This is a genomic window from Pararhodospirillum oryzae, assembly GCF_007992075.1.
Taxonomy (GTDB): domain Bacteria; phylum Pseudomonadota; class Alphaproteobacteria; order Rhodospirillales; family Rhodospirillaceae; genus Pararhodospirillum; species Pararhodospirillum oryzae.
This window is the reverse complement of the sequence record NZ_BJZO01000027.1, coordinates 1-50,353: the sequence shown is the minus strand read 5'-3', so window position 1 is coordinate 50,353 and position 50,353 is coordinate 1. Positions and strand designations below refer to the sequence as shown.

47 protein-coding genes are annotated in these 50,353 nt (G+C 66.1%); 27 read left to right on the top strand and 20 right to left on the bottom strand.

All coding sequences use genetic code 11. From position 1 onward, the window contains the following. Positions 1-83: 83 nt before the first annotated feature. The 4 genes from ROR02_RS06465 to ROR02_RS06450 all read right to left on the bottom strand — a co-directional run bounded on the left by ROR02_RS06465 (position 84) and on the right by ROR02_RS06450 (position 3,787). Positions 84-1,406, bottom strand: a complete 1,323-nt coding sequence (locus ROR02_RS06465) for an ABC1 kinase family protein (protein WP_147163199.1) — start codon at positions 1,404-1,406, stop codon at positions 84-86. Between the two features lie 123 nt (positions 1,407-1,529). Further along, positions 1,530-2,171, bottom strand: a complete 642-nt coding sequence (locus ROR02_RS06460) for a YitT family protein (protein WP_147163198.1) — start codon at positions 2,169-2,171, stop codon at positions 1,530-1,532. 202 nt (positions 2,172-2,373) lie between these two features. After that, positions 2,374-3,027: a dethiobiotin synthase gene (gene bioD / locus ROR02_RS06455; protein WP_147163197.1), complete on the bottom strand. Its 654-nt coding sequence runs from the start codon at positions 3,025-3,027 to the stop codon at positions 2,374-2,376. Between the two features lie 190 nt (positions 3,028-3,217). After that, positions 3,218-3,787: a biotin transporter BioY gene (locus tag ROR02_RS06450; RefSeq protein ID WP_147163196.1), complete on the bottom strand. Its 570-nt coding sequence runs from the start codon at positions 3,785-3,787 to the stop codon at positions 3,218-3,220. 314 nt (positions 3,788-4,101) lie between these two features. Between ROR02_RS06450 and dusA the strand changes: the two genes are divergently transcribed. The 7 genes from dusA (at position 4,102) to ROR02_RS06415 (ending at position 11,902) form a co-directional block, all read left to right on the top strand. Then, positions 4,102-5,169, top strand: a complete 1,068-nt coding sequence (dusA, locus tag ROR02_RS06445; RefSeq protein ID WP_218032773.1) for a tRNA dihydrouridine(20/20a) synthase DusA — start codon at positions 4,102-4,104, stop codon at positions 5,167-5,169. Then, entirely contained in the window at positions 5,166-6,509 is a 1,344-nt protein-coding gene (locus ROR02_RS06440) for a class I SAM-dependent RNA methyltransferase (protein WP_147163195.1), read from the top strand. The genes dusA and ROR02_RS06440 overlap by 4 nt, the downstream gene beginning before the upstream one ends. Before the next feature lie 127 nt (positions 6,510-6,636). Continuing rightward, entirely contained in the window at positions 6,637-7,731 is a 1,095-nt protein-coding gene (locus ROR02_RS06435; protein ID WP_170244996.1) for a glycosyltransferase family 2 protein, read from the top strand. Between the two features lie 77 nt (positions 7,732-7,808). Further along, the gene (gene proS, locus ROR02_RS06430) at positions 7,809-9,125 is read left to right on the top strand and encodes a proline--tRNA ligase (RefSeq protein ID WP_147163193.1); all 1,317 of its coding nucleotides are present in this window, start codon (positions 7,809-7,811) and stop codon (positions 9,123-9,125) included. Between the two features lie 218 nt (positions 9,126-9,343). Further along, complete coding sequence (locus tag ROR02_RS06425) at positions 9,344-9,973, top strand: DJ-1/PfpI family protein (RefSeq protein WP_147163192.1); 630 nt, start codon at positions 9,344-9,346, stop codon at positions 9,971-9,973. Then, positions 9,970-11,223, top strand: a complete 1,254-nt coding sequence (locus tag ROR02_RS06420) for a lipoprotein-releasing ABC transporter permease subunit (protein WP_147163191.1) — start codon at positions 9,970-9,972, stop codon at positions 11,221-11,223. Before ROR02_RS06425 ends, ROR02_RS06420 begins: the two co-directional genes overlap by 4 nt. Continuing rightward, the gene (locus tag ROR02_RS06415) at positions 11,216-11,902 is read left to right on the top strand and encodes an ABC transporter ATP-binding protein (protein ID WP_147163190.1); all 687 of its coding nucleotides are present in this window, start codon (positions 11,216-11,218) and stop codon (positions 11,900-11,902) included. Before ROR02_RS06420 ends, ROR02_RS06415 begins: the two co-directional genes overlap by 8 nt. Positions 11,903-11,959: 57 nt before the next feature. Here ROR02_RS06415 and ROR02_RS06410 read toward each other — a convergent pair whose 3' ends face one another. The 3 genes from ROR02_RS06410 to ROR02_RS06400 all read right to left on the bottom strand — a co-directional run bounded on the left by ROR02_RS06410 (position 11,960) and on the right by ROR02_RS06400 (position 16,252). Then, the gene (locus ROR02_RS06410; protein WP_170244995.1) at positions 11,960-14,698 is read right to left on the bottom strand and encodes a phosphoenolpyruvate carboxylase; all 2,739 of its coding nucleotides are present in this window, start codon (positions 14,696-14,698) and stop codon (positions 11,960-11,962) included. A gap of 289 nt (positions 14,699-14,987) precedes the next feature. Further along, positions 14,988-15,299 carry a P-II family nitrogen regulator gene (locus tag ROR02_RS06405; protein WP_246135431.1) on the bottom strand — a complete coding sequence of 104 codons (312 nt, stop codon included), beginning with the start codon at positions 15,297-15,299 and terminating at the stop codon, positions 14,988-14,990. Then, positions 15,299-16,252, bottom strand: coding sequence for a sodium-dependent bicarbonate transport family permease (locus ROR02_RS06400; protein ID WP_147163187.1), 954 nt, complete (start codon positions 16,250-16,252; stop codon positions 15,299-15,301). Before ROR02_RS06400 ends, ROR02_RS06405 begins: the two co-directional genes overlap by 1 nt. A gap of 664 nt (positions 16,253-16,916) precedes the next feature. Between ROR02_RS06400 and ROR02_RS06395 the strand changes: the two genes are divergently transcribed. Next, on the top strand, positions 16,917-17,621 hold the full coding sequence (locus tag ROR02_RS06395) for a helix-turn-helix transcriptional regulator (RefSeq protein ID WP_147163186.1): 705 nt from the start codon (positions 16,917-16,919) through the stop codon (positions 17,619-17,621). On the opposite strand, the gene ruvX is transcribed toward ROR02_RS06395, so the two are convergent. After that, positions 17,564-18,055, bottom strand: a complete 492-nt coding sequence (gene ruvX / locus ROR02_RS06390; protein ID WP_147163185.1) for a Holliday junction resolvase RuvX — start codon at positions 18,053-18,055, stop codon at positions 17,564-17,566. The genes ROR02_RS06395 and ruvX overlap by 58 nt on opposite strands. A 152-nt stretch (positions 18,056-18,207) precedes the next feature. Here ruvX and gatC point away from each other — a divergent pair, with 152 nt between their 5' ends. Genes gatC through gatB form a run of 3 tightly spaced genes read left to right on the top strand, consistent with a single transcriptional unit; the run spans position 18,208 to position 21,481 of the window. Next, positions 18,208-18,495, top strand: coding sequence for an Asp-tRNA(Asn)/Glu-tRNA(Gln) amidotransferase subunit GatC (gene gatC, locus ROR02_RS06385; RefSeq protein WP_147163184.1), 288 nt, complete (start codon positions 18,208-18,210; stop codon positions 18,493-18,495). Between the two features lie 12 nt (positions 18,496-18,507). Beyond that, entirely contained in the window at positions 18,508-20,016 is a 1,509-nt protein-coding gene (gene gatA / locus ROR02_RS06380; RefSeq protein WP_147163183.1) for an Asp-tRNA(Asn)/Glu-tRNA(Gln) amidotransferase subunit GatA, read from the top strand. A gap of 4 nt (positions 20,017-20,020) precedes the next feature. Further along, positions 20,021-21,481 (top strand): Asp-tRNA(Asn)/Glu-tRNA(Gln) amidotransferase subunit GatB, encoded by a 1,461-nt coding sequence (gene gatB, locus ROR02_RS06375; RefSeq protein ID WP_147163182.1) that lies wholly within the window; start codon positions 20,021-20,023, stop codon positions 21,479-21,481. Positions 21,482-21,659: 178 nt separating this feature from the next. On the opposite strand, the gene ROR02_RS06370 is transcribed toward gatB, so the two are convergent. From ROR02_RS06370 to ROR02_RS06355, 4 genes are all read right to left on the bottom strand, one after another. Then, positions 21,660-21,875, bottom strand: coding sequence for a hypothetical protein (locus tag ROR02_RS06370; RefSeq protein ID WP_147163181.1), 216 nt, complete (start codon positions 21,873-21,875; stop codon positions 21,660-21,662). Positions 21,876-22,149: 274 nt separating this feature from the next. Then, entirely contained in the window at positions 22,150-22,353 is a 204-nt protein-coding gene (locus tag ROR02_RS06365) for a hypothetical protein (RefSeq protein ID WP_147163180.1), read from the bottom strand. 159 nt (positions 22,354-22,512) lie between these two features. Continuing rightward, positions 22,513-23,169, bottom strand: a complete 657-nt coding sequence (locus ROR02_RS06360) for a uracil-DNA glycosylase (protein WP_147163179.1) — start codon at positions 23,167-23,169, stop codon at positions 22,513-22,515. Beyond that, positions 23,159-23,782 carry a LabA-like NYN domain-containing protein gene (locus tag ROR02_RS06355; RefSeq protein ID WP_147163178.1) on the bottom strand — a complete coding sequence of 208 codons (624 nt, stop codon included), beginning with the start codon at positions 23,780-23,782 and terminating at the stop codon, positions 23,159-23,161. Before ROR02_RS06355 ends, ROR02_RS06360 begins: the two co-directional genes overlap by 11 nt. Positions 23,783-23,941: 159 nt before the next feature. Here ROR02_RS06355 and folK point away from each other — a divergent pair, with 159 nt between their 5' ends. The 11 genes from folK to recO all read left to right on the top strand — a co-directional run bounded on the left by folK (position 23,942) and on the right by recO (position 32,451). Then, positions 23,942-24,469: a 2-amino-4-hydroxy-6-hydroxymethyldihydropteridine diphosphokinase gene (folK, locus tag ROR02_RS06350; RefSeq protein WP_147163177.1), complete on the top strand. Its 528-nt coding sequence runs from the start codon at positions 23,942-23,944 to the stop codon at positions 24,467-24,469. Positions 24,470-24,471: 2 nt separating this feature from the next. Next, complete coding sequence (locus ROR02_RS16575) at positions 24,472-24,630, top strand: hypothetical protein (RefSeq protein ID WP_170244994.1); 159 nt, start codon at positions 24,472-24,474, stop codon at positions 24,628-24,630. Between the two features lie 119 nt (positions 24,631-24,749). Then, positions 24,750-25,172: a DNA-directed RNA polymerase subunit omega gene (gene rpoZ / locus ROR02_RS06345; protein ID WP_147163176.1), complete on the top strand. Its 423-nt coding sequence runs from the start codon at positions 24,750-24,752 to the stop codon at positions 25,170-25,172. Positions 25,173-25,204: 32 nt separating this feature from the next. Then, a complete protein-coding gene (locus ROR02_RS06340; protein ID WP_147163175.1) occupies positions 25,205-27,343 on the top strand; it encodes a RelA/SpoT family protein in 2,139 nt (712 codons plus the stop codon). Positions 27,344-27,377: 34 nt separating this feature from the next. Further along, positions 27,378-27,947 carry a DUF2062 domain-containing protein gene (locus ROR02_RS06335; RefSeq protein ID WP_170244993.1) on the top strand — a complete coding sequence of 190 codons (570 nt, stop codon included), beginning with the start codon at positions 27,378-27,380 and terminating at the stop codon, positions 27,945-27,947. A 202-nt stretch (positions 27,948-28,149) separates the two neighbouring features. After that, on the top strand, positions 28,150-28,899 hold the full coding sequence (locus ROR02_RS06330) for a pyridoxine 5'-phosphate synthase (protein ID WP_147163173.1): 750 nt from the start codon (positions 28,150-28,152) through the stop codon (positions 28,897-28,899). Positions 28,900-29,060: 161 nt separating this feature from the next. Beyond that, positions 29,061-29,801 carry a signal peptidase I gene (lepB, locus tag ROR02_RS06325; protein WP_147163172.1) on the top strand — a complete coding sequence of 247 codons (741 nt, stop codon included), beginning with the start codon at positions 29,061-29,063 and terminating at the stop codon, positions 29,799-29,801. After that, positions 29,802-30,509: a ribonuclease III gene (gene rnc, locus ROR02_RS06320; RefSeq protein WP_147163171.1), complete on the top strand. Its 708-nt coding sequence runs from the start codon at positions 29,802-29,804 to the stop codon at positions 30,507-30,509. Continuing rightward, positions 30,484-31,404, top strand: coding sequence for a GTPase Era (gene era, locus ROR02_RS06315; protein ID WP_246135430.1), 921 nt, complete (start codon positions 30,484-30,486; stop codon positions 31,402-31,404). Before rnc ends, era begins: the two co-directional genes overlap by 26 nt. 100 nt (positions 31,405-31,504) lie before the next feature. After that, positions 31,505-31,681, top strand: a complete 177-nt coding sequence (locus ROR02_RS16570) for a hypothetical protein (RefSeq protein WP_170244992.1) — start codon at positions 31,505-31,507, stop codon at positions 31,679-31,681. After that, the gene (gene recO / locus ROR02_RS06310; RefSeq protein ID WP_147163169.1) at positions 31,678-32,451 is read left to right on the top strand and encodes a DNA repair protein RecO; all 774 of its coding nucleotides are present in this window, start codon (positions 31,678-31,680) and stop codon (positions 32,449-32,451) included. Before ROR02_RS16570 ends, recO begins: the two co-directional genes overlap by 4 nt. Before the next feature lie 39 nt (positions 32,452-32,490). On the opposite strand, the gene ROR02_RS06305 is transcribed toward recO, so the two are convergent. Next, entirely contained in the window at positions 32,491-33,354 is an 864-nt protein-coding gene (locus ROR02_RS06305; protein WP_147163168.1) for a LysR family transcriptional regulator, read from the bottom strand. Positions 33,355-33,453: 99 nt separating this feature from the next. Between ROR02_RS06305 and ROR02_RS06300 the strand changes: the two genes are divergently transcribed. Then, positions 33,454-34,389 (top strand): DMT family transporter, encoded by a 936-nt coding sequence (locus ROR02_RS06300; RefSeq protein WP_147163167.1) that lies wholly within the window; start codon positions 33,454-33,456, stop codon positions 34,387-34,389. A gap of 152 nt (positions 34,390-34,541) precedes the next feature. Here the strand turns inward: ROR02_RS06300 and smpB are convergent, their stop codons facing one another. Both smpB and dapA read right to left on the bottom strand, forming a co-directional pair. Next, positions 34,542-35,030, bottom strand: a complete 489-nt coding sequence (gene smpB / locus ROR02_RS06295; protein WP_147163166.1) for an SsrA-binding protein SmpB — start codon at positions 35,028-35,030, stop codon at positions 34,542-34,544. Positions 35,031-35,123: 93 nt separating this feature from the next. After that, positions 35,124-36,005: a 4-hydroxy-tetrahydrodipicolinate synthase gene (gene dapA, locus ROR02_RS06290; protein ID WP_147163165.1), complete on the bottom strand. Its 882-nt coding sequence runs from the start codon at positions 36,003-36,005 to the stop codon at positions 35,124-35,126. Positions 36,006-36,248: 243 nt separating this feature from the next. On the opposite strand from dapA, the gene ROR02_RS06285 reads away from it, so the two are divergent. The 3 genes from ROR02_RS06285 to ROR02_RS06275 are packed head-to-tail and all read left to right on the top strand — an operon-like array spanning position 36,249 to position 41,874. After that, positions 36,249-39,491 (top strand): PAS domain S-box protein, encoded by a 3,243-nt coding sequence (locus ROR02_RS06285; RefSeq protein WP_147163164.1) that lies wholly within the window; start codon positions 36,249-36,251, stop codon positions 39,489-39,491. 2 nt (positions 39,492-39,493) lie between these two features. Then, on the top strand, positions 39,494-40,714 hold the full coding sequence (locus ROR02_RS06280; protein ID WP_147163163.1) for a response regulator: 1,221 nt from the start codon (positions 39,494-39,496) through the stop codon (positions 40,712-40,714). Next, entirely contained in the window at positions 40,714-41,874 is a 1,161-nt protein-coding gene (locus ROR02_RS06275) for an HD domain-containing phosphohydrolase (RefSeq protein ID WP_147163162.1), read from the top strand. The genes ROR02_RS06280 and ROR02_RS06275 overlap by 1 nt, the downstream gene beginning before the upstream one ends. A gap of 42 nt (positions 41,875-41,916) precedes the next feature. On the opposite strand, the gene ROR02_RS06270 is transcribed toward ROR02_RS06275, so the two are convergent. After that, positions 41,917-42,312, bottom strand: a complete 396-nt coding sequence (locus tag ROR02_RS06270) for a hypothetical protein (protein ID WP_147163161.1) — start codon at positions 42,310-42,312, stop codon at positions 41,917-41,919. A gap of 321 nt (positions 42,313-42,633) precedes the next feature. On the opposite strand from ROR02_RS06270, the gene ROR02_RS06265 reads away from it, so the two are divergent. After that, entirely contained in the window at positions 42,634-43,182 is a 549-nt protein-coding gene (locus ROR02_RS06265) for an NAD(P)H nitroreductase (protein ID WP_147163160.1), read from the top strand. 9 nt (positions 43,183-43,191) lie between these two features. On the opposite strand, the gene ROR02_RS06260 is transcribed toward ROR02_RS06265, so the two are convergent. The 4 genes from ROR02_RS06260 to ROR02_RS06245 all read right to left on the bottom strand — a co-directional run bounded on the left by ROR02_RS06260 (position 43,192) and on the right by ROR02_RS06245 (position 50,133). Beyond that, a complete protein-coding gene (locus tag ROR02_RS06260) occupies positions 43,192-45,189 on the bottom strand; it encodes a HAMP domain-containing methyl-accepting chemotaxis protein (RefSeq protein ID WP_147163159.1) in 1,998 nt (665 codons plus the stop codon). Positions 45,190-45,697: 508 nt separating this feature from the next. Further along, a complete protein-coding gene (locus ROR02_RS06255; RefSeq protein WP_147163158.1) occupies positions 45,698-48,166 on the bottom strand; it encodes a hypothetical protein in 2,469 nt (822 codons plus the stop codon). Between the two features lie 90 nt (positions 48,167-48,256). Then, entirely contained in the window at positions 48,257-49,441 is a 1,185-nt protein-coding gene (locus tag ROR02_RS06250; protein ID WP_147163157.1) for a hypothetical protein, read from the bottom strand. A 59-nt stretch (positions 49,442-49,500) separates the two neighbouring features. Next, positions 49,501-50,133 (bottom strand): hypothetical protein, encoded by a 633-nt coding sequence (locus ROR02_RS06245; protein WP_147163156.1) that lies wholly within the window; start codon positions 50,131-50,133, stop codon positions 49,501-49,503. Between the last annotated feature and the right edge of the window lie 220 nt (positions 50,134-50,353).

Here is a 50,353-nt window from a genome sequence, read left to right as displayed (position 1 = left end):
TGCCGCGTGAGCCAAGCGCACGGAGTGCGCGCCAGGCGCTTGAGGGCCTCGAAAAAGGGCAGGCCCGAGGCCCGCCCCTTTGTCTACAAATAAGGCGCTATAATGGCATGGAGATCAACCCGGGCCTTCAGGCGGGTGGCCAGCATGTAGAAGCCCCCGAATTTGCGCTGCATGAACAGCGTATCCATGGGCGGAATGTGCCAGAAGTCGCGATCGGCCCCCAGCGCCATGCCCGCCTCGCGCATGCGCATGGCGAGGTCGTTGTGGGCGAAGTCGAACAGGCCGGGGCGCTTGAGCGGCTCCATCGACATCTCGAACATATCGACCATGAGGCGCTGGTGGCGGGGGGACGTGTCATCAGCGAAAAAGCCGATATCCCGAATGGCCTGGCGCACCGCCTCGCGCCCGCCGTCCAGCCCCGCCCTGATCAGGCGACGGAACTGGTCGGCCATTTCAGGCCCGAACTCGCGCGAGGCCCCGAAATCCAGCAGCACCACCTTGCCCGTTTGCGGCTGGTAGCGGTAATTCGCGAAGTTGGGATCGGTCTGCATGACCTGGAACTCGAACAGCTCGCGGAACACCAGCCCGATGAGCAAGGTCATCACCCGGTCGCGGGTGGCCTGCGGGGCATGGGTCAGGGTTTCGATATCCACGCCGTCCACGAAATCCATGGCCAGGATATTGGAGGTGGTCAGATCGGGGTAGAGGGCCGGCACCACGAAATCGGGGGCATCGGCCAGCAAGGTGGCGAACCGGCTGAGATAGCGGCCCTCGCGCTCGTAATCGGCTTCCTCGTGCAGCTGGCGCTTGGCCTCGTCAAGCATGGGCTTGATGTCCAGCTGACGCGGCAGCGCTCCCGAGTAACGCATCAGGGCGGCCACGTTGTTGACATCGCTGTCGATGCTGCGACGCACCCCCGGGTATTGCACCTTGATCGCCAGTTCGCGCCCGTCCACGGTTCGGGCCCGATGCACCTGCCCGATGGAGGCGGCCGCGATCGGCTGCAACAAGAAGGTTTCAAAATGGTCGCGCCACGCCTCGCCCCAATTGTCGCGCAGCACCCGGCGCAACTGGCCCCGGGGCATGTAATAGGCATCGGCGCGCAGGCGGGCCATGATCTCGGCCAGCTCGGGGGGCAGGATGTCGCCCGCGTCCATCGAAATCAGCTGGCCCACCTTCATCGCCGCGCCGCGCAAGTGGGCCAGCTGGTCGGCGACCTTGCGGGCGTTGGCCGGCGTGAGCAGCAGGTCGCGCGCCTTGGGGCGCTGACCCTGGGCGACCTGGCGGGCGCCTTGCAACGCAATATTGCTCGCGATGTTGACGGCAAGCCCGCCAAACCGGGCCATGCGCGTCAAGGACCCACTGGGCACCGCGAGCGCGCGGGGATCGGATTTGTGTGTCGTCATTGGGCGGCGTCCTTTGGAAGGGGGGCGACGGTCAGGATATCCTACCTGCGCACTCGGATCTGTGACATAGGCACAGAAAGGACGGCACGGGAAAGACCGCGCTCCCCCCCTCGTTCACCGGGCTCATCGTTGGGCGATGTACCGGTCCGAACGGTGGTTGATCGCCACGAAAAGGTTGAGGACCGCCGCGCCGGCCACGGAATACAAAACGATATCGGGCGGCGCGACCAGGAAGGCCAGACCCATGATGGTCAGGTCAAAGGCCAACTGCACCAGCCCCGCCCGCCAGCCAAACCGCTCTTGCAGGAAAACCGCGAGAATGCCGATCCCGCCCAGGCTGGCCCGGTGGCGATACAAGGCCAGAAGCCCGTAGCCCAGCAGCAGGCCGCCCAGCACGGTCGCCCATGCCGGATGAATCCACTCAAGCGTCACAAGTCGGGGCTGAAGGTCGGTCAAAACCGAGGTCAGGGCGATGGCGAAAAAGGTCTTCACGCAAAAAGCAAGGCCCAAACGCCTGTAGGCCAGATAATAAAAGGGGAGATTCAAAAGGAAAAACAGGATCCCGAATTTCCAGTCGGTCACGTAGCGCAGCAAGAAGGCCAGACCGGCGATGCCTCCGGTGAGCAGCCCCACGCTGCCCAACAGGTATAGGCCAAGGGCCGAAATAACGCATCCCGACACCAGGCCCTGCAGGTCTTCCACCGGTGAATGCCGCGCGGGGTCCCGGCTCCACATTTCAAGCAACGGTCTGATGGTATGCGCCATGGGCCGTCCTCCTCGTGCCTGCCTCGTGTCAGGGTGGGGGGGCCTTCACCGCGCCGCAACAAGAAAAAGCACTGGGAACAAAGAGCTATGGCGCCCCCTTCCCCCGAAAGATCCTTGCTTGCGTTCCGTGCGCCGTGAAACAGCGTGTCGCGCGCCAAGCCCCTCCCTTTCTCAAGCTCCCCCGGGCCGGACGACTCACGACCTATGGCGTCGCGGATGGCTCCGCCCCGTTGAAAAGACGACTGGCGCCGAAGTGGGCGTTCATGCTCGCGCGCAGTGTCGTGGGAGCGACGCTTTCCATCCAGGGCAGGCGCCCAAGAACCCTGACGTTGCCCAATTCGGAGATAATCCTGTCGGTCCCGGCTTCCTCGGGGCCGATCAGGGCCACGCCAAGCACGGGGATCGAGCGATGCCGGAGGGCTTCGAGCGACAGCAAGGTGTGGTTGATGGTGCCCAGCCGCGTGGTCGCGCACAGCACCACGGGCAGACGCCAGCGGGCAAAGACATCAAGGAACGTCGCGCGACGGGTCAGCGGCACCATCAGGCCGCCGGCCCCCTCGATCACCAGCGGCCCTTCGATGGAGGGCACGTCAAGGGCTTCGGGAACGATCTCAAGACCGTCGAGTTCCGCCGCCCGATGAGGAGAGGCGGGTGTTTTCAGGCGGTAGGCTTCGGGGATGATCCGATCCGCCGGAATCCCGCCCAGCCGCATGACCGTTTCGCTGTCTGTTTCCTCATCAAGGCCGGCTTGAACCGGCTTCCAGTAACAGGCGTTCAGGGAAGCCGCGAGGCCGGCCGCGAAAACGGTCTTGCCGATTCCGGTATCCGTCCCGGTTACAACGAATGCAGGGCTCATGGTGCTGTCCGTGTTGGTACCTTCGAACAAGGGCGCTCCACGATCGGAATCACCCCCGTGGGAAACGGGCCTGAGGCACCGCGCGGTGAAATGGATCGCGCACGGTGCCTCAGGATGTTGCTTTCAGGCCCGAGGGACCCGAAACGAGGGGTCCGCTGTCCGGTCTGGAATCAGCCCGCTCTCCGTTCGCTCATTGCGGCGTGATTTTCCGGCGAAGGCGCGAGGGAAGCAGCGCGACGCCAACCGTCACCATGGCGATGTTGATCAGATCCCCCAGGATGAACGGCGTGAAGCCCAGCGGAATGATCTTGTCCACCGGGACGTAGAACCCGAGCCAGGGCAGGCCGATCGCATAGGTCACGCCAAGGCCGGCCAGCATGGCCAGGGTCATGCCCACCAGGCCACGGTTGCGCGCCAGCACGCCCGTCAGCCAGCTGGCCGCCCAATAGCCCAGAAGATAGCCGCCCGTGGGGCCGACCATGTAGGCCAGCCCGATGCCGCGCTCGGGCGTTCCCGAGAACACGGGCAGACCCGCCGCGCCAGCCGCCAGATAGGCGAAGAAGGTTGCCGTGGCCAGGCGCGGCCCCAGCGCGACGGCAAGCCCCATGACCGCGAGCGTGTGCAGCGTCATGGGAACGGGCCAGAAGGGAACGTGCAGTTTGGCGCAAAGGGTGATGAGCGCGACGCCAAGAATGACGATCCCGGTGGTTTTCGCGGCCGAACGGACGTTCGGGGGGGCGAGGGTGAGTGTCTCTGTCATATCGGCTCCTGAATATTGTAGATAATTATGGACCCACACCCGTGGATCTATCGATAGATTCCACAGACAAGCCGATGTCACAAGCCCGATAATAGATAATATTATATATAATAGATAGAAACACCCCTTCTCATCCCTCATGGGACCTCCCCGGCACCGATCGCGCCCACCGGCTCCCTGGGCGCGCACCGACGGCAGCGACGATTTTTCGCCTCCGTCCCCAGGGTTGCTGTACTCTTGCGCGATCATCAGGCCCAAGATCCCTCCCCGCCTGGCCGGACGGGCAGCCTCCCCACCACCGAAAGACATGTGCCTTGACCATCAAGAATAACCGCCTGTGCGTCGCCCCCATGCTCGACTGGACGGACCGGCACGACCGTTGGTTCTTGCGTCGCCTGACCCGTCATGCCCTGCTGTATACCGAGATGGTGACCACGGCGGCCCTGCTCCATGCCGACCCGGCCCGGTTCCTGGATCACCACCCCGAGGAACAGCCCCTGGCCTTGCAACTGGGGGGCAGCACTCCCGAGGATCTGGCGCGCTCGGTGCGGCTGGCCCAGCCCTGGGGGTTCGCCGAAATCAACCTCAACGTGGGCTGCCCCTCGGACCGGGTGAGCAAGGGGCGGTTCGGAGCTTGCCTGATGGCCGAGCCCACCTTGGTCGCCGAGTGCCTGGCGGCAATGATCGAGGCCCAGCCCGGCACGCCGATGACGGTCAAGCACCGCATCGGCATTGATGATCTGGATTCCTACGAGGCCTTGCGCGGATTTGTCGAAACCGTGGCCCGGGCGGGCGTGGGCACGTTCATCGTCCATGCGCGCAAGGCCTGGCTCAACGGCCTGAGCCCGCGCGAAAACCGCACCGTCCCCCCGCTGCGTCACGACGTGGTTCATCGTCTGAAAGCTGATTTTCCAAATCTGGACATTGTGTTGAACGGCGGCATTACCTCGGTGGATGAAGCGCTCGCCCACATGTCCCCGGCGTTCGAGCCGCCCGAGGGTCAATCTCCGGTTGATGGGGTGATGATCGGACGGGCGGCCTACGAAACCCCGTTCATCCTGGCGCTGGCCGACCGGCGCGTGTTTGGAACCGATACCCCCCTGCCCGATCGCCACGCCGTGGTGCGGGCCCTGGTACCCTATGCCGAACGGATGGTGGCCCGGGGCGAGCCCGTGCACCGGCTGACGCGCCATGTGCTGGGCCTGTTCCACGGCTGTCCGGGCGCGCGCGCCTTCCGGCGCACGCTGGGCGAGGCCGCCGCCCGTCCCGGCGCCCCGGCCCGCGTCCTGCTCGATGCCCTGGCCCTGGTGCCCGAGCCCGTGCCCGAGGCCAGCACCGCACCCTTTTTTGTTTCCCCGCCGGTCGAGGAGATCCTGGCATGACCCGCCCGCCGCGTTCGCGGTCTTCCGCCGGCCGCCCTCCGGCCCCGTTCGAGGGCACCGTTGAGTCCCTGGGCGATCGCGGCGACGGCCTGATCCGGGTGCCCGACAGTGGCGCCCTGTTCTATGTCCCCGACGCCCTGCCCGGAGAGCGGGTGCGCGTGCGCCCCCTCGCCCGCAAGGCCGATGGCTGGACCACGGCCCTGGACGCGGTGCTGGAGCCCAGCCCGGAGCGGATCACGCCCCCTTGCCCCCATGCGGACGTGTGCGGCGGCTGCGCCATCTTGCACTGGGCGCCGGACGCCGTTGCCGCCTGGAAGCGCGACCTGGTGGTGCGCGCCCTCGCCCGGCGCGGGCTGGCCGACGCATGCGTGCGCGCGACCGTGTCCCTGCCGCCGGGCACCCGCCGGCGCCTGAACGTCGGCCTGCGCGGCCGGCAAAAAGCCGCCGTGGTCGGATTTTGCCGCCGGGCCAGTCACGAGTTGGTCGATACCCCGCACTGCCTGCTGCCCACGCCGGCCCTGGCCAGGGCGATGGCCGACCTGCGCCGCCTGGGGCCTTCGTTCCTGGCGCCCGGGGAAACCGCCGATGCCCTGCTCACCGACACCGACGCCGGGCTTGACCTGGTTCTGACCCCGCCGAAGGGCCCTGATCTCGCGCTCCGCGAAGCCCTGGCGGCCCTGGCCGAGAACGCCGACCTGGCCCAGCTCAGCATGGGCCCCACCCCGGCCCAGGCGGAACTCCTGGCCGGACGCCGCGCCCTGTCGGTCGATCTGGGCGGCGTCGAGATCCGCCCCCCGGCCGGCCCGTTCCTCCAGCCGAGCCGCGAAGGCGAGCGCGCGTTGCAGGCCCTGGTCCTGGAAGCCCTGGCCGACCTGCCCGCCCGGGCTGGCGTCGCCGATCTGTTTTGCGGCGTGGGCACCTTCTCCCTGCCCCTGGCCCGCGCCGGGTATCGCGTGCGGGCCCATGACAACGCCCCGGCCAGCCTGCGCGCCCTGGCCCGCACCGGGCGGGTGGAAGCCAGCGAACGCGATCTGTTCCGCGCGCCCCTCACCGGCTCCGACCTGGCCGAACTCGGGGCGGTCGTTCTCGATCCGCCCCGCGCCGGGGCCCAGGCGCAAGTCCAGGTTCTGGCCGAGGCGGGGCCGCCCCGGCTGGCGCTGGTCTCGTGCGCGCCCGGCACCTTCGCCCGCGATGCCCGCATCCTGGTTGACGGGGGCTACCGGCTGGAGTGGGTCGCCCCGGTCGATCAGTTCACCGGATCGGCTCATGTCGAAGTGGTGGCCCGCTTCGTGCGGGACGCCCCGGCCGGCTCCCCCCGTCGCGCCTTCCTTCTTCCCTGAGGCCTTCTTTCCCCGGGCGGCGCCTCTCCGGGTCGGGAGAGGCTTGACCGCCCGGCTTCCGGATGGTTCCTCCCCCTTTGTCCACGTCCCAAGCCTTGCGCGTCCACGACCGTCGGAGAGACTTCCCATGGCCACCTTGTCCTTGCAGGAAGCCTTTGCCCAGGCCCTGACTCACCAGGCGGAAAACCGCCCCAGCGACGCCATCGCCCTCTACCGCGACATCACCGGGTGCGTTCCCACCGAATGGGCGCCCTGGAACAACATGTTCTACCTGTTGGCGATCGAAGGCAAAAAAGAGGATGCCCTGTCGGTGCTGGCCGAAGCCGCCCGCTGGCATCCCGAGGCCGTCCGCGACTGGGAGGATATCCTGGAAGACCTGTGGCCTTCACGCGAGCCCCTGCCCGTGGCCGGATCGGTGGTCGTGCCCGCCTACAAGGCGGCCTCCTTCCTGCCGGCAACGCTGGACAGCATCCTCGCGGCCATCCGGGCCCTGGAAGCCAGCCTGGCCCGCACCGCCTGGATCGTCGTGGTCGATGACGCCTCGACGGACCAGACGGCGGCCGTGGTCCATGCCTGGGCCCGCGAGCGCGGCTTCCAGAATTTCCGGCTGCTGGTTCACACCGGCAACCGGGGCCCGGGGGCGGCGCGCAACGCCGGTGTGCGGGCGGCCGAGGGCGCCCTGATCTGGTTCCTGGATGCCGACGACGCCTATGCCCCTTCCCACTTGGTGAACACCGCAACCGCCCTGGACCGTCGCCCCGATGCCGGATTTGCCCGGTCGGGCGTGATCTTCGACGGAATCGACGATCGCATTCTTCCGCACTGGCGCACCCAGTGCGAGACCTCGATCCCCATCAATCTGTGTGTCCGTCGCGTGTGCCAGGACTACATCGGCGGATTTCCGGAAGAAACGGCCTTCCGGACCGGCGGCGGCGAAGACTGCGCCCAGGCCAGACTGCTGCAACGGTTTTTTCGTGGTGTCCAACTGGACGCGCGCACGGTTTTGTATCGGCGGCGCCCCGGCAACGCCTTCGACCAGCAGGTGCGGAAATTCACCGGAGAAGAGGTCGAAACCCTGGAAACCCTGCCGCGTGGGCTGGTCATCGCCCAGCGGGCCGGCCTGGTTCTGGCCGAGCGGCGCTTCAAGGAAATCGCGCGACGCGCCCCGGATGCCTCGGTGCGGCCCTTCATGGGATCCCCCCCGGCCTCTCTCTCGACCTGACCCGGGTTCCGGGATAAGGTGGGCCCTTGCCTTATTACGGCCCCCTGGCCCCGCCTTGCGCTGGAGAGAAGGACGTCATGCGCCTGTCCCGTTATTTTTTGCCGACCCTCAAGGAAACGCCGTCGGAAGCCGAAATCGTTTCCCACCGTCTGATGCTGCGCGCCGGCATGATTCGGCAACATACCTCGGGCATCTACAGCTGGCTGCCGCTGGGCTTGCGGGTGTTGCGCGCCATTGAACAGATCGTGCGCGAGGAGCAGGACCGGGCCGGCGCCCAGGAAATCCTGATGCCCACCGTCCAGTCGGCCGAGCTGTGGCGCGAAAGCGGCCGCTACGACGACTACGGCAAGGAGATGCTGCGCATCGTCGATCGCCACGAGCGCGACATGCTCTACGGACCCACCCACGAAGAGGTCGTCACCGACATCTTCCGCAAGAACATCCAAAGCTACCGCGATCTGCCCAAGAACCTTTATCAGATCCATTGGAAGTTCCGCGACGAGGTGCGCCCGCGCTTTGGCGTGATGCGCGGACGCGAGTTCCTGATGAAGGATGGCTATTCCTTCGACCTGGATCCCCTGGCGGCCCGGCGCGCCTACTACCGCATGTTCGTGGCTTACTTGCGCACCTTCCACCGCCTGGGCCTGAAGGCCATTCCCATGGCCGCCGACACCGGCCCGATTGGCGGTTCGCTCAGCCACGAGTTCATCATCCTGGCCGAAACCGGCGAAAGCGCCGTGTTCTGCCACAAGGACCTGCTCGACAAGACGCCGCCCCAGAACGTGGACTACGACGGCGACCTGGAGCCGATCTTCAAGGAATGGACCAGCCTGTACGCGGCCACCGATGAAAAGCACGGCCCCGACCATGGCGTGCCCGAAGGCGATCTGGTCAGCGCGCGCGGCATCGAGGTGGGCCACATCTTCAACTTCGGCACCAAGTACTCGGTGCCGATGGGCGCCACCGTCACCACCCAGGACGGATCCAGCGTGCCGGTGCACATGGGGTCCTACGGCATTGGCGTCTCGCGCCTGGTGGGCGGCATCATCGAGGCCAGCCACGACGACGCGGGCATCATCTGGCCCGACAGCGTGGCCCCGTTCCAGGTGGCCCTGGTCAACCTCAAGGCCGGCGATGCCCAGACCGACGCTGCTTGCGCCGACCTGGAAACGCGCCTGGCCGCCGCCGGGCTTTCGGTGCTGATCGACGACACCGACGAACGCCCGGGCGCCAAGTTCGCGACCCAGGACCTGATCGGCCTGCCCTGGCAGCTGATCGTGGGCCCCAAGGGCCTGGCCCGGGGCGTGGTGGAACTGAAGCGCCGCGCCACCGGCGAGCGCCACGAGGTCACGGTGGAAAGCGCGCTCGCCCACCTGACCGGCACCGGCGCTTAAACGCAAGCACCGGGTTCATTCCCGCCGCCCGCCATGCTGGCCGCGCCAGCACCCGGGCGGCGGAACGGTTTGCCTTGCCGGGGCGGGTCATGAGGCCCGCTCCTTTGAAGAAGGCCCGTGGCCGCACAGCCTGCCCCAGCCAGCCCGGGGCCGTGCCCGCGCGGGCCGTCCCCCTGCCCCGGGGCTCGCCCCGGGACCGATCAAATGGAATCCTCCTCATGGAAGTGGTCATTCTGGTTTACGATGGCCTGACGCCGCTAGACGCCATTGGCCCGTTCGACATCCTGGGCAAGCTCCCCAAGGCCCGCGTGCGCGTGGTTGGCCTGGATTCGGGGCTGGTTCATTCGCGGGGCGGCGCCTTGGGCCTGCGCGCGTCGGCCAGCCTGGAGGAAATCGCGAGCGCCGACGTTCTGGTGGTTCCGGGCGGCGCCGGGGCCGACAACCTGGCCCACGACCCCGCCCTGGCCCGGGGCCTGCGCCGTCTTTCCGCCTCGGCGCGCGCGGTGCTGGGGGTTTCCACCGGCGCCTTGCTGCTGGGAGGCGCCGGGCTTCTCAAGGGACGCGAGGCCACCACCCACTGGCGGGCCCTCGATCTGCTGGCCGGCTTTGGCGCCACCGTGGTGCCCCGGCGCATCGTGACCAGCGGCCCCTTCATCACGACGAACGGCGCCGCCGCCGGCATGGACGCGGCGCTGGCCCTGGCCCAGACCCTGGCCGGCCCCGAGGTGGCCGAGGCGATTCAATTGCTGGTGGGCTACGACCCCGAGCCGCCGCTGGAAGCCGGGGATCTGTTCAAGGCCCCCGAGGCCCGCGCCCACCTAGCCCGCACCGGATTGGAGCGTCCATGATCTTTAACTCCTTCGAGCGGATGATGGCCGGGCGCTACCTGCGCGCCCGGCGCAAGGAAGGGTTTGTCTCGGTCATCGCCGGCTTTTCCCTGGCCGGCATTGCCCTGGGCGTGGCCACCTTGATCATCGTCATGGCGGTGATGAACGGGTTTCGCGAAGACCTGATGTCGCGCATCTTCGGGCTTAACGGGCACCTCAGCGTGTTCGGAGCCGGCGAGATGCTGGGCAACTACGACACCCTGGCCGACCAGATCCGCGCCCTGCCCGAGGTCAGGACCGTGACCCCGACCATCGAGGGCCAGGTGATGCTCTCGGCCAACGGGGCCTCGCTGGGGGGGCTGGTGCGCGGCGCCACCGCCCTCGACCTCAAGGCCCGGCCCATGCTGGCCAAGGCCATCGTGGCCGGGTCGCTCGACGACCTGACCGGCCAGGACGCGATCATGATCGGCAGCCGGCTGGCCGGGCGCCTGGGCCTGGGCTTGGGCGACAAGCTCACCTTGATCTCGCCCAAGGGCAAGGTCACCGGATTTGGCACCGTGCCCGCGATCCGCGCCTACACGGTGCGGGCCATCTTCTCGGTGGGCATGAGTGAATACGATTCCAGCTTCGTCTTCCTGCCCCTGGAGGCGGCCCGGGTTTATTTCCAGGTCCCCGACGGCGCCGTGCATCACCTGGAAATCGAGGTGGACAACCCCGACCGGGTAGGCGACGTGAGCCTGGCCATCGGGCGCCTCGACCACGGCCAGGGCCTGCGCCTGCGCGACTGGCGCCAAAGCAACGCGACGTTCTTCAACGCCCTTCAGGTTGAACGCAACGTCATGTTCCTGATCTTGACCCTGATCATCCTGGTGGCCGCCTTCAACATCATCAGCGGCCTGATCATGCTGGTGAAGGACAAGGGCCGCGACATCGCCATCTTGCGCACCATGGGGGCCAGCCGGGGCTCGATCATGCGCATTTTCTTCCTGGCCGGGGCCAGCGTGGGCACCTTGGGCACGCTGATCGGGCTTTTGATCGGGGTGTTGTTCTGCGACAACATCGAGGCCATTCGTCAGGGGCTGCAAAGCCTGCTCGGGGTCGAGCTGTTCAATGCCGAGATTTATTTCCTGGCCACCATGCCCGCGCGCATGGATCCGCACGAGGTGATGAACGTGGTGGGGATGGCGCTGGGCCTGTCGTTCGCCGCGACGCTGTATCCGGCCTGGCGGGCGGCCCGGACCGATCCCGTGGAGGCGCTGCGCCATGAATAACCCCGTCGTTCTGGGCCTGGAAGGGGTCCGGCGGGCCTTCCGCCAGGGACGCGAAACCCTGAGCGTGCTCGATGGCGCCGATCTCCATGTGAAGGCCGGCGAGATCGTGGCCCTGGTCGGCCCCTCGGGCGCGGGCAAATCCACCTTGCTGCAAATCTGCGGCCTGCTGGAACGCCCCGACGGCGGGCGGGTTCTTCTGGAGGGGACCGATTGCTCGGCCCTGTCCGACCCCCAGCGCACCCGCCTGCGCCGGGACGCGCTGGGCTTTGTCTACCAGTACCACCATCTGCTGCCCGAGTTCTCGGCGCTGGAAAACATCACGATTCCGCAGCGGATCGCGGGCGTTCCCGTCAAGGCGGCCCAGGAAAGGGCGCGAACCCTGCTCGCGGGCATGGGGCTGGCCGAACGGGCCGGCCACCGCCCCGGCCAGCTGTCGGGAGGCGAACAGCAAAGGGTGGCGATTGCCCGCGCCCTGGCCAACCGGCCGCGCTTGCTGCTGGCCGACGAGCCGACCGGCAACCTCGACCCGGCCACGGCCGAACGGGTGTTCGCCGTGCTGCTGGAGCGGGTGCGCGAGGAAGGCCTGGCGGCCCTGATCGCCACCCACAACCCGGATCTGGCGGCGCGCATGGATCGCCGCCTGACCCTGGAAGGCGGCCGGGTGGTCGCGCTTTCCTGAGACTTTCCCCCGAAAGGCAGCCCGTTGCGCCTTTCGGGGGCGTCCGCCGTGAAAACGCTACCCGGTGGCGCCCAGGCCGCCGGCGATGGCGTTGACGGTGAGCAGCAACCGGGCTTCCAGGGCGCCGGCCCTGGCTTCCTCGCCCGCCCCCCGGGCCTCGCGCCAGCGCCCCAGAAGATCGACCTGACGATGATGCAGCGCCTCCAGGGCGGGCTGGCGCAAGGCCAGGGCGCGCTGCACACGCGGCCGGGTGCGCGCCAGCGGCCCGCCGTAGATCGCCTCCAGCGCCTCCCGGGTGCGGTGGTGTTCTTCCTCGATCCGCCGCAAGAACGGCTCGCGCACGGAAGCGTCGGCGACCAGCCCGGCGTAGGCGCGCATCAAGGGCGGGTCGGCCATGGCCACGCTGGTGGCCACCGAACTGATGACGTGGTGCAGCGGGGCCCAGTCGAACACCGCCGCCACCAGGCGGGCGTGATCGCCGGGGGCCTCGCGTTCAAGCTCGGCCAGGGCGGAGCCCACCCCATGCCAGCCCGACAGGAAGAAGCGCGCCTGACTCCAGGCGAAAACCCAGGGAATGGCGCGCAGGTCGGCCAGGGTACGCGCCCCCGAGCGCCGCACCGGACGCGAGCCGATCCGCGCCATCTCGATGGCGTCAAGGGGGGTGGCGCCCTCGAAAAAGGCCACGAACCCGGGGGCGTGCACCAGGGCCTCGTAGGCCGCGCGGCTGAGGGTGGCGACCCGGTCCATCACCGGCGCCAGGACGTGGAGCGGCGCCCCCTCGGCCAGGGCGGGCGCGGCGCTGGCGGCGGCGGTGCCGGCCATCAGGAGTTCCAGGTTGTGCACGGCGGTAATGCGGTTGGCGTACTTCTGCGCCACCACCTCGCCCTGCTCGGTCAAGCGCAGATCCCCGCCCACGGCCGATGCGGGCAAGGCGCGCAGGAAGCGGTGGGTGGGGCCCGCCCCCCGGCTGATCGATCCGCCCCGCCCATGGAAAAAGCGCACCCGCACGCCATGGGTTTCGCCCACCCGGGCCAGGGCTTCCTGGGCCCGGTGCAAGCCCCAGCGGCTGGCCCACAGGCCCCCATCCTTGTTGGAATCGCTGTAGCCGATCATCACCTGTTGCACCGGCTGGGCCAGCCCGGCCCTTTGCGCCTGGAAGCGCAGCGAACGCCGCACCAGGGGATGGCGCAGCACGGCATCAAGGATCGCCGGCCCGTTCTCCAGATCGTCGATGGTTTCCAGCAAGGGGACCACCGGCAGCGGGCACACCCCCTCCCCGTCTTCCTCGTGCAACAGGCCCGCCTCGCGCGCGAGCAGGTAAACCCCCAGCACGTCGCCGGCCGAACGGGTCATGCTGACGATCAGGGCCCCCAGGGCGCCGGGGCCATGGGCGCGGATCTCGCGGGCCACGACCTGCAGACACGACACCACGCCCTGGGCCGCCGGCCCCAGGCTCTCGCGCGCCGCTTCGTGCAGGAAGGGACGCGAGGAGGCCAGTTCCGCTTCAAGAAGCGCGAGGCGCCCCGAGGCATCGGCGGCCAGGAAGCCGGCCCCATCCAGATGCGCCCGGGTCATCAGGTCGGCCAGGGCTTCCTCGTGGACCCGGCTGTTTTGCCGGATGTCAAGGCAGGCCAGATGGAACCCGAAGACACGCACGCCGTCGCGCACCGGGCCGATCACCTCGTGGGCCAGCCGCCCCGCCCCCAGCAGGTGCAAGGCCTCCTCCAGCACCGCGAGATCGGCGTCCAGATCGGCGGGGCCGGCATAGGGGGCCGGCGACGGCGTATCGGGCAGGCGGGCCAGCATCAACGACAGGGCCTGACGCACCGTTTCCCCCGGATTGCGCGCCAGGGCCGCCTGTCCCGCCGCGCCCAGCAAGGCCGCGCCCCGGGCGACGTGCCCGGCCAGGGCGGGCGGCGGCGGGTAGAAGCGATCAGACAGGCTAAGGCGCACGGCCGCCGCCTTCAGGCGCTCGCGGTGCAGGTCCAAGGCGGCGGCGCGCAGCTCGGCCAGGGTTTCGGCGGTGACCTGCGCCGTGACCAGCGGGTGGCCGTCGCGATCGCCCCCGACCCACGACCCGAAGGACAGGCGTGGCCCGCCCCCGGCCTCGGCAAGCACCAGGGGATCAAGCCCCTCGACCCGCCACGCCTGGGCCAGCCGGGCGCGCACCGCCGGCAGGGCATCGGGAAAAACGTGGCGCAGAAAGTGAAGAACATGGCGGCGCTCGGAGGCGAGATCGGGCTTTTCCAGGAAAATCTCGCCGGTCCGCCACAGGCATTCCAGAACGGTCTTGATCCGGGCGCGGATATCCGCCTGTTCGTCCGGGGTGAACATCGAGTTCTCCCGCTCGACAAGCAGCAGGTACAAGGCCCGGTGATGTTCCAGCACCGTCTGGCGCTTGGCTTCCGTCGGGTGGGCGGTGAGCACCGGTTCAACCCGGACCGAGCCCAACAGATGCGCCAGCGCATCGGGGGAAAGGCCGCCGTCGCGCAGGCGGCGCAACTGCTGCTCCCAGGCCCCGGATTCCCCGGCGCCCCGCCCTTCGCGGCGGGCGTGGCGCCGCGCCTGGGCCATGGCGTTTTCCTCGGCCAGCCGCAGCAGCTGGAAGGCGATGCCCTGGGCCTGGATCAGGCGTTCGGGGTCCACCTCCGGGCCGACCAGCCCCGGAGCATGCAGGGCCCGGGCCACCGCCCCATCCCCGCTTTCGTCCAGCACCTCGGCCAGACAGGCCAGCAGGAACCGGAAATCCTGCTCGGTCTTGTCCAGGGCTTCGCCCCCCACTCTCCCGGGTTCCATGATCGCCTCCTGTTTTTCCGTCCGCCCCGGGGGCCCTTGCGAAGCCCCCGGCCCGTACATGGGGGCCAAAAACCGCCTGGGGCACCCCCTCGACGCGAAAACAAGCCCGCCCCGAGGGGTTGGACGAAAAAAAAGATCAGAAACAAAGAGGTGGGTAGCGTTTCCTCATCAAGACCGAGCACGTGTTCCTGGAAGGCATTCCGATCAAAAGGGATCGGTGAATGCGCTCTATCTTACTGAACTATCGCACTTTCAAACCGAAACGGCCCCCATTTTGGCCAAAAAGGTTTTAGTAGCGATCGGCGCGCAGGACCTCGACGTCCGACACATAAATGACCATCCCGTAGTTCGAGGCGTATTTTTGGTGAACCGTTGCCGCGATCTTGGGGGCAAGGGTTTCATCGCACACGATTTCGATGCGAAGATTCGACGCCAGCCCCCACGATCCCGACTGAATCCCCCGGCTGCCCTTGCCCCGCGCCTCGGTCACCGTGTAGCCGCTGGGGCCCAGGGCATCGATATCCGCCAGGATGGCGCCTTCCAAGGTCGCCTCGGTGATGATGGTGACAAGGCGGCGGCGATGAAAGGAATGGGTGGTCATCACAAGGCCTCCATGAAGGCGTGAACCTGAAGGGCGAGCTGATAGTACAAGGGCACCCCCAGCAGAATGTTAAAGGGGAATGTGACCCCCAGCGAGGCGCCCAGCGACAAGGCCGGATTGGCCTCGGGCACGATCATGCGAAACGCCGCCGGCACGGCAATGTACGAGGCGCTGGCGGCCATGGTGGAAAGCAAGGCCACGCCGCCCACCGACAGCCCCAGGGCACTGCCCAAGGTGGCGCCGATGGTCGCGCCGACCAGGGGCATGACCAGACCGAAACCCAGCAAGAACACGCCATGGCGGCGCAGGTCTCCCAGATGGCCGGCGGCAATCAGCCCCATATCAAGCAAGAACAGCGCCAGAACCCCCTTGAAGAGGTCGAAGAACAGGGGCTTGATCGGCGCCACCCCTTCCGGTCCCGCCCCCAGGCCGATCAGCAGGCCGCCGATCAGCAGCACCAGGCCCCGGCCCAGAAAAACTTCCTGGGCCATGCGCCCCCACCGCGTTCCTTTTTCCAGGCCGCGCGCCAGCAAGATGCCCACGACGATGGCCGGGATTTCCAAAACGGCCACGAAGACCGGCATGTGGTCCTCGAACGTCACGTCATGGTGGGCCAGGAAGGCGGCCGCCACCGCGTAGGTGCCGACACTGACCGAGCCATAGTGCGCCGCCACCGACGCGGCATCGGCCCGGGGCAGATGGCCCAGCCTGTAGAGCACGGGAAAGGCCAGCAAAGGCATCAAGCCCCCCATCAGGCCCACCGCGATCACCTGGGGCACCACCTCCCCCAGGGGCTGTTGCGAGAGCGCCACGCCCCCCTTCAGGCCAATGGCGAGGAGCAGCACCATGCTGAGGAAATCGTGAATCGGGGCCGGCAAACGCAGGTCCGACCGGGACAGGCCGGCAACAACCCCCAGGATGAAAAACAAGATCACAGGATCAAGGCTTGGCATGACAAAAAGGCCCCAAGGTGAAAGACACAAGGGGGAGATCCTGCCCCCGGGGCCCTGTTTCGTAAAACTCCAATCGGCCATGGCCCACATGCCAAAACGACGGCCGAAGCAATCGATGCCCCGGGGAACAGGCCCCGGCCGCTCCCCCCGCGAAGACGGAAAGGCCATCCAGCAAGGCCTCCCTTTCCCCGGCAGGGCCCTTGGACCGATGTCCTTTCCCGGGACGAACCCCTGACGGGAAAAACGCGCCCCCTCGTTCGATCCATGCTTTTTTCGTGCACGTCCTCATGAACACGAGGGGAAATTCAGTCTTATGGGTTGACCTGAAGAGATGAAAACCCAATCTCCCCTTTTGGATGTTTTGGCGCCTTGTCCTCCTGGGACCGGGATCCAGACCACTCTGGTCTTATGGGCAGGTGCCAGGGAGGCACGGCAGGGAAACGCGGTTGGATTCGTCCGCCGGCTCCCTCCGATCTTTCCCGATCTCCCGCTCCAGGACCGTTTCCGCCACGTTCGGGAGACTGAATATTTCATCATATTCTGGTGGAAAATACTCAAAAAGGAGGATGCGCGTCCTTTGCATACAAGGCAACGTAGCTGTCGCCGCCGCCACAGGCAGGCATTCCCTTCATTGATAAGCCAAAATCAGTAAGGATTCGATGGCATGGGCCAGATCGACCAGTTCGAGCATGCGTTCGAGGCACTTGTAGGCGCGTTCGGGGCCGCGTTTTACCTGATCGACCCGCGTCGAACGGTGTTGGTCCGCAACGACGCGGCCCGCGCGTTGGACCAGGCCGGCGGCGCCTTGGCCGTGGATGCGCAAGGCGTGCTGATCGCGCGCACGGCGCGCGGCGATCAACTCCTGGCGGAGTCGGTGGATCGCATCGTCTATCTTGGCGCCGAACACCCCACGCGCAACCACGCCCTTTCGCTGACCATCGGCCGCGACGACGCGGACCGGGGCACGGTGGTGCATATCCTGGGCCTCGCGGGGCTTGCCGAACGCGCCATCATCAAGGTTCCAAGAGTCATGGTCGCGTCCGAGGGAAATTCTCTCCCCGAGGTCCTGCGCCTGATCTATGGCCTGACGCGGGCGGAAAGCCGCCTGGCGGCGGCCATGCTGGGCGGGCAGACCAGCGGGGCCGACCTGGCCGTCGGGCTGGGGCGCAGCGAGTGGACGGTGCGCACCCAGATCCGCTCCTTGCTGGCCAAGCTGGGGGTCGCCACCAAGACCGAGGCCATCGCGCGCATGAGCGCCGAGGTCTTGCCCATGGACCTGGATGCCTTCATCGAGCCCCGCCGATCGGACCGTCAGCGCCAGGGATCTTCCTCGCCGCCGCCCCGGGCCAAGGCATCAAGGGCCCCTTGAAGAATGTAGGCGGCGGCGGCACGGTCGATGACCTTGGCCCGCTTGGCGCGCGAAAGATCGGCTTCCGCCACGAGGAAGCGTTCCACGGCGGCGGTGGATAATCTTTCGTCCCACAGCAGCAAGGGCAGGTCCATGAGCGACAGAAAATTGCGCGCGAATGCCCGCGTGGCCTGACAGCGCGCCCCTTGGGTGCCATCCATCTCGACCGGCAGCCCCAGGACAAGCCCGCCGGCCTCGCGTTCCCTGATCAGGGCCTGCAGGCTTTCGGCATCGGCGGCGAAGCGGCGTCGGGGGATGGTGATCACCGGTGTGGCGATGGAGCGCAGGGAATCGCTGGCGGCCACGCCAATGGTCCGGGTCCCCAGATCAAGCCCCAGGAGGGCCCGGCCCACGGGCAAGGCGTCGCGAAAGGCGTCAAGGGGCAGCACGGGCATGGGGGACTCCGGGAAGAAAGAACGAAAACAGCCCCAAAACCGGCGCCCGGCGCGCGGACAATCCTGCTTGCGGCGATAACCGATTGCGAATGGCCGGGGCCGTCGGCTAAACAAAGGCCCGACCCTCGCCCTCAGACGGAGTTTTTTATCCCATGGCGTTGGACAAAACCACCGTTGCCAACATTGCCTTCCTGGCCCGCCTGGACGTGCCCCAGGATCAGCAAGAGGCCCTGGCCGGAGAGCTGTCCGGCATTCTCACCTGGATCGAGCAGTTGGGCGAAGTGGACACCCAGGACGTGGCTCCCATGACCTGCGTGGCCGATCTGGCCCTCGCGTGGCGCGAGGACGTCATCACCGATGGCGGTTATCCCGCGCGGGTCCTGGCCAACGCACCCGAGCAGCTCGACGGCTGCTACGTGGTGCCCAAGGTGGTGGAGTGAGAGAAGACAGACATGGAATCGACATCCTCCCTGCCCGCCGACCTGACCGACCTGACCCTTGTCCAGGCCCGTTCCGGCCTTGAACAGGGCACGTTCTCGCCCACCGAGCTGGTTCAGGCGCACCTTGACCGCCTGGAGAAGGCCGACGCGCTCAACGCCTTCATCACCAAGACGCCCGATCTGGCCCTCGCCCAGGCCGAGCGCGCCGAAAAGCGCCTGCGCGACCGGACCCATGGCCCGCTCGAAGGCATTCCGCTGGGCATCAAGGACCTGTTTTGCACCGAAGGGGTGGAAACCACCGCCGCCTCGCGCATCCTGAAGGGATTCATTCCCCCCTACGAAAGCACCGTGACCGACAAGCTGTTCCAGGCGGGCGCGGTGATGCTGGGCAAGACCAACCTGGATGAGTTCGCCATGGGCTCGTCCAACAAGACCAGCGCGGCCGGTCCTTGCCTCAACCCGTGGCGGCGCGCCGGCGACGACGAAGCCCTGGTGCCCGGCGGTTCGTCCGGTGGATCGGCGTCGGCGGTGTCCGCGCGTCTGGTCCTGGGCGCCACCGGCACCGACACCGGCGGCTCGATCCGCCAGCCGGCGGCGTTTTGCGGCATTGTCGGCCTGAAGCCCACCTACGGCCGCTGCTCGCGCTGGGGCATCGTCGCGTTCGCGAGCTCGCTCGACCAGGCGGGCCCCATGACCCGCACCGTGCACGACGCGGCGGTGATGCTGCGCGCCATGGCCGGCCACGACCCCCGCGACAGCACCAGCGCCCCCGTCGAGGTTCCCAACTACGAAGCGGCCCTGACCGGCGATATCCGGGGCCTGCGCGTGGGCCTGCCCCGGGAGTACCGCCCCGACGGGCTGGACCCCGAAATGGCGGCCTTGTGGGACAAGGGGGCCCAGATGCTGCGCGACGCCGGCGCCGAGGTGGTTGAAGTCAGCCTGCCGCACACCCGGTATGCCCTGGCCACCTATTACATCGTGGCCCCGGCCGAGGCGTCGTCGAACCTCGCGCGCTATGATGGCGTGCGCTACGGCCTGCGCGTCGAGGGCGCTTCCCTCGACGAGATGTATTGCAAGACCCGGGCCGCCGGGTTCGGCTCCGAGGTGCGCCGGCGCATCCTGATCGGCACCTATGCCCTGTCGGCCGGCTACTACGATGCCTATTACCTGAAGGCACAGCGGGTGCGCGCGCGCATCGCCGACGACTTCCGCCAGGCCTTCCGCGACGTGGACGTGCTGCTCACCCCCACCACCCCCACGGCGGCCTTCGGCCTGAACGAGACCATCGACGATCCCATCACCATGTACCTGAACGACGTGTTCACGGTGCCCACCTCCCTGGCCGGCCTGCCTGGCCTGTCGATCCCCGTTGGTCTGTCGTCCAAGGGCCTGCCCATCGGCCTGCAACTGATCGGGCGGCATTTCGACGAGGAAACGGTGCTCAACGCCGGGCTGGTGCTGGAGCGGGCCGCCGCCTTCACCCATCGCCCGGCCTTCTTGACCGACACGGGGGAGGCCTGAGGCCATGACCTATCGCATTCAGGGGGAAACCGGATCTTGGGAAGTGGTGATCGGCCTGGAGGTCCACGCCCAGGTCATCAGCGCATCCAAGCTGTTCTCCGGTGCCTCGACGACCTTTGGCGCCGAGCCCAACACCCAGGTTTCGCTGGTTGATGCCGCCCTCCCCGGCATGCTGCCGGTGATCAACGGCGTGTGCGTTGAACAGGCGGTGCGCACCGGTCTGGCCTTGCGAGCCAAGATCAATCATCGCTCGATCTTCGCGCGCAAGAACTACTTTTACGCCGACCTGCCCCAGGGCTACCAGATCAGCCAGTACGAACAGCCGATCGTGGGCGAGGGCAAGCTGGTGCTGGACATGCCCGACGGCTCGTCGCGCACCGTGGGCATCGAGCGCTTGCATCTTGAACAAGATGCCGGCAAGTCGATGCACGACCAGCACCCGACCCGCAGCCTGATCGACCTCAACCGGGCCGGCGTCGCGTTGATGGAAATCGTCTCGCGCCCCGACATGCGCGAGCCCGAGGAAGCGGGCGCCTACCTGCGCAAGCTGCGCTCGATCCTGCGCTATATCGGCACGTGCGACGGCAACATGGAGGAAGGCTCCATGCGCTGCGACGTCAACGTGTCGGTGCGCCCCGAGGGCGAAACCGAGCTTCGCACCCGCTGCGAAGTCAAGAACGTGAACTCGGTGCGCTTCGTCATGCAGGCCATCGAGGCGGAAGCCAGCCGCCAGGTGCAGGTGTGGGAAAGCGGCGCCGAGGTCAAGCAGGAGACCCGGCTGTTCGATCCGTCGAAGGGGGAAACCCGGTCGATGCGCTCGAAGGAGCATGCCCACGACTACCGCTACTTCCCCGACCCCGATCTGCTGCCCCTGGAGTTCGACGAGGATTTCGTTGATCGGGTGCGCCAGTCGTTGCCGGAACTGCCCGACGACAAGAAGGAGCGGTTCATCACCGATTATGGCCTCACGCCCTACGACGCCAGCGTGCTGGTGGTCGATCGGGAAAGCGCCGATTATTTCGAAGCGGTGGCCCAGGGCCGCGACGGGAAGACCGCCGCCAACTGGGTGATCAACAACCTGTTCGGCGCGCTGGCCAAGGCCGGCCATTCGGTGGCCGACAGCCCGGTTTCGGCCGCGGCCCTGGGCAAGCTCCTTGACCTGATGGCCTCGGACGTCATCAACGGGCGCATCGCCAAGGATGTGTTCGACGTGATGATCGGCACCGGCGGCGATCCGGAAGCGATTGTCGAGGAACGGGGCCTGCGTCAGGTCACTGACACGGGAGCCATCGAAGCGGCGATCGACGCGGTGATCGCCGCCAACCCGGGCAAGGCGGACGAGGTCCGGGGCGGCAAGGAAAAGCTGCTGGGCTGGTTCGTGGGTCAGGTGATGAAGGCAACCGGCGGCAAGGCCAACCCGGGCCTGGTCAACGACATCCTCAAAAGCCGGCTGCTGGGAGGCTGATCCCCGACCTTGGGAACAAAGGGGAGGCGCGGGGCTTCGCGAAACAGGCCCCCGCTTCCTTCTCCCGGAAAAAGCTCCCGAGCCTTGGGAGCCTCGACAGTCAAACGCCCTTTTTCCGGTTCGTTCCGAAAAAAGGGCGTTTTTTGATGGTCTCTCGGCTGGCGGGAAAACGCCCGGGTCAGGCGTGGGGCACCATGCCGTCGGCGCCCTCGACCAGCAAGGCCTCGACCTGACGCAAGCTCAGATCGGGGCGCAGGGCTCGCAGAACACACAGCACGCGGTGATGCTGGCGAACCGCCGCCGCGTCGCACCCTTGCCCTTGCGGCCTGGTGCGCCCAAGCCGGACAAGCGCCTTGCGGATCACGGCGGCCGAATTGCTTTGATCCAGGGTCATGATGGCGTGCGGCTCCCCTTCCATGAATAAGCACAGCGCGTATTGTGGGGGCCAACTCGTGAACATTTTCTGAAGCGCCGGACCCTTGTTCCGCCGTCCGCCCGACCAGGCGGAGGACCCGGGCCGCGTTTTCCAGGGCACACCCCGAAAAAAGGCCACCTCGCGGATAAGCCGGGCGGGAAAAAAGTCAGAGCGTTCCGGGCCGGAATGGGCCCTGTTTCAGGGGGTCGAAAAGGCGATCAATCAATCAGCTTCAGGTACAATCCGACAAACTCTAAAAATCCGACTCCACGGAGATGGCGCTCAGGGCGTCGACCTGCCCGCCCACGTCACGCCACAAGGCGGCCAGACGGGCATCCCCGGCTTGGGCGCACGAGGCGGCCACCACGATGGCCTGCCCACTGGCGTCCTCCCCATAAAGGTCCACCATCAACCGCGCGAGATGCTGCACACTACCCTGTCCGCCGCCTGACCACATGGGATTGCCCCCGTCCGTCTGGTTCAACGTCTGCTGACCAGTGAAGACTTTAACTCCACTTTAGATCAAGTCTTGTTTTTGAGGGAGCGAGCCCCCAATGCCCGCCCCTGGCAAGAAAGGAATGCAAGAAAACACCCGGCATTCACCGGCCATGCCGCTTCATGCCGCGTCCATGGCCTGAATCAGGGAGGCAACGGCGCCGCGAAACGAGTCCGGCGTCAAACGGCGTGTGTTCTGATTGTAACGCGAGCAGTGATACGAATCGCCCAGCACAATCCCCCCCGGCAGCGCGTGAAGGGCGCCGTGGGCAAAAGGATAAGCCCTCAAGGGCACGTTTCGCGCCCGCAGCACGGCTTCGTGGGCCACCCGGCCCAAGGCGAGAATGCCCCGCAGGCCGGGCATGGCCGCCATTTCGGCCACCAGGAAAGGACGACACGCCGCCTGTTCGGCTGGCGTGGGTTTGTTCTCGGGGGGCACGCAGCGCACGGCATTCGTGATGCGCACGTCCCGGGCCTGCAAGCCGTCGTCCGCCCGCTCCCGGTAGGAGCCGTGCACGCGCCCCATCTCGGCCAGGGTGGCGTAAAGCAGCACCCCGGCGAAATCGCCGGTGAAGGGCCGTCCGGTATGGTTGGCCCCCCGGGCCCCGGGCGCCAGGCCCACCACCAGGAGCGAAGCGGAAAGGGGCCCGAAGGCCGGAACCGGCGCGTTGTGTCCCTCGGGCACGCTGGCCCGCAAGGTCTGGCGCAAGGTCACCAGCCGGGGACACAAGGCGCACTCCCGCCCCGGAACCGGGGGGCGGGCAGCCTCAGGGCACATCGTCGATGTCGTCGTCATCGTCCTGAAGCACGGTGGTGGCCCGGGCCTCGGCGCGGGTGTCGTTGCGCGAGTCGTCACGGTGCAGGGGCGCGCGGGCGATGGAAGGCTCCAGGTCCTGCAGTTCGACGAAACTATCGGCCTGACGGCGCAGCTCATCGGCCACCATCGGCGGCTGGGAGCGCACGGTGCTGACCACGGTCACGCGCAGGCCCTTGCGCTGCACCGCCTCGACCAGGCGGCGGAAGTCCCCGTCGCCGGAAAACAAAACGATATGATCCAGGCACGGGGCCATTTCCATGACATCGATGGCCAGTTCGATGTCCATGTTGCCCTTGATCTTGCGCCGCCCGGTGGCGTCGGTGAACTCCTTGGTCGGCTTGGTCACCATGGTATAGCCATTGTAATCCAGCCAATCGACCAGGGGGCGAATCGGGCTGTATTCCTGATCCTCCACCAGCGCGGTATAGTAAAAGGCCCGGATCAGCCGCCCCTTGGCGGCGAACAGCTCAAGCAGCTTTTTGTAATCGATATCAAAGCCCAGGGCACGGGCGGCGGCGTAAAGGTTGGAACCATCGATGAAGAGCCCGATACGCTCTTGCGGATAAAAGATCATGGAACCCTCGCTAAAACGATTTTGCATTATCGGGTTTGGGGATAGCAAAAAGGAAACCGGAGTTGGCAAAAAGGAGCAATCGACAATGCGAACACCGAATCCCTTGTCATTCGTAAGCGTTACCGACGAGAGGCGCAAGCATCCGATGGGAGGAACTCCATGATTTTCATCGCCCTTGGGGCCAACCTTCCCGGCCCGGCGGGCTCCCCGCGCCAGACGCTGGCCGCGTCCCTGACGGCCCTGGAGGAAGCCGGCGCGAAGGTGCGCGCGTGCTCGCCCTGGTATGCCTCGACCCCCGTTCCCGCCTCGGACCAGCCCGATTACCTCAATGGTGTCGCCCGCGTCGAGACCAGCCTGGATCCCGGGGCCCTGCTGGCCCTGCTGCACGCCATCGAGGCCCGCTTCGGACGCGCGCGCACGGTTCCCAACGCCGCGCGGTCGCTGGACCTTGATCTCCTGGATTACAACGGCCTCGTTCTCGATCAGGGGGCCCCGGTGCTGCCCCACCCGCGCCTCCACGAACGGGCGTTTGTACTATATCCCTTGCGCGATATCGCCGTGTCGTGGCGCCACCCCGTCAGCGGTCTTGATCTCGACGCCTTGATGGCCACTCTGGACCCGGCCCAGATCGTGCGACGCCTGCCCGGGGATCCCTGGTCTTCCGAGAGTCGGAAAATCACGGACTAGGCATGGAATTTGTTGCCAACGCCGCGCGATCCCTCTATGAAATGCGGTTTACCGGTGGCCTCGTGGTGACCGGGGGAGGAGGCTGTCTCTCGTTGAAGACCCGCCACCACGCCCCCGTCGTCCCGGGCACCGTCGGCTGCGTCATCAAGCCATCCTTTTGACCGCGACACGGCGGAAGGGTCCTGCCATGGTTGCGGACCGCAAGGGTGTACGGCACGACAATCGGGCCATGACGCGCCCGTTACGTTGGTTCATACTTGAAGTTTGATCGGAGGGGTGAATGGCCCGCGTTACCGTCGAGGATTGCATCCTTAAGATCCCCAACCGCTTCGAGCTGGTTCTCATCGCCGCCCAGCGCGGCCGCCAGATTTCGGCCGGTGCCCCCCTGACCCTTGATCGCGACAACGACAAAAATCCGGTCGTTGCCTTGCGCGAGGTCGCCAGCGAAAACGTCGATCTTTCGCTGCTGAAGGAAAACCTGATCCAGAGCCTGCAAAAGCACGTAGAAATCGACGAGCCCGAGGACGACGAATTCGACGCCCTGAGCATGGAGCGCGAATTCGCCCGCGATAATGGCTCCGCCGATCTCTCCGAGGAACTGCTGGCCGACGGCCTGAGCATTCAGGAAGCCTCCGACGACGATCTGGAGGCCGGTCTTGATGCCCTGGGCCTGGAGGACGGTCCCGAAGGGGACGAGGACTGACGGCCGCACGGAGGAGAAAGGAGGGCCCGACCATGATGCGCCAGTTCGAACTGGTGGAGCGGGTCAAGGCCTACGATCCCAACGCGGACGAGGACGCGCTGAACCGGGCGTATGTGTACGCCATGAAAATGCACGGGTCGCAGATGCGCGCATCGGGCGACCCCTATTTTTCGCACCCGCTCGACGTGGCGGGCATCCTGACCCAGTACAAGCTGGATACCTCCTCGATCATCACCGCCTTGCTCCACGACACGGTCGAGGACACGGCGGCAACCCTTGATGATATCCGGACCTTGTTCGGGCCCGAGGTGGCGCGCCTGGTCGATGGCGTCACCAAGCTGAACCGGCTGCAAATCACCTCGGACCACGCCAAGCAGGCGGAGAATTTCCGCAAGCTCCTCCTGGCCATGAGCCAGGACATCCGCGTCTTGATGGTCAAGCTCGCCGACCGCCTGCACAACATGCGCACGCTGCACTTCATCCGCAACCCGGAGAAGCGTCACCGCATTGCCTCGGAAACCATCGAGATCTACGCGCCCCTGGCCGAGCGCATCGGCATGGCGGCGATCAAGGCCGAGCTGGAGGATCTGGCGTTCCAGGAACTCCATCCCGATGCCAAGGCGGCGATCGAAACCCGCCTGGCCTTCCTGCGCAAGCAAGATGAAACCGTGGTCCCCAAGGTCATCGCGCAGTTGCACGATGTCTTGAAGGAAAACGGGCTTGAGGCGGACGTCACCGGTCGGGAAAAAACGCCCTATTCCATCTGGGTCAAGATGGGGCGCAAGAATATCAGCATGGAGCAGCTGACCGACATCCTTGCGTTTCGCGTCCTCGTGGAAGATCTTGAGGAATGCTATCGGGCGCTTGGCGTCATCCACGCCAGCTACCCCATGATCCCCGACCGCTTCAAGGATTACATCTCCACCCCCAAGCGCAACGGCTACCAGTCGATCCACACGGCGGTGATCGGGCCCGAGCGGCTGCGCATCGAGGTGCAGATCCGCACCCGCGAGATGCACGAGGTGGCCGAACTGGGCGTGGCCGCGCACTGGTCCTACAAGCAGGGCAGCCCGGTCATGGACGGGCGGCAATACCGCTGGATCCGGGAACTGCTGGAAATCCTGGAACACGCCGCCAGCCCCGAGGAGTTCCTGGAACACACCAAGCTGGAGATGTTCTCGGATCAGGTGTTCTGCTTCACCCCCAAGGGGGAATTGATCTCGCTGCCCAGCGGCGCCACGCCGGTGGACTTCGCCTATGCCGTCCACACCGAAATCGGCGACCGCTGCGTGTCGGCCAAGGTCAACGGCCGCCTGGTTCCGCTTCGCCAGGTGCTGCGCAACGGCGATCAGGTGGAAATCGCCACCAGCAAGGCCCAGACCCCCAGCCCGGAGTGGGAACGCTTCGCCGTTACCGGCAAGGCCCGCGCGCGCATCCGCAAGTACGTGCGCTTGCGCCGGCGCGATGAATACCTGGCACTCGGGCGCCAGCTGCTGGAACGCACCTTCCGGACCGAAGGCTACACCTTGTCGGACAAGGCGCTGGAAGGCGTTTTGAAGATCTTGCGCCAGCCGGCGGTCGAGGACCTGATCGCCGCCGTCGGCGAGGGCGTGATCCCGGCCCGCGAGGTGCTGCAGACCGTTTACCCGGGGCTCAAGGTCCTGCCGCGCCTGGCCGGAGTCGTGGCCCCCAACCGGCCGCGCAAGCGCGCCGAGAACGGCGAACGCGTGAGCATCCGGGGCATGATTCCCGGCATGGCCACCCATTTCGCCCGCTGCTGCCACCCCCTGCCCGGCGATCGTATCGTGGGCATCGTGACCACCGGCAAGGGCATCACCATCCACACCATTGACTGCGAGCAGCTGGAACAGTTCAACGACGAGCCCGAGCGCTGGCTGGATCTGGCCTGGGAAAACGAGGACAACGGTCAGCTCCATATCGGGCGCATGACCGTGGTCATGACCAATGAGCCGGGCAGTGTTGCCACGATGACCACGGTCATCGCCAAGAACAAGGGCAACGTCACCAACCTGAAGACCACCAGCCGCCAGCAGGATTTCTGCGACGTGATCGTGGATGTGGAAGTGCAGGACCTGCGCCACCTTACCAACATCATCGCCGCGCTACGCGCGACGCCTTCCATTAACTTCGTTGAACGGGCGAGGCACTAAAGCGATGTTTCAAAGACGAAACAAACTGACCCGGATGCAACGAATCCGCGAAACCTTCCTGCCGAGCATGGGCTGGCGCCGGGCCTCGCGCTATCTGGGGCACCGCATCGCCCGCCTGCCCGGCACGCCGCGCTCCATCGCGGTCGGCTTTGCCTGCGGGGTGGCGGGCGCGTTCTCGCCCCTGCTGGGGCTGCATTTCCTGCTGGCGGCCCTGATGGCCCTGATTTTGCGCGGCAACCTGATCGCCTCGGCACTGGGGACCCTGGTCGGCAATCCGTGGACCTTTCCCTTCTTGTGGCTGGCCTCGTTCGAGGTCGGAACCTGGATCACCGGAAACAGCCTGGGCGCGCCGCCGGCCGATTTCCACCACCTGTTCGCCGATCTGAGCACCGCCGTTTCCACCCTTGACGGTGCCATGCTGGCCAAGGACGTGCTGCCGGTGCTGGTGCCGATGGTGATTGGCTCAGTGCCCCTGGGGCTTGTGGCCGGCCTGATCGCCTATTTCCCCGCCCGGCGCCTGGTGGCGGCGGCGCAGGCTTCCCGGCGCGGCCGCCGGCGCGCCCCCCCCCTGCTGCCCCCTCTGTCGGATCCGATGACGCCCTGAACCGGGCGCCGGCGTCCCTCGATCACGAAGGGCGGATCGGGAAGATCCACGCCCTTTTTCGGCCCTCACTTCCCCTTACGATCAAGGCCCCCGTTCGCTGGAAAAGCGGGCGGGGGCGCCTTGGCGAACCGGCCGTCCACCGAGATGGGGACGGTCGGGCTCCGCCTTTCCGACGCATTCGCTTCTTGCAAGGATTCCCTCCATGACCCGACAGCTTCGGCTTGGCGTCAACATTGATCACGTCGCCACGGTGCGCAACGCCCGCGGAGGCCAGCATCCCGATCCGGTGGCCGCGGCCCTGCTGGCCGCCGAGGCCGGCGCCGACGGCATCACCGCCCACCTGCGCGAAGACCGCCGCCACATCGTGGATCGCGACATCGAGCGCCTGCGCCACGACGTGCCGCTGCCCTTGAACATGGAAATGGCGGCCACCCCCGAAATGGTGGGCATTGCCCTGAAGATCAGACCGCACGCCGTGTGCCTGGTTCCGGAAAAACGCGAGGAGCGCACGACCGAGGGCGGCCTGAACGTTCAAGGCGCCGCCCAGGAGTCCCTGCGTCCGGTGATCCAGGCCCTGGGCGAGGCCGGAATCCGGGTTTCGTTGTTCATCGAACCCGACGTGCGCGCGCTGGACGCGGCCCACGCCCTGGGGGCGCCGGTGGTGGAGCTGCACACGGGGGCCTATTGCGATGCCGTGCCCGGCCCGGCGCGCGAGGCCGAGTTCACCCGCCTGTCCACGGCGGCCTTCCACGCCCAGGCCCTGGGGCTGGAATGCCACGCCGGCCACGGCCTCGCCTACGACACCGTCGCCCCCGTGGCGGCTCTCGCCCCCATCGTGGAACTGAACATCGGGCACTTCCTGATTGGCGAGGCCCTGTTCGGGGGGCTGGCCCAGGCGGTGGGACACATGCGTGCCCTCATGGCGCAGGCCCGCGCCACCGCGCCTTGCTGATTGCCTCGTTCCCGGCCTCTTTCCCGGTCACGCCCCTTCCTTTCCGCGCCTTGCCTTGACAAGGCGCGCGGGGCGGGGCTTGATCGGCGGACTAGCGCGGGTTCTTGAAGCCCGGGCCCCCACGCATCTTCCTTCGTTTCAGCGTTGACGAGAGCCCGTTCATGACCAAAAAAAAAGGGGGCGGCCTGGGAGAGACCATTCGCACGGTCGCCTATGCCTTTCTGATTGCCATCTTGATTCGCACTTTTGCCTATGAGCCGTTTCGCATTCCTTCCGGATCGATGATCCCCACCCTCCTTGTGGGCGATTATTTGTTCGTGTCGAAATTCTCGTATGGCTATTCCCGCTTCTCGTTCCCCTTTGGGCTGATGCCCTTCGAGGGCCGGGTCATGGGGACCGCGCCCCAGCGGGGCGACGTGGTGGTGTTCAAGGAGCCCCAGGATACCAGCGTCGATTTCATCAAGCGCATTGTCGGCCTGCCCGGCGATCGCGTTCAGATGATCGACGGGATCTTGCACATCAACGGCGAACCCGTTCAGCGCGAGCGCATCGAGGATTACGTGCTGCGCGATCCGGCCTCGGGCAGCGTGCTGCGCGAAACCCGGTACCGGGAAACCTTGCCCAATGGCGTGTCGCACCCCATTCTTGAGATTCACGGCGACACCTATTTCCTGGACAACACCCGCGTGTTCCTGGTGCCCGAGGGTCACTATTTCATGATGGGCGACAATCGGGACAGCAGCCAGGACAGCCGGGTTTCGGTGGGCTTCGTGCCGGCCGAAAACCTGGTGGGACGCGCCGAGTTCCTGTTCTTCTCCCATGACGGTTCCGCGGCCCTGTGGGAGCCCTGGAAATGGCCGCAGGCCATCCGCTGGGACCGTTTCTTCACGGCGATTCACTAAGTGACCTCTTCCCCCCGTAAAAATCCCGATCTGGTGGCCCTAGAAGAAACCCTGGGCTACCGCTTCACCAACATAAGCCTGCTGGAACGCGCCCTCACCCACCGCTCGCGCGAGGGACAGCCCTCCTACGAACGGCTGGAATTCCTGGGCGACCGGGTGGTCGGCCTTGTCGTGGCCGACTTGCTGTACACCCGCTTCCCCAACGAGGACGAAGGCGCCATGGCCCAGCGTCATGCGCATCTGGTCCGCCAGGATACCGTTGCCCGCGTGGCCCAGACCCTGGGACTGGGCCCGCGCATGCGGGTCGCGCGCAGCGAAATCGAACTGGGCGCGCCCTCGAACCCCAGCTTGCTGTGCGACGTGTGCGAAGCCGTGGTGGGCGCGATCTACCGCGACGGCGGCTTTAAAGCCGCGCGACGTCTGATCCTGGCCCACTGGACCGCCCTGGTCGAGGAAGACCCGACGCCGCCCCGCGACCCCAAGACCGTCTTGCAGGAATGGGCCCAGGCCCGGGGCCTGCCCCTGCCCGCCTACGAGGAGGAGGGACGCGAGGGACCGCCCCACAAGCCCGTTTTCACGGTTCGGGTTTCGGTCCAGTCCCATGGCTCGGAATCGGCCACGGGTCCTTCTAAACGCCTGGCCGCACAGACCGCCGCCCGACTTTTTCTTGAAAGGTTGCCCCGTGACCACGCCTCCCGCGCCGACTGAAGCCCCCACCCGTTGCGGCTTCGTTGCCGTCCTTGGCCCCCCCAACGCCGGCAAGAGCACCCTGGTCAACCAGTTGGTCGGGGCCAAGGTGACGATCGTCAGCCCCAAGGCCCAGACCACCCGCACCCGCGTGCGCGGCGTGGCCTTGCAAGACAACGCCCAGGTGGTGCTGGTCGATACCCCGGGCATCTTCGCGCCCCGCAAGCGCTTTGACCGCGCCATGGTCGCCGCCGCCTGGGAAGGGGGCGCCGAGGCCGACCGGATCTTGCTGGTGGTCGATGCCCGCAAGGGCCTGAACGACGCGGCGCGCGCCATTGTGGAACGCCTGCCCGACACCGGGCGGCCGTGCTTGCTGGCCCTCAACAAGGTTGACGCGATCGAGCGCCCCTTGCTGCTGGAACGCGCCGCCGCCTTCGCCGAGATCATGCCCTTCGAGCGCGTGTTCATGATCAGCGCCCTGTCGGGGAGCGGCTGCGCCGACGTGCTGACCCACCTCGCCGGCTGCGTGCCCGAAGGCCCGTGGATGTTCCCCGAGGACGAGCTATCCGACCTGCCGCAGCGCCTGCTGGCGGCCGAGATCACCCGCGAGAAGGTGTTCCTTCAGTTGCACGAGGAACTGCCCTACGCGGCGGCCGTGGTCACGGAAAGCTGGCAGGAGCGCCCCGACGGCAGCGTGCGCATTGAGCAGACCATCCTGGTGGAACGCGATACCCAGCGGGCGATCGTGCTGGGCCAGGGTGGCGCGCGGATCAAGGCCCTGGGCCAGGCGGCCCGGGCCGAACTGATGGAGATCCTGGAGCGCCCCGTGCACCTGTTCTTGCACGTCAAGGTCAACGAACGCCTGTGGGAGGACCGCGAGCAGTATTCCGCCTGGGGGCTGGACTACAACGTGTAACCCTGCCACCGTTTCGCCGAAGGGGGCGTGGACGCGCTGAAGCGCGCGAGGGCCCCCTTTCCTGCCCCGTTGTCTCGCGACAGAACGTCGGAGCCTCGCCATGCATGACAGCGCGCACATCGACCCCACCGCCATTTTCCTGCTGTGGATCGCCCTGATCGCGGTGGGCCTTCTGGGCAGCCGCTGGCGGGCGCGCCTGCCCGCCTGGGGCATGGCGGCCCTGGTCTTCACCGCCGCCTTGTGCCTGGTGCTGGGGCTGGTGCTGCTGCTGCCGTGATCGCCTGGGAGGACACCGGGATCGTGCTGTCGGCCCGTCCGCACGGCGAGCACGCGGTCTTGCTGTCCTTGTTCACGGCCACCCACGGCCGCCATGCCGGCCTGGTGCCCGGCGGTCAGGGGCGCGCCCTGCGCGGCACCGTGCAGCCCGGCACCGGAGTGCGCGCACTCTGGCGGGCGCGGCTGGAAACCCACCTGGGCACCCTTCAGGTCGAGGCCACCTCCCCCCTGACGCCCCTGCTCCTGGGCGAGCGCGACCGTCTGGCCGCCCTGGTTTCCCTGTGCGCCGTGGCCGAGCGCGCCCTTCCCGAACGTGATCCCCACGACGCCCTGTACCACGCCTTCGCCGCCGCGATCGCCAGCCTGGGCGCCCCCGGCGACCGCCTGACCTGGGCGGCGGCCGTGGCCCGCTGGGAACGCGACCTGCTGGAAGACCTGGGGTTCGGCCTCGACCTTGGCGCCTGCGCCCTGACCGGCACGCCCGATGATCTCGCCTATGTGTCGCCCCGCAGCGGCCGCGCCGTCAGCCGCGCCGCGGCCGGCCCCTGGCGCGATCGCCTGCTTCCCCTGCCCGCCTTCCTGCGCCCCGAAACCAACGATCCCCCCGCCGGCATCCCCGCCGGCCCCGCCGACATCGTGGCCGCACTAAACCTCACCGGCCACTTCCTCGCCCGCCCGGATGTCCTTTCCGGCCCCCTCGGCCTCCCCGCCGCCCGCCAGCGCCTGCTTGACCGCCTGCGCCGCTGGGAGGAGGAAGTCCCAGGCCCATGATCCCTTGCCGCGTCCTCTCCAACCCTTCCCGTTCCCTTCTCAGGCGGGCCCGAACTCGGTTCGCCGGGCCAGGATGGCCTCGGTGATGGCTTCGGCCACGGCAAAAACCCGGCGCGAGCCGGCAAGGTCGGCATGGGTCACCAGGAAGACGGAGCGTTCCATCCTCCCGCCATCGGGGAGATGGGCGGCCACCAGGGTCAGGCCCGCCGAACGGGCGAGGAAATGGGGCAGAACGGAAAGACCAAGCCCCTGGCGCACGGCCTCCACCTGCGCTTGAAGCGTGTTGACGGCAAAACGCGGCGCATCCGGCCCGGCGAAGGCTCGTGACCACGCCAGAACGGTGCCCAGGCTGACGTGCTCGGGCCACGAGACATAGCGGGCCGGCCGCGCTCCATCGGGTGGACCGTAGAGGCCGAAGCCCATCACCACCAGGTGCCGGACTCGAAGATGGCCATGGTCCGGAGGCACCATCCGCAAGGCCAGATCGGCGTCGTGGCGATGCAAATTCACCGCCTGCGTGCTGAACAGGATCTCGACATCAAGGCCGGGATGCGCCGCCATCAACGGCGCCAGCGCGGGCACCAGCACCGGCGCGATCAGGCTTTCGATACTCGCGACACGGACATGGCCCCGAATCTGGTCCTGCTCCCCCGCTTCCTGTCGCAATCCGGCCAGCGCCTCTTCGGCGGCCTCGGCGCGGGGCAGAAGCGCCGCCCCCTGATCGGTCAGGCTGTACCCGCTTTGATGACGCAAAAACAGCGGCACGCCCAGCGCGGCCTCGAAGCGTTCGATCCGCCGCGACACGGTGGCCACGCCCGCGCGCAAGCGTCGGGCGGCGCCCGTCAGACTCCCCTCGCGGGCGAGGGCGAGGAAAACGCGCAGATCATCCCAATTCGGCTGCATGGCTTTCCATATTCCGAAAACGGCTTTCCTCTATTTTCCATATTCGAGCGCACACGGGAAGAAGAGAGTGACGGGGCACCCCAACCCGAGGATCACCCGATGCCCGACCTTTCCCCGACCAGCCGCCCGACCCTGCACACCCAAGCGTTTCTGCTCAGCGCCCTTGCCGCCGTGTTCTGGGGAACGAATTTCGAAGCAACCCGGATCGTGCTGGCCGAATCCCCCCCCTGGACCGCCGCCGCCTTGCGGTTCGTGGTCGCGGCCGGTGCCGCGCTGCTGTGGCTTTGGGCGACGCGCGGCATCACTTTCGCTGTTTTGCGACGCAACGCCGTGGCTTTCGTCCTCCTGGGACTGATCGGCGTGGCGGGGTTCAACGCGGCGCTGTTTCTTGGGATGAAGACCTCCAGCCCGGTTACGGCCGCGCTGATCATGGGCACCAGCCCCCTGACAACGAATCTGCTCGAAGCCCTCTTCAACCGCCGGCGCCCGGCGGGGCTCGCGTTGGCCGGCATGGGAATCAGCTTGGTCGGCGTGGCGCTGACCGTCGGCGCCTTTTCCGGGGCGCGCTTTGCCCCGGGTGATCTTCTGATCGCGGGCGGAAGCCTCGCCTGGGCGCTTTATTCCATTGGCTGTCGCCGGTGGGTGAAGGGCGCGGCTCCGCTGGAAACGACGGTGTGGACGATGGTGTTCGGAACGGCGGCCCTGGCGGGGATTGCCGTCGTCCTGGAAAACCCGCTCCAGGTGATGGCCGACGCGTCGCCCGTCTTCTGGCTGGTAAGCCTGCACATGGCGCTGGTCGGATCGGTGCTGGCCTTTGTTTTCTGGCAGATCGGCATCGCCCGGCGGGGTCCGGCGGCAACCTCGATTCTGTTCAACCTCGTGCCGGTTTCGGCGCTGGTGGTGGCGGCCGGGTTCGGTCGGATCCCGGACTGGTCCCAGGTGCTGGGCGTTGGCGTGGCGATCTTCGGTGTCTGGCTTGCCAGCCGCCCGCAGCGCAAGCCCCTGGTCCCCGTTCTCGCGACCCAGTCCGCTTAAATCCCCACCTCACGGGACCGTGATCAAAAGGAAAAGCGCCTCCTCCTGACGAGGGGGCGCTTTTTATTGATAAAAGAAAGGGGGTCCTGGGCATCGCCCCGGGAAAAAATCGGGCGCCAGCCCGAAACCTGTTCGGTCCGTCCCCGCCGACGTCAGCCCTTGTCGCGCAGAACGCGGGCCTTGTCGCGGTTCCATTCGCGTTCCTTGATCGCCTGGCGCTTGTCGTGGGCCTTGCGGCCCTTGGCGAGGCCCAGTTGCACCTTGGCGAAGCCGCGATCGTTGAAATACAGGAACAAGGGAACCAGGGTCATGCCGTCGCGGGTGATGGCACTGAGCAGACGGTTGGCCTCGCGCTTGTGAAGCAGTAGCTTGCGCGGCTGGCGGGTTTCGTGGGCGAAGGCGCGCACCGCCTGTTTCCATTCGGGGATATAGGCGTTGTACAGGTACAGATCCCCATCGCGCCCGGCCCCGGCGAAGGCGTCGGCGATGTTGGCGCGCCCGGTGCGCAGGGATTTCACCTCGGTGCCGGCCAGCACCAGCCCGGCTTCCAGCGTTTCCTCGATGCTGTAGTCGTGGCGGGCGCGGCGGTTTTCCGCCACCCGGCCGTGGGAAATCAAGGTGCTGCCGCCGCGCTCGGCCATGGGACTCGTCCACTTTCCGGCAAAAGATAAGGCGCCGCCCTCCCCCCCTGGCCACCGGGCCAAAAGGAAGAAGGGCAGCGTTTGACAGGTCGGTTACGCGATCAGCCCCAGCCCGCGCATGGCCGTTTCCACCCGAACGCGGGAGGTTTCGGCGATCGGGACCATGGGCAGGCGGGTTTCGGCGCTGACCAGGCCCAGCAGGCTGGCCGCGTACTTCACCGGCCCGGGGCTGGTTTCGCAAAACAGGGCGTCGTGCAGGGGCACCAGCTGGTCGCGGATGGCGAAGCAGGTGGCGAGATCGCCCTCGCGCCATGCCTTGTGCATGGTGGCGCACAGGCGAGGCGCCACGTTCGAGGTCACCGAGATGCAGCCGACGCCCCCTTGGGCCAGGAAGGCGGTGGCGGTGATGTCCTCGCCCGACAGCTGGATGAACGACTTGCCCAGCGCCACGCGGGTGCGCAGCGGGCGGGCCAGGTCGCAGGTGGCATCCTTGACGCCGGCAATGTTCGGCACCTCGCGGGCCAGACGGACCAAGGTGTCATGGTGCATGTCCACGGACGAGCGCCCGGGGATGTTGTACACGATCACCGGCAGGTCGCCCGCCGCCTGGGCCACGGCGCGGAAGTGCTGGTACAGCCCTTCTTGCGTCGGCTTGTTGTAATAGGGGGTGACGACCAGAACCGCGTTGGCCCCGGCCTTGACCGCGTGACGGGTGAAATCGATGGCCTCGGCGGTCGAGTTCGATCCGGCCCCGGCGATGACCGGAATCTTGCCGCTGGCAACCTCGACGGCCAGATCCACCACCCGTTTATGCTCCTCGTGGCTCAGCGTCGGCGACTCGCCGGTCGTTCCAACCGGAACGATACCGTCGGTCCCCTCGGCGATCTGCCAGGCCACGAAGTCCTGGAACGCGCGCTCGTCCAGCGCGCCATCGCGAAACGGGGTGATGAGGGCGGTAATGGAGCCCTGAAGCATGGCCTTCTCCAGTCAAGGCGGGATCGAACACCGCGACACACGAGCGCGGATCGAGTGTTGTAGCACACCATCGCCAATCGGCAAGACCACTTGCGCCCCGCTTGCCACCGGGCCGGTTCGGGACAGGAAACGTCGCGCCCCTCTCCAAAAACGCGGGACAAAACCCCACCTTCATTCCGTATCCTAACGCATGCATTGTCGCGCCTGTGCCGCCTTCCCCCGTTTCTGGAGCCCGGCCCCGTCATGACCGTCCCTGTCTTCCCTGTCAGCGATCCGGCCCCTTCGCTTCACCGCCTGGCCGGGGTGTTCGACGATCTGGCCTGCGTTTTGTTCCGCCGCGAGCTGGGGCCCGATGGACGGCTGACCTATCCCATGGTGTCGCCCACTCTTTCGCGGCTGGTGGGGCATCTGGTGCTACAGGAAGGCACGTCCGATCTGGTCCACCCCGCCGACCGTCCGGGGCTGCAAGAAGCCATCGAGACCTCGGCCCGGCACCTGACCTTGTGCCGCGAGCAGTTCCGGGTGGTGACCGCGAACGGGGAAACGCGCTGGCTGCGCGGCGCCAGCGAGCCCCAGCGCCTGCCCGACGGACGCATTGCCTGGGAAGGGGCCTGGATCGACATTTCGGCCTGGATGCGCGCCGATTACGAGTTCAAAACCCTGAGCGAGCACCCCGAGGAAGCCTTGTTCGTGCTTGATCAGGCCGACCAGATCATCTGGGGCAACACCGAGGCCCAGCATCTGTTCGGCCATTCCCTGGAAGGCCTGCGCGGGCGCCCCTTTGCCAGCCTGTTTCGCGGTGGCCTGCCCGATCTGTCCGCGTGCAGCCTCCCCGGCACGGAGCGCAGCGGCGAAGGCCTGGCCGAACGCGAGGACGCGGCCCCCCTGCTCTTTCGCTACAGCGTGCGCGACGTGGCCGTGGGCGACCACGGCACCCGCATCGTCGCCGGCCACGATGCCCAGCGCGCCGCGCCTTCCGACGACGCGCCCCCCTCGCCTTTCTCCTCCGATTCGGATTGGTTTTGGGAAACCGACGCCCGGGATTGCCTGACCTTTGCCTCGGAGCAGATCGGCGGGGTCCTGGGGGTCAAGCCCTCGGCGCTGGTGGGGCATTCCTGGTTTGAAATCGGGCTCGACGACACGCCCGAGTTCGCCTTGATCTTGCGCACGTGCATCGAGGCGCGCATCCGCTTTCGCGATCTGGTGTTCTCGGTGGGCCCGCCCGGTGGACGGGACCGGCGCACCTTGCGCCTGAGCGGCCTGCCCATTTTCACGCCCGATGGATTTTACTGCGGCTACCGGGGGATCGGGACCGACATCACCCGCGAGGTCATGGCCGAACACCGCGCCCAGCGCGCCCATCAGCAGTTGGTGGACGCGATTGAAAGTTTCACCGGCGCCATTGCCGTCTACGATCCCGACGACCGGTTGTTCATTTGCAATCCGGCTTATTCTCAAAGTTTCGATCCCATGGGAGTTTTCGTCAAACCGGGCGCGTCGTTCGAACAGATCCTGCACGAATGCCATCACCGCCATGTGTTCGACCTTGGCGCGGTTGATTTCGAAACCTGGCTGGCCGATCGCCTGCGCCGCCACCATAAGGCCGATGGCGAGGCCTTTATCGTCAAGTTGACCGACGGCCGCTGGATGCTGAGCCGCGAGTGCGCCATGCACGGCGGCGGCGTGGTGTCCATCCGCACCGACATCACCGAACTGAAGCAGCGCGAACAGGACCTGGACGACCTGCGCCGGCGCTACGAAGTGATTCTTGACTCGGCGGGCGAAGGCATCGTGGGCCTGGACGCCGCCGGGCGGGTCAACTTCGCCAACCGCATGGCCGGGACGATTCTGGGCCGGACTCCCGACGCCATGACCGGGATGGTCTTCCACGACCTGATCAATCCCGACGCACCCGCCTCGTCTCCCCTGCCGACTTCGGCGTTTGGTTCCGGGAGGGAACCCCCGTTTTCCACGCCGCTCCGCGAGGCCTGCCACAGCACTGTCACGGCCCAGGTGAGCACCGAAATTCGCCGGGCCAGCGACGGGTGCCTGATTCCCGTGGACTTTTTCGTGGCCCCGGTCGCCAAGGACAACGGCCGGGCGGGAAACGTGCTGGTTTTTCGCGATGCCACGGAACGCCTGCGTTTCGAACGCTCGCGCGAGGAACAGCAGCGCGAGTTGGAGCGCCAGGTCAGCGTGCGCACCGCCGAGCTGAAAGGCGAAATCATCGTGCGCCGGCGGGTGGAAGGCGCCTTGCGCCAGTCGCGCGAACGCCTGAAAGCCATGACCGACAGTCTGTTCGAAGGCGTTCTTGTGATGGATTCCCAAGGGCAGATCAGCTTCGCCAATCCGTCCGCGCGCCAGTTGCTGGCCTGTGGCGAGGTCGAGGGCCACCCCCTTGATTCGGTGCTTGGGATCCGCACCCTCCAGGGCGATCTTCCCTTCGTCGACTCGCCCTTGCGCCGGGTGCTGGAGACGGGTGTCACGGTGCGCGATGACGACGCGGTGTTCACAACCCCGGCCGGTGCCGTGCTGGATGTGGCCTATGCCTGCTCGCCCCTGGGCGAGGACGGCGCGCGCCGCTCGGCCGTGCTCTCCTTTCGCGACATCCAATCCCTGAAACGGGCCCAGCGCGAGCTGTTCCAGGCGTCGCGCCTGTCGAGCGTCGGCCAGCTTGCCGCCGGCATCGCCCACGAAATCAACACGCCCGTTCAGTACATCGGCGACAACCTGCGCTTCATCGACGAGGCCCTGGGCACGGTGTTCACCGCCATCGAGGAAGCCCGGACCCTGTCGCAGGCCCTCGCCCAGGCTGGCACGAACGGGGCAGCCCTGGAAGCGGCCCGCGAGGCTCTTTCCAGCACGATCGACCGGAGCAACTTCTCCTTCCTTGGGGCCGAGGTGCCGGTGGCGGTGCGGGAATCCCTCGACGGGGTTGAGCAGATCGCCCGCATCGTTTTGTCGATGAAGGATTTTTCCCATCCCGGCACCAGCACCAAAACCATGACCGACCTTAACCGTGCCCTGGAAAGCACGCTCACGGTCAGCCGCAATGTGTGGAAGCACGCCGCCACCATCGTGCGCGCCTTCCAGGCCGACCTGCCCCCCGTTTTGTGCCATGCCGGCGAAATGAATCAGGTTTTCCTCAACCTGATCGTCAACGCGGTGCACGCCATCGAAGCCTCGGGCAAGCCTCTGCCGGGAACCATCACCGTCACGACCTCGACCGATGGCCCGTTTGTCGAGGTCCGGGTTACCGACACGGGCACCGGGATTCCCGAGGAAATTCGTGAACGCCTGTTCGATCCCTTCTTCACCACCAAGGAGGTCGGCAAGGGCACCGGCCAGGGACTGGCCATCTGTCGCGACGTGGTGGCCACCAAGCATGGGGGTACCCTGGAAGCCGGCGGCGAGCCCGGCCAGGGGGCCGTTTTCACGGTTCGGCTGCCGGTTGACGGCACCCCCACCGACCATGAGGACTCCTGAGGATGGACCGCCCCAGGGTTCTTTTCGTCGACGATGAACCGCATGTCTTGCGTGGCCTCATGCGTTCAATGAGCTCCATGGCCGGGCAGTGGGACACCTTCTTTTTCGCCTCGGGCCCGGAGGCTCTGGCGTGGATCGACGCCAACGGGCCCGTGGACGTGATCGTTTCCGACATGCGCATGCCGGGGATGGACGGGGCCCAGGTCCTGGAGACGGTACGCCGGGATCATCCGGCCACGGTTCGGGTCATTTTGTCGGGCTACGCCGAGGAAAGCGCCATCTTGCGCACCGTCGGCCCCGCGCATTTGTACCTGGCCAAGCCCTGCACCCCGGCGGCGCTGCAACAGGCCATCGCCCGGCCCCTGGCCCTGCGCGAGCGGATGACCGATCCTGGCCTGCGCTCGGCCCTGACCGGGCTTTCCAACCTGCCCAGCCTGCCCGCCGTGTATGGCGAGATCGAAGCCGAGTTGCGATCCCCCCTCGCCTCGGCCCGGTCGGTGGCGGCGATCATCGCCAGGGATCTGGCCATGACCGCCGAGCTGCTGCGCCTGACCAATTCCGCTTATTTTTCGCTGGGAACACCGGCGGCCACGCCGTTGCAGGCCCTGCGCGCCGTGGGCCTGGAGACGGTGCAAACCCTGGTGTTGGGGATTGGCCTGTTTCGCCAGTTCTCGGGCCGTCCCGGCGACCTGCCGATGCTGGAGGCGCTCACCCGCTTCAGCCTCGACCTGGCCGGACGCTGCGAGGCCCTGGCCCTGGCCTCCGGGGCTCCCGCCGAACTGGCCAAGGTGGCCCATTGCACGGGCATGCTCTCCCACATCGGCACCTTGGTCCTGATCGACGCCCACGGCGCCGCGTACCGGACGATACTGCCCCGTGTCGATGTCAAAAACCCGCTTGATCGCCTGGAACAGGAAACCTTTGGCGCCGCGCACGGCCTGATCGGGGCCTATCTGCTGGGGTTGTGGGGCTTCGCGCCTTCCTTGGTGGAAGCCGTGGCCCATGCCTGGCATCCCCGCGAGGCGCCGGCGGGAGGCGACAACCCATTGCTGGGCGTGCTCCATGGCGCGCTCGCCCTGGGGCCGGCGCCGTTGCTGGCCTCGACGGTCGAGGGAACCCGCCCCGCCCTGGACCGGGCCTATCTGGCCCGGGTCGGCCTCGACTCCCACGTGCCGGCCTGGCAGGCCCTGATCTCCTCGCCTTGCTCGAAAGGGACCCGATGATGGAAGACCGCATCTTGGTCATTGATGACGATCATCACCTGTTATCGGCCCTGCGTCGCCAGCTGAGCGACGCCTTCACCATCGTCCCGGCCCAGGGCGGCGAGGAGGCCCTGGCCCTGGTCGCCGACGCCACCAAGAAGCAAACCCCCTTCGCCGTTGCCTTGTGCGACATGCGCATGCCGGGCCTCGACGGGATAGAAACCCTGAAGCGCCTGTGCGAGCTGGCGCCCGACACGGTGCGCATGATGCTGACCGGGAACGCCGATCAGCAAACCGCGATCAACGCCATCAACCAGGGCAACATTTTTCGTTTTTTCACCAAGCCGTGCCCGCCGGACGTTCTGCGCGCCGGGCTTCAGGCCGGTGTACGGCAATACCATCTCGTGACAGCCGAACGCGAGCTTCTGGAAAAAACCCTGACCGGATCGGTGCGGGTCCTGGTTGAAATCGCGTCGATGAACGATCCCGTCGCGGCCGGCGTGGCGACGCGCCTGCGCGAATGGCTGCGGCTCCTGACCACCGAGTTCAAGATGCCCCATCGCTGGAGCCTGGACGTGGCCCTGGCCTTGCTCCCGGTGGGGCAAGTGGCGATTCCGCCCGAACTTCTGGCGAAGAAACACCAGGGCGAACCGCTCACCGCCCTGGAACGCTCCATGTTCGAAAACTCGCCCGAGGTGGCGCGCAATCTGGTTTCCCATATCCCTCGCCTGGCTCCGGTGGCCGAGATCCTTTATTTGCAAGACCGGGGCTTCGACGGGTCGGGTTTCCCGCCCGACGGGCCCAGGGGCAAGGACATCCCGCTTGATGCCCGCCTGCTCAAGATCCTCAAGGATACGGCCGAAGCCGCCCAGGGCGGCCAGCTTTCCCCCGGCACCTTCGAGGCTCTGGATCGCAGGCGGGCGCAATACGACCCGGATCTGTATCCCAAGGTGCGCGCCTGCCTGGAAACCCTGGCCACCGGCGGCCCCGGAGCGGCCATCGAGCTGCCCCTGGCCGCCCTGCAGCCCGGTCAATACGTGCTCTCCGACATCCGGTTGACCAACGGGCACCTGATCCTGGCCGCCAATACCCAGCTTTCGCCGGCCCAGATCGAGCGACTGCGCAACTTGCGCAAGATCTTCACCTTTGTCGAGCCGATCAAGGTTCGGGCAATGGGATGAGCAGGGCGCCCGCTCCAAGGAATAAAATACAATTCTAGAACCTTATTTCTCTCCCCCGGAACGGGATGGAGGCCGCCCACACCCCGCCGTGCCAACCGACACACCCCCTCCCGCCGCCGGCGGACAGCGCCCCCGTTCGGCGGCGCGCTGCCACATGCCTTCAATCAGGGTCAACAGCGCGCGATCCAGCGCGGCGCCGCGCCTGCCATCGGCGATGAGAAGATCCACCACGGTCCGCGCCAGCAGCGCGATCAGATCATCCGCCGCGATTCCGCTCCGGCGCAAGGTCCCCAGCAGCCGGTCCAGGAGCAAGGCGGGCCCCCCAGCCCGGGAAGACGGCGCGGACAAGGCCCCCCCCTGGCAGGCCGGCCGGGGCAGGCCGGGCCGGGCGGTTCCCGGGATCGGTCGAGAGGAAGAAGGAAAGGGAGCAACAGACATGGGCGCGGACTCCAGGTTTCCCTCCCCGGCCCGGAGGCCGGCGGAAGGATCGGGTGGATTACCGGCTCATGCCGCGTCGGAGGCCAAGGGGCAGGCGCTGGGTCGCCCTGGTCTCGATCAAGGGAGGCTCTCCCTTTAACCTTGTGGACAGTTTCCTTTTCAAGGGATCGCCTGTCAAGACAAGGGGACGGGCGCGAAAAAAGCACTGGATCTTCGCAGGCGGGGGGAAAAAAGTGGGCGCTTTCCGGGCCCGACCCGTCTCGCCCCCGGCCCGGGGGATTTGGGACCCGCGCCCCTTCCCGAGCCAATGGAGCCCCCGCCTTGGACGCCCTGGAACTGTTGCTGACCCGCCGCTCGTGCGCCGCCCTGGCCGCGCCCGCCCCCACCGGCGAGGCGCTTGACGCCATCTTGACCGCCGGCACCCGCGTGCCGGACTTCAAACACCTGCACCCATACGAATTCCTGATCGCCAGCGGAGCGGGGCTCGACCGCCTGGGCGCCTTGATGACCGAAGCCGCCCGCAAGGCCGGCAAGCCCGACGAGGTGATTGAACGCTGCGCCCGCCTGCCTCACCGCGCCCCCCTGGTGATCGTGGTGGTCGCCCGCCACAAGCCCCACGAGGTGGTGACGGTGTTCGAGCAGCAGCTGTGCGCGGGCGCCGCCCTCCATGCCATGCAAATGGCGGCGGTCGCGCAAGGCTTTGGCGGCATCTGGCGCTCGGGGTGGCTGATGGTCGATCGCACCCTTCACGCCGCGCTGGACCTTGGCGACCAAGACCAGATCGTGGGCTTCTTGTACCTGGGGACTCCCACGACGGCGCCGGCCCCGCGTCCGGCGGTGCCGCTCGACGCCGTCGTGCGCTCCTTGTAGGCCGCTGGATTACGCGGCCTCGGGCCCCTTGCGCACCGAAACCAGGAAGCGCGCCACTTCCTGACGCAACACCTCGGTTTGGGTTGACAAGGCGCGGGCGGCCTCGGCGATGTGATCCGCCGCCCGGTTCGTCTGACCGCTCGCATGGTGCACCGAGCCGATGCTGGTCGAGACGTCGTGCGTCCCGCGCGAGGCCTCGGCCACGTTGCGGGCGATCTCGGCGGTAGCCGCCGCCTGTTCCTCGACCGCCGCCGCGATCGAACTGGCGATCTGGTCGATTTCGCCCACCGTGCCGCCGATGGTCTGGATCGCTCCGGCCGCCTCGCCGGTCACCGTCTGAACGCGCCCGATCTGTTCGGCGATTTCGCTGGTGGCCCGGGTCGTCTGGTTGGCCAGCGCCTTGACCTCGCCCGCGACCACGGCAAACCCCTTGCCCGCCTCGCCGGCCCGCGCGGCCTCGATGGTGGCGTTCAGCGCCAGCAGGTTGGTTTGCGAGGCAATGGCGGTGATCAGGTCGATCACCTCGCCGATGCGCCCGACCGAGGCCACCATGCGTTCCATGGTTTCCCGGGTTTCCAGGGCCTGGCGCGCCGCCTGGCCCGCCACATCCGACGAGCGGTGAACGTGCTCGCTGATCACCCGTTCGGAACTGGCCAGTTCCTCGGTCGCCGCCGCCACCGTGTCGACGTTGGCCGAGGCCTGTTCGGCGGCGGCCGCCACCGCCGTGGCCTGGACCGTGGTTTCTCCGGCCGAGCGGGTCATGTCCGCCGACGATTCCCGCAAGGCGTCCACCGCCCCGGTCAAGGTTTCAACCACCCGGCCGACCGTGGCTTCAAAGCCATCGGCCAGGGTGGCCAGGGCCTGGCGCCGCTCCTCCTCCGAGCGGCGCTTGACTTCTTCCTGCTCGGCTTGCAGATGATCGACCCGCTCCGCGTTCTCCTTGAACACCTGCACCGCCTGGGCCATGGCGCCAATCTCGTCGTGGTAGGTCATGCCGGGGATGATGACCGAGCGGTCTCCTTCGGCAAGGCGCTTCATGGCGGCGGTCATCGCCACCAGCGGGTTGACAATGCCCCCCGCCAGAACCACCGCCGAGCCCAGCCCCACGGCAAAGGCCACCAGGGTCACCACGATTTGCAAGATACGCTGCTGGGTCAGGTGCTCGATCAGATGATCCGCCGCCTGCTGGTTCAAGCGCTGTTCGTTGTTCATCAGTTGGGCCGACAGGTCGCCCAGTCTCGCCGCGCGCTCGACCAGGGGCCCCTCCACCAGGGTCTTGTAGGCGGCGGTGACCGCGCGGGTCTGCCCGAACACTGCGAGCAACTGGGCCAGCTGGCCTTGAACGGGGGACAAGACAGCCCTCACGGCGGGATCCCCGTTCGTCAGGGAAACCTTGAGACGCTCTTCCACCGTCCGCAAGCGGGCCTGCGCCCGTTCGAGGTCCTTATCCTCCATCGTATCTTGGAAATGGCGGATCAGAAGATGCGCCTCGGAAAAAACCGGACGCAGGCCGTCCAACGCGGCGTGAACCTCTGGCGTTTGTTCCGGACGTTCGACCAGGGCCGCGCCCACCTTGGAAAGAGCCACGTCCTCGTCGGCCACCAGGCCGGCCCGCTCGGCGCGCAGACCGATCGAGCGCGAGAAGTCATCGGTGTACCCGTCCACCTGCTCGATCAACTGACCGAGAACCGAAACAGACCCCGGGTCGTCAAGATGCGTGCGCAAGTCCTTGAGCGCCGCCGAAACCGTTTCCATGGTTTCGGTAATGTCCGAAAGGTGCTCGTCGTTGCCGGTCTGATGGTAATCAGACACCAGACGTCGCGCCTCGACCAGATTGCGCTCGATTTGAACGACCTGATCCTTGCTACGCGCCTCTTGCAGATAGTCCCCGAACGTTTGCTCGGCCGTCCCCGCCGACAGGACGCCAACGGCGCCAACGCCCAGCAGCAGCGCGAAAACCAGACCGAACGCGGCCATGATGCGCGTTCCGACCTTAAACTTATGCATGTATCCTCTCCCGGGCCACCTTGCTCGCTCAAAGGATTCTCTCCCCTCGACAAGGTGTTATGGTCCGCCGATTTCAGACTTTGGAGGGATCCCCCTTCCCCAAAGCCTGACTTCGCTTCATCCCTTCCGGACGATCCCCTTGAAAGCGGGATTTCTCCCCGTCGGAATGAATCGCTTTCTTCCCTCGGCCCGACACACGCCATGGACGATAATGCCGCAAAAAACCATCCGAGACTGATCGGCCGTTTTTGGGGGAGCGGACATGGCGTTGGCTGGCTGTCGCCGCAGTGTATTCCTTTACAATATTGTAAAAAAAATGACGCACCGTAAAGACCGCTAAAGGTCGAGAAAGATCCATCGAAAGACAGATACCTCTCTGTCTACATTCCCTTTCCTGGCGAGAAAAGGGCCCTTGCCCCTCCTCCCGCTTCACCAAAAAAAGCGTGCGGCCGAGGAGAATTCCTTCGGCCGCACGCCTGATTCGTTGGATCCGTATGCGGACCGCGCCCTAACTGTTTTGCAAGAAGAGGCCCGCGATCGTCATCTTGATCGCGCTCACGCCTTCGGTCTCGGCTTCATGCGCTGTCAGCGTCCACTGTGTGTAGGGCGTGGGCGTCATATAGGCCGCTGCGTCCGCGAATTTCCAAGTGGTGATGAAGGTTGGCGGATCGCCCGGCCTGTAATTGTTGGTCATCGACACCGGTTGCGACACAAAACGGTAATCCGATCCGTTGCGGATATTGCCAAAACTGCCGGAGATCTCGATCCCGAGCTGGACTTCGCCTGACTGGGTGCCTCCGACCAATTCAAACTTGGTCTCGGTCAGGTAAATCGCGCCATTGCCGCTGAGTTGGTCGGCAAGGGCGGTGTCACTGGTGGCAATGGTCCAGCGCGCCTGTCGCTTGCCATCCACCGTTTCAAAAAGCCCGTCAGGACCCGCAACAACCTCGTATGTCAGATTTTGGAAGTTCTGACGCGGCCGGACGGACCCGCTTGCCGTTCCCGACAAGACATCTTCAAGGCTTTTGATGGATTTCTGCGCGGCACTACTCAATTGCAGGTAATCCATTGAGGCGTTGACCTGCACATCGGACTCTTGCAGCCATTGGTAAAGGAATGCAGCGCGGTAATTATCCACCGCGACCACGATGTCCCGCTTAACGCTGTTATACCCCCGTTCCAACAGGCCGATGGCGCCGTTGACCTGGGCCTCTTTGTCGTCGAGGTCTTTTTGCAGCGCCTCCCATTGCGCCTCCGCATCGAGAACGGATTGCAGCCGGTCGAGCGCGTCCATGCCCTGGTTGAAGAGCCCGAGCAGCTTCATCTGCAGGTCGGCGACGGACTTGCCATAGGCGGCGGCAAGCTCGACCATGGTCAGATAGGTGTCGGCCACGCCGATCTTGCCCTGATAGGGTTTGACCATCGCCTCTGTCTGAATGACCGTCGCGTCCCAATAGGCTGCGGGGTCGAGCCCGCCGATCGAAAACCCGTTGAGGTTCGGTGCCTTGTCCAAGGCTGCCATAAGCGGCTGATTGACGTTCCAATCGCCGCTGGTAATCGCGCCGTTGACCACCTGCCACAAAAGTGCCGAGGTCTCGCCAAACCCGGCCAGCGCACCGCCAAGGGCGTCGGCCCCCGCCGTCGCGGCCTCGGCATCCGCCTTGGTGGGGGCGGAGCCAAGTGAGGTGTAGCCAGAATTGATGGTTTCGGCGAGGGATTCGCCCGCCGAGATGGCTTTCTCCAAGAGATCCAGCGCGGCTTTTGCTTGTTTGGCGGCCACTGTCGCAATCTCCGGATCGCCGATCAGAATAGCGGCCCCACCCACGTAAAGGGTCCCCAACGTCGTCAGAATGCTGATCGCGGTTTGCAACAGCTCTTTTTGGAACTCATCTTGGATGGCTTCTACAAGTTCTTGTTGCAGCGGCACCAATTGTTCAGTAACTGAATTCAGTTTGATCGCTTCGTTGTTCAGTTGGCTGGTAAGCTGCGCTTGTTCACTGTTCAGACGCTTCAGTGTGTTGATCAACGGCGCCTCGGCGGATTGACTGATCCCGCTGAGGGTTGAGGCGAATTCCGACAGAAGCGACTCCAGATCCTTTTGGGCGCGGAAGGCCGAGATCTTGGCGTCGTAGATCTGCGCCACTTGAAGAAGCGAGTTGATCTCGTCCTCATAGGTGCCTTGCGACAGGATCGGCACAAAGGTCGCACCGGAGGCCGCCGCCTGGGTGATGTTCAATTGCGCCAGCGCGGCTCCTTGCACAGAGGCGACGGAATCGAAGTCGACCGATGGGAAGGATCCGCTTTGGCTGATCAGCGCATAATTGCCGGCCACCACCCATTGCAGCATCTCACCGGCGAATTCCAATGCGCCGGGGTCGGACTGATAGAGCAGCACGCCCGCGGCCGATTGCGTGACCTCCAGGGCCAAAAGGTTCCAGGGCGAATGCAGGAAGTCGGCGATCACCGGAATGGAGTTGGTGGGGTTCAGATTGCCTGGGTTCGCGACGGCAACGGTCAACACTTGCGGCGCGGATTGGTCCGTCGCAAGGACCAGCGGCGCCGGACCCGCCCCCCCGGCGAAGCCAAACGACACGCCGCCGGCAACACCCGCTGTAAAGATCTGCGTCATTGCCTTGGGGTTGCCACCCGCATCCTGGATGATCTCGGCGCTACCGCCGCCGTCAACCTCGATCCGACGGGCCATGATCGACAGCGCCATTGCCTTGATCGTCGTGGTCCCTGCGGCCAGGGTCAACGTATCCACCGCGATCACCAACACACCCCTGCCCGGGTCAAGCGTGCCCTCCGCTTCACCCAGGATATCGACAAGGTTTTTCTGTAGCCCGATCCCCACGTAGCCTCCGCCAGGCGTCGCGGAGATAACCTGCGGCATCAGCGGAGAGCTGTCGGCATAAGAGACCGCAATAGGGTTGAGCGCGTCCCAATCCGGGACAAAAGCTGTCGAACCAGTGGCCATTTACGGGATCCCCTCACAGTGCAAACGCGCGACAAACGCGCGACAAACGCGCGACGGTCCACAAGAGGGACCGCCGCGACAACGCTCGTATCAGTTGGATGAGGTATCCGTGGAAAAGCGCACAAACCCGGTCTGATAGAATTCTTCCGACTTTTGTTCGATCAGCTTCCAGCCATCGATTGCGCTTTGGAATTCGATCTGCTGCATGAACTGGCTCCAGTCCTTCAGATCGTCAGGTGACAACTCCTTGAGCCGCGTTTGCACCTGTGTGCTGAACTCCACCCAGCAGGCAATCATGGTCGAGATGGTCTGAAGGAAAGCCTTGCCATCCGCATCCACATCCTCTGCCTGAGCGTTGAAGCCGGTCAGTTGCGTGACCAGCGCGGACTTTTGCTGTTGGTCCTTTTCGACGGTCTTCAGCTTCTTGTTCAACTCGTCGATCTCTTGCTTAACTTTGGCCGCCAGGGTACCGAAGGTTGCTGCGTCAGCAACGGCCAGGACCGGCCCGAAAACGGGTACGAGAAGCAAAAGCGGCGAGGAACTGGCCGCGACCGTAAATCCGATGTATTCATCATTCAGCTTTTTAAGGTCCTTGTTCATCTGCTTGATGGCGTCCGCATCGTCCGAGACGGCCTTTTGCGCCTCTTCAAGGACGTTGTCGGCTTGGGCCAGATACCACTCAAGCGAGTTTGTGCTGCCCGTCAGCTCGGCGTTCAGCCGGTTGTAGTAATCCGTGGTCTTGGTGTTGAAGGAGTCGATATTGTCCTTCAGCGCGTTGGCCAAGGGATCGACCCCGCCTGGTCCGGTCAAAAGCTGGGTCAGATCGTCAAGCCGCGTTTTCGGATCCGAAATATTGCCGATCGTAGTGAGCCCGATATTCAGGAGCGATACGATTTGTTGCGCGGTGACTTGGGTTTGAGAGGCCAGCCACACTCCGTTGCCGTAGATCGTGTCAGGGGCCGTGTTAGCGCTTTGGAACTTGGTCAGGTCGCTGATCAAGGTCGTCGGGTCGCCATAAGCGCTGGCGGTTTGATTGATCGACGACAGAATATCCACGGCCTGTTCGACCGTCGCTTCATCGCTGAAATCGCCATAGAGATCGTTGAAACTGGATCTTGACAACGGAAATTGCAGGGCTATTTGCACGACGTTTTGCATCTTCAGCCAGGCTTCGGTCTGAAGCGGAAACGCTTGCTGCTGTTGGCCCGTTGTTGGATTGGTCTTGGTCACCAATAGGTTAGGGGGCTGGATAATGGGGTTCGATCCGTCTGGCATGTAAGTGTCTCCCCGTTGAAAGAGTTGGGTGGTAACATGCGGATCGCGTTTGCGTAGCGTTAGCGGCCGACTTGCAGGGCGATCTGCGCGAAATTTTCGACGCCGCGTTTTCCCAGGAAATTCACCAGTTCTTCTGGCGAGCGTCCCGTGATTTTGGGAAGGGCGATCTTGGATTGCAGGACTTGATCGACTGCGATGAAAAAGGTGGCGTCATCGGCTCTGCTGGCATTGCTTTGCAGCCGGTAACCGCAATGACTGCCCCCGGTCGAGATGACGCCAGAGCTTTCCGAACCGTTGACGGCCATGTACTGGCCGTTCAAACCCTTGAACGTCACGGTTAGGAAGCCAAGCTCGGTCATTGTGATATGCTCGTCACCCTGCGCCTTGGTGATCCAATCCGCGGAAAACGGCGCTTGGACCTGCACGTGGTAGCTGTTGTCGGGGCGCACGGAGGCATACAGCTTCATGCCGCCGTAATGGCTTTGCGGCGACAGGGCGACCACATCCCCAGACACTTTCTCGATCACCCAGGAGAAGGACGAGGAATCGTTCGGGACGCAGTTCAGGGCGGAATAGAGCCAATTATAGGTCACGCGCACCTTGCCACGACCATCGATCGGGATCAGTTCTCCCGAAATCACGGCGCCGGTGTCCGCGACTTCGAAGGCTTCTTTCAAGGTTTGCTCAGCCACGGGGGGCGTCCTCTTGCATGTGTTCTGGATTGCGATGCATCGACCTGGAACATCGTGCGCTGAACCGGATCCAGGCAGACGGCTCCCGCTTCCCGGGTCTCACGCGAGAGTCCGTCCGTTTCACGTTGAAGCGGACAGGCTCTGGATCCTTTTGTTTGAGTTTGTTTTTTCGGGAAGAGCGGTGCCCGCTTTTCCCTGACAAACCCTAGAGTAATCCGAG

Bases quoted from the DNA above. Each gene is read 5' to 3' on its own strand.
- ROR02_RS06340 (WP_147163175.1), top strand. From the start codon at position 25,205: ATGATGCGCCAGTTCGAACTGGTGGAGCGGGTCAAGGCCTACGATCCC.
- ROR02_RS06280 (WP_147163163.1), top strand. From the start codon at position 39,494: ATGGACCGCCCCAGGGTTCTTTTCGTCGACGATGAACCGCATGTCTTG.
- ROR02_RS06460 (WP_147163198.1), bottom strand. From the start codon at position 2,171: ATGGCGCATACCATCAGACCGTTGCTTGAAATGTGGAGCCGGGACCCC.
- lepB (WP_147163172.1), top strand. From the start codon at position 29,061: ATGACCAAAAAAAAAGGGGGCGGCCTGGGAGAGACCATTCGCACGGTC.
- ROR02_RS06440 (WP_147163195.1), top strand. From the start codon at position 5,166: ATGACCCGCCCGCCGCGTTCGCGGTCTTCCGCCGGCCGCCCTCCGGCC.
- ROR02_RS06250 (WP_147163157.1), bottom strand. From the start codon at position 49,441: ATGCCAGACGGATCGAACCCCATTATCCAGCCCCCTAACCTATTGGTG.
- proS (WP_147163193.1), top strand. From the start codon at position 7,809: ATGCGCCTGTCCCGTTATTTTTTGCCGACCCTCAAGGAAACGCCGTCG.
- ROR02_RS06255 (WP_147163158.1), bottom strand. From the start codon at position 48,166: ATGGCCACTGGTTCGACAGCTTTTGTCCCGGATTGGGACGCGCTCAAC.
- ROR02_RS06450 (WP_147163196.1), bottom strand. From the start codon at position 3,787: ATGACAGAGACACTCACCCTCGCCCCCCCGAACGTCCGTTCGGCCGCG.
- ROR02_RS06365 (WP_147163180.1), bottom strand. From the start codon at position 22,353: ATGTGGTCAGGCGGCGGACAGGGTAGTGTGCAGCATCTCGCGCGGTTG.
- gatA (WP_147163183.1), top strand. From the start codon at position 18,508: ATGGAATCGACATCCTCCCTGCCCGCCGACCTGACCGACCTGACCCTT.
- ROR02_RS06275 (WP_147163162.1), top strand. From the start codon at position 40,714: ATGGAAGACCGCATCTTGGTCATTGATGACGATCATCACCTGTTATCG.
- rpoZ (WP_147163176.1), top strand. From the start codon at position 24,750: ATGGCCCGCGTTACCGTCGAGGATTGCATCCTTAAGATCCCCAACCGC.
- ROR02_RS06355 (WP_147163178.1), bottom strand. From the start codon at position 23,782: ATGATCTTTTATCCGCAAGAGCGTATCGGGCTCTTCATCGATGGTTCC.
- ROR02_RS06360 (WP_147163179.1), bottom strand. From the start codon at position 23,169: ATGTGCCCTGAGGCTGCCCGCCCCCCGGTTCCGGGGCGGGAGTGCGCC.
- ROR02_RS06395 (WP_147163186.1), top strand. From the start codon at position 16,917: ATGGGCCAGATCGACCAGTTCGAGCATGCGTTCGAGGCACTTGTAGGC.
- ROR02_RS06335 (WP_170244993.1), top strand. From the start codon at position 27,378: ATGCAACGAATCCGCGAAACCTTCCTGCCGAGCATGGGCTGGCGCCGG.
- dapA (WP_147163165.1), bottom strand. From the start codon at position 36,005: ATGCTTCAGGGCTCCATTACCGCCCTCATCACCCCGTTTCGCGATGGC.
- ruvX (WP_147163185.1), bottom strand. From the start codon at position 18,055: ATGCCCGTGCTGCCCCTTGACGCCTTTCGCGACGCCTTGCCCGTGGGC.
- ROR02_RS06410 (WP_170244995.1), bottom strand. From the start codon at position 14,698: ATGGAACCCGGGAGAGTGGGGGGCGAAGCCCTGGACAAGACCGAGCAG.
- ROR02_RS06415 (WP_147163190.1), top strand. From the start codon at position 11,216: ATGAATAACCCCGTCGTTCTGGGCCTGGAAGGGGTCCGGCGGGCCTTC.
- bioD (WP_147163197.1), bottom strand. From the start codon at position 3,027: ATGAGCCCTGCATTCGTTGTAACCGGGACGGATACCGGAATCGGCAAG.
- ROR02_RS06305 (WP_147163168.1), bottom strand. From the start codon at position 33,354: ATGCAGCCGAATTGGGATGATCTGCGCGTTTTCCTCGCCCTCGCCCGC.
- smpB (WP_147163166.1), bottom strand. From the start codon at position 35,030: ATGGCCGAGCGCGGCGGCAGCACCTTGATTTCCCACGGCCGGGTGGCG.
- ROR02_RS06425 (WP_147163192.1), top strand. From the start codon at position 9,344: ATGGAAGTGGTCATTCTGGTTTACGATGGCCTGACGCCGCTAGACGCC.
- ROR02_RS06300 (WP_147163167.1), top strand. From the start codon at position 33,454: ATGCCCGACCTTTCCCCGACCAGCCGCCCGACCCTGCACACCCAAGCG.
- ROR02_RS06285 (WP_147163164.1), top strand. From the start codon at position 36,249: ATGACCGTCCCTGTCTTCCCTGTCAGCGATCCGGCCCCTTCGCTTCAC.
- ROR02_RS06330 (WP_147163173.1), top strand. From the start codon at position 28,150: ATGACCCGACAGCTTCGGCTTGGCGTCAACATTGATCACGTCGCCACG.
- ROR02_RS16570 (WP_170244992.1), top strand. From the start codon at position 31,505: ATGCATGACAGCGCGCACATCGACCCCACCGCCATTTTCCTGCTGTGG.
- ROR02_RS06465 (WP_147163199.1), bottom strand. From the start codon at position 1,406: ATGACGACACACAAATCCGATCCCCGCGCGCTCGCGGTGCCCAGTGGG.
- ROR02_RS06420 (WP_147163191.1), top strand. From the start codon at position 9,970: ATGATCTTTAACTCCTTCGAGCGGATGATGGCCGGGCGCTACCTGCGC.
- ROR02_RS06435 (WP_170244996.1), top strand. From the start codon at position 6,637: ATGGCCACCTTGTCCTTGCAGGAAGCCTTTGCCCAGGCCCTGACTCAC.
- ROR02_RS06400 (WP_147163187.1), bottom strand. From the start codon at position 16,252: ATGCCAAGCCTTGATCCTGTGATCTTGTTTTTCATCCTGGGGGTTGTT.
- gatC (WP_147163184.1), top strand. From the start codon at position 18,208: ATGGCGTTGGACAAAACCACCGTTGCCAACATTGCCTTCCTGGCCCGC.
- ROR02_RS06370 (WP_147163181.1), bottom strand. From the start codon at position 21,875: ATGACCCTGGATCAAAGCAATTCGGCCGCCGTGATCCGCAAGGCGCTT.
- gatB (WP_147163182.1), top strand. From the start codon at position 20,021: ATGACCTATCGCATTCAGGGGGAAACCGGATCTTGGGAAGTGGTGATC.
- ROR02_RS16575 (WP_170244994.1), top strand. From the start codon at position 24,472: ATGGAATTTGTTGCCAACGCCGCGCGATCCCTCTATGAAATGCGGTTT.
- ROR02_RS06405 (WP_246135431.1), bottom strand. From the start codon at position 15,299: ATGACCACCCATTCCTTTCATCGCCGCCGCCTTGTCACCATCATCACC.
- folK (WP_147163177.1), top strand. From the start codon at position 23,942: ATGATTTTCATCGCCCTTGGGGCCAACCTTCCCGGCCCGGCGGGCTCC.
- ROR02_RS06260 (WP_147163159.1), bottom strand. From the start codon at position 45,189: ATGCATAAGTTTAAGGTCGGAACGCGCATCATGGCCGCGTTCGGTCTG.
- ROR02_RS06270 (WP_147163161.1), bottom strand. From the start codon at position 42,312: ATGTCTGTTGCTCCCTTTCCTTCTTCCTCTCGACCGATCCCGGGAACC.